Here is a 57,671-nt window from a genome sequence, read left to right on the forward strand (position 1 = left end):
GTTCGGTGACTCTGCCGCGGCCCGGGGCGAGAAAAAGCCCGAACCGGTGGAAGTTTCCAATGAACAGGTGGCCCTCGCGGCCCTCATGAAAGGCGTGCACTTCTAGCGCATGCCCTGCCCTTCGTCGGAGGTCGCGTCCAGGCCGGCCTGCATGTTCGCCGCAATGCGGCTGGCAAGGCGCCGGGCGCGCTCGGCCACGGGCCCGGCGTAATAACTATCGAGGGTCTCGGTGAACAGCGCGAGCCAGCGCTCGAAGTCCGCAGCGCTGAAGGGCCGCCGCGCATGAACGGCGCGGTGGATGTTCATGGTGTGGCGCTGGTAGCCGCCGCGTTCGCCGAGAAGCATCTTGCGCCAGTAAGCGCGAATGCGCGGCAGATGCGTCGGGAGATCGATAGCGGCGGCATCGATGAAGATGGGTCTCAGCGCCGGATCAGCGAGGAGCCGCGCATAGAAGCGGTCAACGAAGGCAGCGATCTGCTCCGGGCTGTCGAGATCCGGCCGGGGCACTAGCGGTCTTTCTTGCGTTGACGGCGCTTTTTATCCTTTTTCACGTGGGCCATAAGCCGCCGTTTGCGGGCCTGCTGGCGCGGAGACAGGGTATTGCGGCGCCCGGCGTAGGGGTTATCACCGGAGCGCAGCTCCACGCGAACGGGAGTGCCCGAGAGTGACAGCGCCCGCGCGAAGGTCTTCTCAAGATAGCGCCGGTAGCTGGCGGGGATGTTATCGGTGCCGCTGCCATGAATAACAATAACCGGCGGGTTGCGTCCGCCGGCATGGGCGTAACGCAGCTTGCTGCGCCGGCCGGCCACCATGGGGGGCGGGTGCTCGGCCAGCGCGTCCTGGAGAATGCGCGTGAGCCGGTTCGTCGACAGGGGCCGGGTCGCCGCCTCGTAGGCGGCGTCGATGGCGCCGAAGAGGAGACCCACGCCCGAACCATGGAGCGCCGAGATAAAATAGGTCTCAGCGTAATCGACGAAACGCAGCCGGCGCTCGAGTTCGCTTTTCATCCGCTCGCGCTGCTCAGGCTCCAGACCGTCCCACTTGTTCACCGCCAGCACAAGGGCGCGCCCGGCCTCGATACAATGCCCCAGCAGGTGCAGGTCCTGGTCTACGAGGCCCTCGCTGCCGTCCATAAGCAGCACGACGACGTTGGCCTTGTCGATGGCCTGGAGCGTTTTGACGATGGAGAACTTCTCCACGGTTTCGCGCACGTTCTTGCGCCGGCGCACACCCGCGGTATCGATCAGCATATACGGGGCACCATCGCGTTCGAAGTCGATGAAGACACTGTCGCGCGTCGTGCCGGGCTGGTCGAAGACTACAACCCGCTCCTCGCCGAGGAGCCGGTTCACGAGGGTACTCTTGCCAACATTCGGCCGCCCCACCACCGCCACGCGAACCCGGTCTTCCTCAGCCTCGGGCGCAGCGTCCGCGGGCGGGAACGAGACCAGAACGCTCTCAATGAGCGCGCGCACCCCCCGGCCGTGGCTTGCGGCAATGCGGTAGCAGTCTTCGATGCCGAGGCGATAGAAATCGCTGGCCGCCACCTCCGGATCCAGGCCATCGACTTTGTTCACCACCAGGTCGAACGGTTTGCCCCGGCGGCGGAGCTCCCGCACCAGCTGCTCGTCGCCGGCGGCAAGGCCCGCCCGGCCGTCGACCAGCAGCAGTACGCGGTCTGCTTCCTCGATGGCCGCCAGGGACTGGCCGGCCATGGCCGCGTCGATGCCGGCCTCGTCGCCGCTGATGCCGCCGGTGTCGATGACGATGAAGCGGTGGTCGCCGCTCACGCCCTCGCCGTATTTGCGGTCCCGGGTCAGCCCCGGAAGGTCGGCGACCAGTGCATCACGGCTGCGCGTCAGCTGGTTGAAGAGGGTCGACTTGCCCACGTTGGGGCGGCCGACCAGGGCGATGACCGGAAGCATAAGGCATCAGTCCCTGGGAGTGATCTCGTAGGCCACGAGCTTGCCGCTGTTGCCGAAGACATAGAGCAGGTTGCCGTCCGCGAGCATGTCTGCACGGGCTCCGTCGCCATCAACACGGGTCCGGCCCACGAACTCGCCGTCGACCTGGGAAAGGATGTGCAGATAACCCTGATAATCGGTAACCGCCAGGTAAGAACTGACCGGCGTCGGCCGGGACAGTTCGCGGAAGGCGAGCGCCGGCTGCTCCCAGCGCATACCCTGGCCGTCACGCAGATAGGCTGTAATCGTGCCGTCGTCATCGGCCACGTAAACATTGCCGAAGCCCTGGGATACCCCGGAAAAAGAAGACACGTTGCGCTGCCATAGCTTGCGGCCACTGCGGAGATCCAGCGCCGTGAGCCGGCCCTGGTAGCTGGCAGCGTAGAGCTCCGAGCCCTGGATGGTCATGGTGCCGTCGATGTCGACGATGCGCTCGATCTCCGAGCGGCCCTGGGCGATGGCTACGCGCGCCTCCCAGGAGACCGCGCCACTGGGCGCATCGAAGGCCAGCACCCGTCCGTTGGCGAAGCCGGCATAGACGGTGCCCTCGCGGAGGATCGGCGTGCTGGTGCCGCGCATGGTCAGCACCGGCACATTACTGTCATAGCTCCAGAGCCGTTCGCCGGTGTCGTGATCCAGACCGTGAAGTTTGCCGTCGTAGGTCTGGGCCACCACTATCTGGCCGTCACCCTGCGGTGGCGCCAGCACCTCACCGCTGACCCGCGCCGACCAGCGCACGCTGCCGTCCTCGGCATCCAGCCGCAGCACTTCACCGTCGGTGCTGCCGAGATACAGGTTACCGTCATAGTAGCCGACACCGCCGGAAAGGCCAGTCTCGACCTTCTCGCGCCAGCGGGTGCGGCCGCCGTCACGCTCGATCGCACGCACCTGGCCATCCACAGAGGCAGCGTAGATCATTGTGCCGGCAATCACCGGCTGCAGCTTGTACAGACCCTTGCCCTGCCCGTCACCGATAGACACGGACCAGCGTCGATCGATATTCACCCGGGTATCGATGCCGACAAGCTCGGCGGGCTTGCGCGGATCCTCGTCGTCGCCCCGATCGAACCAGCCCCCGATCGTACTGCAACCCGCGACCAGGGGCAGCAGCGCAGCAAGCCAGGCAGCGCGCAAGCTGGCACTCATCCCTGCGCTCCCGCCGTCGGCGGCTGCGGGTTCAGGTAATCGAGCTTCTCGGCAAGGCCCGGCAGCGGCCGGGCCGGGTCGGCAAGGGACTGAGCCTCGCGGTAGGCCGCGGAGGCCTCGTCATCACGACCAGCGGCCAGAAGCACGTCTCCCCGGGCCATGGCGTAGGCACCGGCATAAGGATTGGCCCCGTCGGTGACCAGCAGCGCAAGCGCATCCTCCGTATCGCCGCGGGCCGCCAGGAGCCGCCCGAGGCGGAGCTTGGCGACGCGGTGCAGGTCCTCTTTCGGTGACGTCTCGGCGAGCACGGTGCGCAATGCAGCCTCTGCCGCGCCGAGATCACCGTCGGCCACATGCAGCCGCGCCAGGTGCAGTTCCGCAAAGCGGGCGTAGGCCGTGCCGTCATACTCGGTGGCGAGGCGGGTGGCCAGCGCCTCCCCCGCAGCGGCGTCACCGCTCTGCTCCGACGCCCCGAGGGTGTCGAGAAACTGCTGAAACAGCATCGAGGCCGCTTCGGCCTGCGCCTGCTGCCGGGCCTGCCAGCCCTGCCAGCCGGAGCCCACGGCCACGGCGAGAAGGACAGCGACCAGAGTGCTGGTGCCGTTCTCCTTCCACCAGCGCTTGAGCGCCTCGACCTGTTCTTCTTCCGTCCGGTAACTTTCCACGTCAATGTCCTTGCGTCATGGTTTCGGCCAGCGCAGCCGCCAGCTCACCCAGCGGCAGGCGGCGCTGCTCGCCGCCACGGAGCGGCTTCAGCACCACCTCGCCGGCGGCGACCTCGTCGTCGCCCCAGACCAGCGCCAACGGGGCGCCGCTCCTGTCGGCCTTCTTCAACTGGCTTTTGAAGCTGCCGCCGCCCGCGTGCCGGTGGATGCGCGCCGTCGGCAGCGCATCGCGCAGCCGCTCGGTCTCGGCCAGGGCCACGCGCTCGGCGGCATCGCCGACGGCGACCACGTACAGGTCCGGTGCCGTAACCGCCGGCGCCACGCCGAGAGCCTCACGCAGGAGCACCAGCCGCTCAAGGCCCATGGCGAAACCGATGCCCGGCGTCGCCTTGCCGCCGAGCTGGGCCACCAGACCGTCATAGCGGCCGCCGGCACAGACCGTGCCCTGGGCGCCGAGGGCCCCGGTGACCCATTCGAAGACCGTCTTGTTGTAGTAGTCGAGACCGCGCACGAGTCGCGGATTGTGCACGAAAGCAATGCCCGCTGCATCCAGCAGGGAGCAGAGGCGCTCGAAATCCGCCGCTGCCTCCGCGTCCAGGTAGTCAGCCAGGGCCGGAGCGCCATCGAGCACCGCCTGGGTGCCGGCGTCCTTGCTGTCGAGAATGCGCAGCGGGTTGCTCTCAAGGCGCCGCTGACTGTCGGCGTCGAGAGCGTCGCGGTGCTGCGCGAGGTAGCTGACCAGCGCCTCCCGGTAGCGGGCCCGGGCCTCCGGGGCACCAATGGAGTTCAGCTCAAGGCGCACAGCGTCGTCGATACCCAGCTGACGCCAGAGCCGCGCGGAGAGCGCAATCAGCTCGGCGTCGATATCGGGCGCGGCGTAGCCAAAGGCCTCAGCGCCGATCTGGTGAAACTGGCGCTGGCGCCCCTTTTGTGGGCGCTCGTAGCGGAACATGGGGCCGCCATACCAGAGCCGGCAGGGGCTCGCGAGGAGGTTCTGCTGGATCGCCGCGCGCACGCACCCCGCGGTGCCCTCAGGCCGCAGCGACAGGCTGTCGCCGTGGCGATCCTCGAAGCTGTACATTTCCTTTTCGACGATGTCCGTGACTTCGCCGATGGAACGCCTGAACAGGTCCGTCTGCTCCACGAGGGGCAGGCGCACCTCGCCATAACCATAGCTGGCAAGGAGCCGGGCAGCGGTCTCTTCGACCTCCCGCCACCGCAAAGCCTCATCGGGCAGGATGTCGTTCATCCCGCGGATCGCGCGAATGGGATTCATAGCTTGTCCTGCGTCGTGCCGGCGGGTTTCACCCGGTGCTCTTGAGGATGACCGCCTCTTCCTGTCGCGCACGCTCCGCCTCAAGGCTGGCCGCGCGCTCGCGGATAACCTGCTCGAGGTGGTCGATGAAGTCGGTGTTGCTGACCTTGTGGTCAGGCTCGCCGCCGACGTAGATAAGGTTGCTCGGGGACGCGCCTGTGAGACCGACATCGGCCTCCCGGGCCTCGCCAGGACCATTGACGATGCAACCGATGACCGCCACGTCCATCGGCGTGCGGATGTCTTCAAGGCGCTGCTCAAGGCTGTTCATGGTGCCGATGACATCAAAGTTCTGCCGCGAGCAGCTCGGACAGGCAATGAAGTTGATGCCGTTGGCGCGCAGCTTGAGGCTCTTGAGGATCTCGAAACCGACCTTGATCTCCTCCACGGGATCCGCGGCAAGGGAGATGCGGATCGTATCGCCGATACCCTCGTAGAGCAGCATGCCGAGACCCACGGCGGACTTCACAGTGCCACCGCGCAGGCCGCCGGCCTCGGTAATGCCAAGGTGCAGGGGCTGCTCGATCTGCTTTGCCAGCAGCCGGTAAGCGTCTACGGCCATGAAGACCTCCGAGGCCTTAACGCTGACCTTGAAGTCCTGATAATCGTGCTTGTCGAGGATATCCACGTGATGCAGGGCCGATTCCACCAGCGCCTCCGCCGTGGGCTCGCCGTATTTGCGCTGCAGATCCTTACCGAGGGAGCCGGCGTTGACGCCAATACGAATGGGAATACCTTTATCTCGGGCGCAGGCGATCACCTCGCGCACCTTGTCGTCACGGCCGATGTTGCCCGGATTGATACGCAGGCAGTCAACGCCGTACTCGGCCACCTTGAGGGCAATGCGGTGGTCGAAGTGGATATCGGCCACCAGGGGAACGTCGACCTGGGCGCGAATGGCCCTGAAGGCCTCTGCGGCCTCCATGCTCGGCACGGACACACGGACGATGTCGCCGCCGGCGTCGGCGATCGCCTGCACCTGCGCCACCGTGGCGGCGACATCGCAGGTCTCTGTGTTGGTCATGCTCTGCACGCTGATCGGCGCATCACCACCGACGGCAACTTTACCGACGTGGATCTGGCGGCTCTTGCGACGCTGGATCGGGGAACTGTGGCTCATGACTATGCCTCGACTGCTAGCTGCCTTCAGGGTGCGCCCGCTTCGGCCTGCTGGCGCTGCCAGGCGGCGTACTCCGGCGAATCCGGATAGAGGTTGCGCAGCGCCAGGGCGTAGCTGCCCTCGGCGTCGCGGTTGCCCGTGGCCGCGGCCAGGCGGATACCGAGCCACAGGCCGCGCGCACTCTGCCGGCGTACCGCCGCCCGGTAACCAGTATAGTAGTCACCGGCGCGTACGTAATCCCCCGCGTCGAAGCGCAGTTCCGCCAGCTCCAGGAGCGCGATGCGGTTGCTGCGGTCCATGGACAGAGCCCGCACGAAGGCCTCCTCGGCAAGTACCGGCTTATCGAGGGCCTTGCGACACAGGCCGAGGTTGACGAAGGCCTGAGGTCTGGCTTCGTAGAGCGAATCCTTGATCACACGCTCCAGCTGCTCTTCGGCCTCGGCAAAGCGCTCCTCACCGAACAGGAACGCCGCATAATTGTTTCTCGCCCGGGAAAAATCACGATCCAGGCTGATGGCCTTGCGGAAGTTTTCTTCGGCGAGCTCCCATTCCCCGGTGCTCTGGTAGACCAGGGCGAAGGCCTCGTAGATCTCCGGTTCGCGGTCGTTCAGGTTCACGGCGATCTTGAGATTTCGCTTGGCGTCCTCCCAGTTGCCCTGGCCGATATAGGAGCGCGCCAGCTCGACGCGCTGGCGCATGGCCTCGTCCGGCGCCGGCGGGTTGGTATACACGGTCTCCCGCTCCGTGATGCAGCCGGCGAGCAGCAGCCCGAGAACGATGGCAGCCCCGGCGCGCAGGGCCATCAGAGGGCGTTACCGATTGCCGCGGAGCGACGGTAACGCTCATTGCGTCGCGTGCGGTCCTCCACCTGCCCGACCAGCTGCCCGCAGGCGGCGTCGATGTCGTCGCCCCGGGTGGTGCGCACTGTCACCCGCAGCCCCGCATCCACCAGCACCTTCCAGAAGCGCGAGACGGCATTGCCGCTCGGACGCTCGAAGCCGCTGTTGGGGAAAGGGTTGAAGGGGATCAGGTTCACCTTGCAGGGGTAGTCCGCAAGGAGCGCCACCAGTTCCCGGGCGTGCTCCGGCTGGTCGTTCACACCCGCAAGCAGCGTGTACTCGATGGTCACCACGCGCTTCGTATCGCTCTGCGCGTCGATGTAGCGCCTCGCGCTGGCCAGCAGCTCCGCCACCGGGTACCGCTTGTTAATGGGCACGATACGGCTGCGCAGCGCATCGTTCGGCGCGTGCAGGGAGATCGCCAGGCTGGCCTCTGTGTAGCGATGCAACTCGTCGAGGGCCGGTAGCACCCCGGAGGTACTCAAGGTAACCCGGCGCTTGGAGATGCCGTAACCGAAGTCGTCCATCATCAGGTTCATGGCGGCGACGACGTTATCGAAATTGAGTAGCGGTTCGCCCATGCCCATGAATACAACGTTGGTGACCACGCGATCCTTACCGGCCTTGAAGGCCTTGTAGGAGTCGATGGCCAGCCAGAGCTGGCCGACGATTTCCGCAGCCGTGAGGTTACGCTGAAAACCCTGCTTGCCCGTGGAGCAGAACTTGCAATCGAGGCTGCAGCCTACCTGCGAGGAGACGCAGAGCGTGGCCCGATCGCCATCGGGGATGAGCACGGTCTCCACCAGCGCACCACCGTCCACGCGCACCAGCCACTTACGGGTGCCGTCGGTGGAGTCGCTCTGGCTGGCCACCTCCGGCGGGCGCACTTCAGCAATGGCCGCGAGCCTGTCGCGCAGGGCCTTTGACAGGTTGGTCATCGCTGCAAAGTCGGTCACGCCCTCGTGGTGCATCCACTTGAGCAGCTGCTGAGCGCGGAAGGCCTTCTCGCCGATCTCCTCGAACCAGGACGCCAGCCACGGACGCGGCATGCCGAGGAGGTTGACCTTCCCGGCGCTCCCGGTCTGGCCACGCTCCTGGCTGGCACTGCTGACGATGACGGCGTCCACTGGCCTTCTCCGCTTCCCGCCTGCCTAGTCCCGCGGGCAGAGTTCGCTGGCGGCAAAGAAGTAGGCGATCTCGCGCTCCGCCGAGGCCGGGGAATCGGAGCCGTGCACCGCATTGGCGTCGATGGACTCGGCAAAATCGGCACGGATCGTGCCCGCCTCTGCTTCCTGAGGGTTGGTAGCACCCATAAGCTCGCGATTCTTGGCGATAGCGCCCTCACCCTCGAGGACCTGGACGACCACCGGACCAGAGGTCATGAAAGCTACAAGGTCGTTGTAGAAAGGACGCTCCTTGTGCTCGGCGTAGAAACCACCGGCCACCGCTTCCGACAGGCGCAGCATCTTCGCCGCGACGATCGTCAGGCCGGCGTCTTCGAAACGGCTGTAGATCCTGCCGATCACGTTTTTGCCGACGGCATCGGGCTTGACGATGGAAAGGGTGCGTTCAACGGCCATCAGGGTTCTCCAGCTGAAAGAATGGTCAGGGGGGCGTGGACCCACAGCGGCCCCGCCCGGGGGCGCACATTATACGCTGCCTGCGGCGCGGTTTCAGCCATCTTTCAATGACTTATTGCCGCCGCCGGGCGGAGCCGCTGAACGCTGACCGCCACCTGCGCAACGGCCTGTTCGATCTCCTCGGCGGTGGTGAAGCGGCCGAGGCCGAAGCGGAGAGAGCTGTGCGCCAGCGCGTCGGGCAGGCCGAGGGCGCGCAGTACGTAAGAGGGCTCCACGCTGGCGGAGGTACAGGCAGACCCCGTGGAAAGGGCAAGGTCCTTGAGCGCCAGGAGCAGCGTCTCGCCCTCCACTCCGCCGACGGCGACATTGAGGGCACCGGGCAGGCGGGCCGTGCCGTGCCCGTTCACGGTGACGTCGCCGATGGCTTCGAGTCCCTCGCGCAGCCGCTCGCGCAGAGCCGTCAGGCGCTGCGCCTCGGCGCCCAGCTCGTCCCGGGCCAGGGCTGCAGCGGTACCCATGCCCACGAGCTGGTGCGTAGCCAGGGTACCGGCGCGGAGGCCTCGCTCGTGACCACCCCCATGCATCTGCGGCACCAGCGACAGCTGCGCCCGGCGGCGGACGTAGAGGGCGCCCACGCCCTTGGGACCGTAAAACTTGTGCGCCGACAGGGAGAGGAGATCCACGGGCAACTCGCTCACGTTCAGGGGCAGCTTGCCGGCGCTCTGCGCGGCGTCCACGTGGAAGGTTACCCCCGCCTCCCGGGCGATAGCGCCGATGGCGGCGATATCATTGACCGTACCGATCTCATTGTTGGCATGCATGATGCTGACGAGCCGGGTGTCATCGCGCAGCGCTGCGGCCACCGACGCCGGGGCGATGAGCCCGTCTGCCTCCGGGGCGAGATAGGTTACCGCGACGCCGCGGCCCTCGAGGTAGCGGCAGGTGTCGAGCACAGCCTTGTGCTCGATGGCCGAAGTAACGATGTGCCCGCGCTCGCCGGCGGCACGCAGCACGCCCTTGATGGCGAGGTTATCCGCCTCGGTGGCGCCGGACGTCCAGACAAGCTCCCGGGGGTCTGCGCCGATGAGCTCGGCGACGTCCCGGCGGGCGTTCTCCACGCACATCTCTGCTTCCCAGCCGTAGCGGTGGGAGCGCGAGGCCGGGTTACCGAAGGTGCCGTCCAGGGTGAGACAAGCGGCCATGGCCTCGGCAACGCGCGGGTCGACAGGAGTGGTCGCCAGGTAGTCGAGGTAGATCGGGCGTTTCAAGGCTCGCTCCCGGTACGCGGCTTTTCGAAAACGGGGCCGCCGGCACGCTCCACCTGCTCGAGGGTGGCCGTGAGCATGCCGCGGAGGATATTCAGCTCCATCTCGTCGAGGCGCACGCGGCCGAAGAGCCTGCGCAGCCGGGGCATGAGCTGCCGTGGCGCCGCCGGGTTAAGAAAGCCGATGGCCGAGAGGGTCTCCTCTAAATGGGCGTAGAAGCGCTCCATGTTGTCCTGGGTGCTGAAGGGCGTGTCCCACTCAGCGGTCTCTGCCGCCGGCAAGGCGCCCCCGATCGCCAGCATGCGCAGCTCGTAGCAGACAATCTGCACTGCCATAGCGAGGTTCAGGGATGTATAGGCCTCATCCGAGGGTATATGCAGGTGCAGATTACAGCGGTTGAGCTCCTCATTGCTGAGCCCCCGGTCCTCGCGGCCGAAGAGCACGGCGACCCGCTGGCCCGTGTCCGTGGCGGCGGCCATGCGCACCGCGCAGCGCCGCGGATCCTGCACGGGCCAGGGAATGCGCCGGCCACGGGCACTGGTTCCGACCACGAACTGTGCGGCGTCAATCGCGCTGTCGAGGTCGGGAACGATCCGCGCCGTCTCCAGCAGGTCCGCCGCGTGGGTAGCGCGGGAGGTGGCCACCTCGTCAGGAAACTGCCGCGGCGCCACCAGGGTCAGGCGGGACAGGCCCATGTTCTTCATCGCCCGCGCTACGGCGCCGATATTGCCCGGATGCGACGTATTCACGAGGACGATGTCGATGAGCTCGGGCCGCACGGGGCCTCCGTTGATAAGAAGTGACTGGCCGGCAGTTTACCAGAGCCCCACCACCCTCTGTTATACTCCGCGCCCACAGGTCGCGCGGGCTGCCGCCGGCCGGGTACCTGGCACCGGAAAAAACATGGAACCGATGATCAATATCGCCCTGCGCGCTGCGCGCAGGGCCGGCGAGCACATCGTGCGCGCCTCCGACGACCTGGACCGCCTGCAGGTGCGCATCAAGGATGCCAACGACTTTGTGTCCGAGGTTGACGAGCGCGCCGAGGACATCATCGTCGAGCAGCTGAAGCGGGCCTACCCGGGCCACGCTTTCCGCGGCGAGGAGTCGGGCCTGACCGGTGATCCGGCTGCGGACTATCAGTGGGTCATCGACCCCCTTGATGGCACCACGAATTTCCTCCGGGGCATCCCTCACTATGCGGTCTCCATCGCCTGTCTCTACCGGGGCAAGGTGGAACACGCCGTGGTCCTGGACCCGGTGCGCAGGGAGGAATTTACCGCCTCCCGCGGCCGCGGCGCCCAGCTCAACGGCCGACGCGTGCGCGTGAGCAAGCGCGAGAACCTCGACGGTGCCCTGCTCGGCACGGGCATTCCCTTCCGGGGCCACTGCGACCAGCACCTGGCAGACTATTCAAAGACCCTCGCGGTGCTCGCCGCGAAGTGTGCCGGCATCCGCCGCGCCGGCGCCGCTTCCCTGGACCTCGCCTACGTCGCCGCCGGGCGTCTGGATGCGTTCTGGGAGATCGGCCTGGCGCGCTGGGACATGGCCGCCGGCAGCCTGCTGGTGCGCGAGGCCGGTGGGCTGGTGGCAGACCTGGACGGCACCGAGAACTACTTCGAGAGCGGCAACATCGCCTGCGGTAACCCGAAGTGCTTCAAGGCCGTGTTGCAGGCAGCACGACCTCTGGCCGGCGCCCGCTAGTCACCCAGCGCGGGCCGCCCTGCGCCAGAGGCGCCGCCAGACGTCAGGGCGCCGGATCGTCCAGCTCCGCACCCTCCTTCACCGGGATCATGAGGTCTTCCTTGCTCACGCCCAGGAGGAGGAGCGTCGTCGCCGACACGTAGATTGACGAGTAGGTACCGATGAACACGCCGACAATAAGGGCGACAGCGAAGCCGTGGATCATTTCGCCGCCGAAAAAGGCCAGCGACGCGAGCACAAGCAGGGTCGTGAGCGACGTGACGAGGGTGCGCCCGAGGGTCTCAGAAAGTGACTGGTTGATCACCTCCACCGGGTCGGCCCGCCGGAGCTTGCGGAAGTTCTCGCGGATCCGATCAGCGACCACAATGGTATCGTTCAGCGAGTAGCCGATCACGGCCAGCAGCGCCGCCAGCACCGTGAGGTCGAACTCAAGGCCAAGCACGGAGAAGAACCCCAGGGTGATAAGCACGTCATGCACCAGGGCAGCGACGGCCCCGACGGCGAACTTGAGCTGAAAACGAAAGCCGATGTAGAGCATGACCAGGCCCAGAGCCAGGAGCATGGCTAACCCGCCCTGCTCGCGCAGCTCCTCACCCACCTGCGGGCCGATGAATTCTGTACGGCGCAGCTCCACGGCGGTATCCGATGCTTCCTCCAGCACCGTCAGGACCGCGTTGCCATCCGAGTCCGTGAAGCCCGAAGGCAGGCGGATGAGCACATCCCGGTCCGTACCGAAGCTCACCACCGTCGCGCCCTCGTAGCCGCTGTTATCCAGCGTACTGCGGATCGCATCGAGATCGGCGCTGTCGCCGTAATGCACCTCAACCAGGGTGCCGCCGGTAAAATCGAGACCCCACTCGAGCTGGCGCACGGCCAGGGAGCCGATCGAGACCACCAGCAGTGCCGCCGAAAAGACCACCGCCACCAGACGCCAGCCCATGAAGTTGAACACCTTCATGCTACGTCCCCCTGCACGATGTCCTTGCCGATGGCGAGGTGGCGCAAGCGCCGCCCCCCGTAGATGAGATTGACCAGCGAGCGCGTGCCCATGATCGCCGTGAACATCGAGGTCAGGATGCCGATGGACAGGGTCACCGCAAAGCCCTTGATCGGGCCCGTACCCACGGCGTAGAGAATCACCGCCACAATGAGCGTGGTTATGTTGGCGTCGAGGATTGTAGAGACGGCGCGCTCAAAACCCGTGTGGATAGCCATCTGTGGCGCCCTGCCCTCGCGCAGCTCCTCGCGTATACGGGCGAAGATAAGCACGTTCGCATCCACCGCCATGCCCACCGTAAGCACAATACCGGCAATCCCCGGGAGCGTAAGCGTCGCACCGATCAGAGACATAAAGGCAAGCAGCAGCACCAGGTTAGCCGACAGCGCGACCACGGCGCAAAGGCCGAAGATCCGGTAATAGAGCACCATGAACACAACCACCAGCGCCAGACCCACCTGCACCGACTTCACGCCGAGGCGGATGTTCTCGGCGCCGAGGGACGGGCCCACGGTGCGCTCTTCAACAAAGGTAATGGGCGCCGCCAGAGCGCCGGCCCGAAGCATCAGCGCGAGCTCCGAAGCCTCCATGGGGCTATCGAGGCCGGTAATCTGGAACTGGGCGCCGAGGGCTTGCTGGATCACCGGCGCGGTAAGCAGTTTCCTTTCGTCGTAGGGCACCTTCACCGGCACCTCGGTACCATCAGCCTGCTCTTCATAGCGGGTGCGGTACTTGCGCTCGATGAACAGCACGCCCATGCGCCGCTTGACGTTGTTGCGGGTGGCCCGGTTCATGAGCGTGCCGCCTTCACTGTCGAGGCTGATCTGCACATTGGGCTGGCCATTCTGGTCGAAGCTCGCCTGGGCACCCGACACACGCTCGCCGGTGATAATGATGTCGCGCTCAAGCCACTCGTAGGCGCCGGAGCGCTCCTCACTGCGGTACTCAAAGCGCTGCTTCTCCACCGCCGGCGCATCGGGGGCGGCGACAAGGCGGAACTCCAGATTGGCTACCTTGCCGAGGATCCGCTTGGCTTCCGCCGTGTCCTGGATACCAGGCAACTCGACCACGATACGGTTGCGGCCCTGGCGCTGCACCAGCGGCTCGGACACACCGAGTTCATTGACGCGGTTGCGCAGGGTCGTGAGGTTCTGGCTGACGGCGTAATCGATAATCTCGTCGACGGTAATATCGGTCATATCGGCATTGAGGCGCCAGCTATCGGCCTCATCAACGCGATCGAGGAGCAGTTCCGGGTGCTTGTCCACGACCAGGGCGCGGGCTGCCTCCCGGTCCGCCTCGCTACGAAAGGCCAGAGCCACGCGCCGGTCACCCTCGACGGTCACACGACCACGGATGCGCTCCTCGCGAAGGACGCGACGGATGGCGCTGTAGTAATACTCCATGCGGCGCTCCACGGCGGCCTGCACGTCCACTTCCAGCTTGAAATGCACGCCGCCGGAGAGATCCAGGCCGAGCTTCATGGGCTGGGCGCCCACGGCCAGCAGCCAGTCGGGTGTCGTGGGCGCCAGGTTGAGAGCGATAATGAAACCATCGCCAAGAGCCCGGGCGACGCGCGCCTGCGCTCGCAGCTGCGCGTCGCGGTCGCGCAGACGGATCAGAGCGTTGCGGCCATTGGCATCGATCTCCTCACCGAAGTGGTCGATACCCGCCTCTTCCAGCGCCGCGGTAGCCCGGCGCAGCGTGGCCTCGTCGATGACCTGAGCACTGCTCTCCCCGGTAAGCTGCAGCGCCGGGTCCGGCGTGTAGAGGTTCGGCGCAGCGTAGAGCAGGCCGAGGCACACGACGCCCAGCACCAGCAGGTATTTCCACAGGGGATATTTATTCAGCATCGTCGGGCCCGGTTCGCGGGCGCGGGGATCGCGCCCGGCGGAAAAAAGGCGCCATTATAGAGCACGGCGCCGCAGTCACAAGGGCCCCGGTGCGCACCACTGCGGGAAGGCCCGCCCTGCGGGCGGCGCGTCACCACGCCGACAGGCCACAGCGGTCGCCCCGAATCGGTCATGGCGGGGACGGCGCTCCCGCGGGGAGGGGTTGCAGCTACCCGAGCCAGGCGCGGGCGTTACGGAACAGGCGCAGCCAGGGACCGTCGTCACCCCAGGCGGGCGGCGCCCAGGAAAAATTGACGCCGCGGAGCACCCGCTCCGGGTGCGGCATCATGATAGTGGCACGGCCATCGGCGCTGGTCAGCCCCGTGATTCCGGCCGGCGAACCGTTCGGGTTCGCCGGATAGCGCTCGGCCACGGCGCCATGGTTCTCCAGGTAGCGCAGGGCGATGAGCCCGCCCCTTTCGCAGGCCTCACGGTCCGCCTCGGTGGCAAAGGCGGCCCGGCCCTCACCGTGAGCGACGGCTACGGGCAGCTGCGAGCCTGCCATGCCTGCGAGGAACAGTGATGGCGAATCCTCCACCCGCACCAGCGACAGGCGGGCTTCAAACTGCTCGCTGCGGTTGCGCAGAAAACGCGGCCAGTGCGCGGCGCCGGGAATGAGCTCGCGCAGCGTGGACAACATCTGGCAGCCGTTGCAGACGCCGAGGGTGAAACTATCGCTGCGGGCAAAAAAGGCCGCGAAGGCCTCCCGCAACGCATGGTTGTAGCGGATCGCCTTGGCCCAGCCCTCACCGGCCCCGAGCACGTCGCCGTAGGAGAAGCCGCCACAGGCCACGAGGCCGTCGAAGCCGGCAAGGCTCCGGCGACCGGCCGTGAGGTCGCTCATATGCACGTCTACGGCCGCAAAACCGGCCCGGTGGAAGGCCGCGGCCATCTCCACCTGACCATTGACACCCTGCTCCCGGAGTATCGCCACCCGGGGCCGCCGCCCGGTCGCGACAAAGGGAGCAGCCACATCTTCTGCCGGGTCGAAGCTGAGTTCGGCCTGAAGGCCCGGGTCGTCAGCGGTGATGCGTGCGAACTCCTCGTCGGCACACTCAGGGTTGTCCCGCAGCCGCTGCAGTGCGTGGCTGGTCGCGGCCCAGAGCGCCTGGAGGCGCGAGCGCCGGTCGTGGAGGAGCCGTTCGCCGGCCACCGCCACGGTAATCGCATCGCCAGGTTCCGCGCGGCCGATCGCAGCAAGGCAGTCGCCGATACCGAGAGCCTCCGCCCGCTCACGCCAGGCCGGGACCGCCTGACGCGGCACCTGCAGCACGGCGCCGGCTTCTTCACAGAACAGTGCAGCCAAGGCGGAGGGTGCCGCCGGCAGATCCACAGCCAGGCCGCAGCGGCCGGCAAAGGCCATTTCCAGCAGGGTGGTGATGACACCACCGTCGGAACGATCGTGGTAGGCAAAGAGGTCGCCGCGGGCCAGGCCCCACTGCACGAGAGCGAAGAGGCCCGCGAGGTCTCCAGGGCGGTCGACATCCGCCGGGGTATGGCCGAGGCTGCCGTAAACCTGGCAGAGGGCAGAACCACCGAGCCTCCCGGCGCCGCGGCCGAGATCGAGGAGCAGCAGCTCCGCGTCGGCTGTCGGGTCCAGCTGCGGCGTAGCCACCCGGTGCACATCCGTGACCGGAGCAAAGGCGGACACAATGAGCGAAACCGGCGCGGTGACCGCCCGCGCTTCGCCGCCCTCTTCCCAGGCCGTGCGCATGGACATGGAGTCCTTGCCCACCGGGATAGTGAGGCCCAACGCCGGGCAGAAGGTCATGCCCACCGCCCGCACCGTATCGAAAAGCACAGCGTCCTCGTGGCCCACGCCGGCAGCGCACATCCAGTTCGCCGAGAGCTTGATGTCGGCCAGCGCTGCGATCGGTGCGGCACAGATATTGGTGATCGCCTCGGCCACAGCCATCCGTCCCGACGCCGGGCCATCGAGGAGCGCGAGCGGCGTGCGCTCGCCCATGGCCATCGCCTCGCCGCGGGCGCCGTCGAAGGTCACCGCGGTCACCGCGCAATCCGCTACGGGCACCTGCCAGGGGCCGACGAGCTGGTCGCGACAGACGAGGCCGGTGACGCTGCGGTCACCGATGGTAATCAGAAACTGCTTGCTTGCGACCGCGGGCAACTGCAGCACACGCTCAAGGGCCTCGGTCGGGGACGCCTCCGGCAGCGGTCCCGGCGAACGTACCGGTGGGCGGACGGTCTCCCGGTGCATACCCGGGGGCTTGCCAAACAGCAGGCTCATGGGCAGGTCCACGGGAGCATCGCCGAGCAGCGGATCCGCGACGGTGAGGTGCTTAGCTTCCGTCGCCTCGCCCACCACCGCAAAGGGGCAGCGCTCACGCTCGCAGATAGCGGCGAAGCGCTCGAGGTCGTCGCTGGCAACGGCGAGCACATAGCGTTCCTGGCTTTCATTGCACCAAAGCTCGAGGGGCGACATGCCGGGCTCGTCCGAGGGCACCGCGCGCAGATCGAAGGCGCCGCCCCGGCCGCCGTCCTTGACCAGCTCCGGGAGCGCATTCGAGAGCCCCCCGGCACCCACGTCGTGGATAAAGGCGATGGGATTGGCGTCACCGAGCTGCCAGCAGCGGTCGATGACCTCCTGGCAGCGTCGCTCCATTTCCGGGTTCTGGCGCTGCACGGACGCGAAGTCGAGGGATTCCTGACCGACGCCGGAAGCCATGGAGGACGCCGCGCCGCCGCCCAGGCCAATGAGCATGGCCGGCCCGCCAAGCACCACCAGCCTTGCGCCCGGCTCGAAAGCGCCCTTCTCCACGTGCTCCGGGGCGATATTGCCATAGCCGCCGGCGATCATGATCGGCTTGTGGTACCCGCGCACCTCGCCGTCCACGGTGAGCTCGAAGCTGCGGAAGTAGCCGCAGAGATTCGGCCGGCCGAACTCGTTGTTGAAGGCAGCACCGCCGATGGGGCCCTCGAGCATAATGTCCAGCGCCGAGGCGATGCGCCCGGGCCGGCCGTAGCCGGCCTCCCACGGCTGTGGCAGCGTCGGCAGCTCGAGGTTGGAGACCGTAAAGCCGGTGAGTCCCGCCTTCGGCTTAGAACCGCGGCCCACGGCACCCTCGTCGCGGATTTCTCCGCCGGCACCGGTGCCCGCCCCGGGGAACGGCGCAATCGCCGTGGGATGATTATGCGTTTCGACCTTCATGAGCAGGTGAATAGCCTGCTCATGAGCGGCGTACTCGCCCGTTTCCGCCACCGGGTAGAAACGGCCGCCGCGACTGCCCACAACCACCGCGGCATTGTCTGCATAGGCTGAGAGCACATTGTCGCCGCCCTGTCGGTAGGTATTGCGGATCATGTCGAAGAGCGAGTGCGGCTGATCTTCCCCATCGACAGTCCAGCTGGCGTTAAAGATCTTGTGCCGGCAGTGTTCGCTGTTGGCCTGGGCGAACATCATCAGCTCGACGTCACTGGGATTGCGGCCGAGCTCGCGGAAGCTCTCGAGCAGGTAGTCAATCTCGTCCTCGGCAAGGGCGAGACCCAGGCTGTGATCGGCGGCTTCGAGGGCGGCGCGACCGCCAGCAAGTACATCCACCCGTGCCATGGACCGGGGCGTCGCCTCCGCGAACAGAGACGCCGCCGCCGCAGGGTCCTCGAGGAGCGTTTCCGTCATGCGGTCGAAGAGCAGCGCGCGGGCAGCCCTGGTCTGCGCTACCGACAGCCCGGAGGGCAGCACCAGCGTGTAGGCCACCCCACGCTCTACCCGCTGCAGGGTCGCGAGCCCGCAGTGGTGGGCAATGTCTGTGGCTTTGCTCGCCCAGGGCGAGATGGTCCCGGGCCGTGGCACCGCCAGCAGCCGTGTCTCCCCCGGAGCGAGCGCGAGCTCCCCGCCGGCATCCGCTGCGACCCCGCCATAGGCCAGCAGACTGTCCAGCACACCGCGCTGGTCGTCCGCCAGCGCGCCCTTCAGCCTGGCGAAGTGGACATAGCGCGCGCCGGAGAGGCGAATGCCGGGATCCACGGCCTCGAGGCGCCCGGCGAGCTTGGCGAGACGGAAAGCGGACAGGGCCGGCGGGCCGGGCAGGATCAGCATGGGGCGCGGGGCTCCCGGGGTTCAAGAACGGGCACGTAGTTTACCGGTGCGTTTACACTAGGGCCATGCTCAAGCTTCTGGCCCTCATCGCTGTCGTCGTCCTCGGTGCCTTCACCGGCGGTTGTGGCAGCCCCGCGGACAACCTCGAGACAATCCGCGAACGCGGCGAGCTGCGCTTCGTCACCCGCAATGGGCCCACCACCTACTACCGCGAGCGCGGCGAGCCCGCGGGCTTCGAATACGACCTCGCCCGGCGCTTCGCCCAGGAGCTGGGGGTAAGCCTGCGGATAATTCCCGTGTTCAGCCTCGAAGGTCTGTTCGCCGCCCTGCGCCGGGGCGAGGCGGATATTGCCGGGGCCGGGCTCACCTTGACCGCAGAGCGCGCAGCGGCGTTCCCCGTCTCCGCGGCCTACCACGAACAGCGGCCGCAGCTGATTTACCGCACCGGCACACCGCGGCCGCGGCGCCTGGAAGACCTTGAGGGCCGGGAAGTGCTGGTGCTCGCCGGGTCTAGCCACGGCGAGCTCCTCGCAGCGCGCCAGGGCGCCGACCTGCCCGGGCTGACCGTGCGCGCCGTCGCCGGCGCCGACCCACTGGATCTGCTGCGTCAGGTGGACCGGGGAAGCGCCGATGCGGCTATCGTGGATTCCGTGGAGTTTGCCATTCAGCGCCACCTGCTGCCGCAGCTCGCCGTTGCCTTCGACCTCGCCGCGGAGCGCGACATGGTGTGGTACCTCACGCCGGGGGGCGACAGCGACGCGCTCCGGGAGCGGCTGGCGGAGTTCTTCCAGCGCCTTGAGCGCGGCGGCACGCTCGCGGCGCTGCGCGAAGCGCACCTCGGCCAGGTAGATGTCCTGACGCGAGCTGGTTCGCAGACTTTCATCGCCAACATCCGCAGCAAACTCCCGGCCTACCGGACGGCGATTGAACAAGTAGCCCGGGAACATCAGCTGGACTGGGCGCTGCTGGCAGCCATCGCTTACCAGGAGTCACACTGGGACCCGGAAGCAGTCTCGCCGACAGGTGTGCGTGGCATGATGATGCTGACTCGCGCAACGGCCCGCGACCTCGGCGTACCGGACCGGCGCGACCCGCTGCAGAGCCTGCGCGGCGGTGCGCGCTATTTCAAAGAGCTGCGCCGGCGCCTTCCGGGCGATATCGCCGAGCCCGACCGCACCTGGCTGGCGCTCGCCGCCTACAATATCGGCCTCGGCCACCTGGAGGATGCCCGCGTGCTCACGGAGCGCGCCGGCGGCGACCCGCACCACTGGCAGGATGTCATGACCCACCTGCCCAAGCTGGAACAGCGCGCCTATTACACGACCGTGCGCCACGGCTACGCCCGGGGGCGGGAGGCCGTACGCTACGTGCAGAACATCCGCCATTACCACAGTGTGCTGCAGTGGCGCTTCATCGCCGAGAACCGGCCCGCTCCGCCGCTTGACGTAGAACCGCTGCTGCCGGAGCAGCTGCGCGGCCGGGCGCTGCGGGCGCTCTAGCCTGCCGGTGTCCGGAGCCCCCGGACTCAGAACGCTAGCGCCGCGCCCGGAAGAAGCGGCGCAGAAGCTCACCGCTCTCCTCGGCAAACGGTCCCTGGCGCCAGCCCACGCGGTGGTTGTAGTGCGCGGCGTCCAGAAGTCGGGCAGTGCTGCAGACAGCGCCCGCCCGGGGCTCGAGGGCGGCGAAGACCAGCTCCGCCACCCGCGCGTGAACAAGGGCACCGACGCACATCGTGCAGGGCTCCAGGGTGACGTACAGCACGGTGCCCGGCAGCCGGTAGTTACCCTCGCAATGGCCTGCGGCCCTCAGCGCATTCACCTCGGCATGGGCAGTGGGGTCCCGGCTGCCGATAACGCTGTTGGCCCCCTCGCCCAGAATCTCGCCACCCCGTACCAGAACCGCTCCGATAGGGACTTCCCCGGCAGCAGCGGCAGCCTCAGCGAGACAAAGCGCCACGCCCATGAATTCCCTGTCTGTCGTAACGGCCACCGTCCGCGCTCCCGCTCGCCCGCTCAGCTACTAGTGTCGCACGACCGCTGCAGGGCGTGGCAGCCATCGGCCCTCCTGCGGTACGATCCCGTGACTATGAGAGTTTTTCCTGCGCTGCTTGGCGCTCTGCTGTTCTACAGTGTGTTGCCGGCTCACGCCGAGCCGACCATCAACGAGTACAACGCGTACCTGAAGAAAGGACCCTGGACAGCGCTGTACCGACGCTCGGAGGGGACCTGGCACGCACAGCTCACAAGGAAGGCGGGCGCCTTTACCCTCGGTTACCGCCAGGCCGATCTGCGCCTCGCCCGGGAACACCGCGGCAGCATTGAGCAGGCTCTGATGAAGCGCGGGAACGTCAGCCTGGCACACCGCCTTGAGTATCGCTCCTTCGACCGCTCAAGGCTCGACGACCACTGGCGTTACCGGCTCATCGTCGACTACCGACACCCGGTGACGGACAAGGTTGTGGCCTGGGTCCGCCTGCAGCCGCGCCTGGCTCATTTCGGTGGCCGCCGCCTCTTCGACGCGAGAGATCAGGTTGGCCTCGAATTCCAGTTCGGTTCCCTGCGCCTGTCGCCCTTCTACGAACGCTATGCGCTAAGACGATGGGACCGCCACGGCGGCAACGTGATCGGTTTGCACGCGACCATCGAGCTTTAGCACCCTGAAAAAGCGCTTGGCCATCGGATGGCCGGGCGCCTGATCACCTGCCCGACACCGGAAAAGCACTGCCGCCAGGGTCGTCGCGCCCGTCGTCGGCTTCGTCAACGATATGTACACGGGTCATGCGCACGTCCAGCGCTGTGGAGATGGCGGTGTGTTCACCGGTCTCCGGATCCGGGTAGGCATCGGCAAGGCGGCGCAGGGCCTTGTAGAGCGAGATGGCGGAAATCTGGCCATTGGCGAGGTGGTGCGTGGAATCATTACGGATAAGCTGGTAGTAAAAGGTGTCAACATCGGCGTAGCCGGCAAGCAGACCTTCGGCACCGTCCTGCCCCAGGCGAAGCTCGAAGCGCGCACCGCGGATGCGTTGAACCGAGGGCACCTGCAGGTTCTGCCAGGGGATCACCAGTCCATCGATAGGCTCGGTGATGAGGACCCCGTCTTCGATGCGCCCGCGCGTGTGCCGGATCAGCGATTCGCCCCAGCGCCGGTCCACGCGCTGCGTGCCGCCCGGCATGATTGCCTCGCCGGTGGCGTCCGTGAGCAGCTCGTCGCGGCCACGGTAGACGGTCACCGTGATGCTGTCGTCGTTCTCGAGGCTGTCCACTCCCGTGAGGTTGATCATCATGCGATTGTAGGCCTCGTCCTTGATGGCCTTACTTTGAAAGATATACTCCACGCCGTCCGGCCCGCGAAAGCCGATAATGCAGCCGACGGCGCGATAGATCTCGTTATCGATGCCGGGGGAACCGTCCGGATGCCGGAAGTCGTTCGGACCGGACTCGCCGTCGAGGTCCAGACCATAGGCGTAGGTGCTCTCGATCTCATGGAACGCGAAGTCGTGTGGCGCCCCGGAGGGGTGCCAGGTTGCGGCTTCCATGGCAAGGCGTGTTTCCTCGACGCTCAGCTTCTCTGGCGCCGGGAAGCGCGCGGCGAACTGCTCTCGCGGTCCGTCATTGAAGCCCTGCGGGCACTCCTCGGCACCATCGGTCTGGTACACAGACCAGAACAGATCGGTGAACACATAGCCGATGGTATTGCCAGGCGGCGCCTCCGCCGCGGCGCGGGCCGCGACGAGGCACAGCGCGGCACCAAGAGCCACGACAGCCCGCATCACAGGATCCCCTGCATGTAATCATCCCTCAACCAGAAGGCGCGCAGACCGTTGCGCATGCCACGCCACTCACCGATGCCGCCACCATGGACGTCACCCGGCTGCTTATCGCGCTCAAACGTGTAGACCGGACGGTCACGATAGGCCCACACCCGCAGGGCGCCGGGATCGTCCTCGGCAGCGAAGCGACCGCTCAGCGGGTCGATGGCAACAATGGTCCACGTGCGGTTGGGGCTTTCCTCCCCGGCCGCGGCACGCACGTAGGGCCAATGCGCCAGGCAGCGCTGCGGGTCGCCCGCACCACAGATGGCAAGGCGGTAGACCTGCGTGTCATCGGAGTGATCGCAGGCGAGCTGGTCTTGCGAGTCGTCGGCGCACTGATAGACATAGATAGTCCGCCCCGCGCTGTCGGCGAGGACATTCCCCGCCAGGGTCGATTGCACCGTGAAGCTCGCCGGGACCGCCGGCGCCGGCTGCAGAAACACGTTGCTCCAGCCCGGCACGTCGCTGCCCTGCCGGGACCAGGAGTGACGGTCGAGGCGGTGCGTGTACAGAGGCTTGCCGCGGAAAACCCACTGGCGCACGCCCGGAGACCGCTCCAGCAGGCTCCAGTCGCCCTGCGCTGCCGCCAGGGCCGGCGCCGTTGCCGGCGCCCAGCGCTGCAGGCAGTCACCGCGGCAGGCAGTGCTGTCCGCGGTGTCTTCGGCAAAGGCATAGAGCGCGTCGTTGCTCGCGGTGGTGAGCATCCGGCCAACGCTCGTGGCCTTGACGGCAAAGCCCGGCGGCAGTGCCGGCGGAGGTCCCACGGGCACGCGGTAGGCCGGGTCATCGCGCCGGTAGCGGCGCCGGGTACCACCGAGCACGTCGCCGGGGCGCCGGTCGCGCACGGACGTGTAGAGCGGTTGTTCCTGGTAGGCCCACTGCCGGCTGCCGTCCCGGCGCTCGAGCACGCTCCAGTCACCGACAGGTTCTGCCTGCTCTGACGCGAGCACTGGCGGCCACAACGCAGTGCACGCGGGACGCCGGTCGCGCTCCGGAAGGGGAATGCCCGCCGGATAGGGACTCATGAGTCCGGCGGTCACCGTGGTCGGCTCTCCGTAGCAGCCGGGAATACCCGGGGCCTCGCCGCTATAGCCATTGCGCAGCACATGCTGGGGCCACTCGTAGAGCGTGCGTCCCTCGGCATCGGCGAACACCGGTCCCTCGAGTTCGTTGACAATGACCTGGAAACCCGGCGGCAGCGGCACCTCGCGCCAGTCCCCGGCGGAGGCAGGCCCGGCGACGCTCATCGCCGCAGCGAACCCGGCAAGGAGAAACAGAAAGGCCCGGTATCCGGCGGCACCGCGCTCAGACAAGGATCTCACCGATCTCGCTGGCGGTGGTGTTGCTCTTGGTACCCCAGCTATCAATGTCCACACCCATGAGCCGCTGGGCAGTCAGGCCGAGGCGGCAGCCCGGGGTGCCGCCGCCGTCGAGGTGCAGGCCGGTGCGCACGCGGCCCCCGGCACTGCCGGCACTGAACATGGGGATGCCCTCGATCGCGTGAATCTTGGCGTAAGACTGGTCCGTGGTGGCGTAGACAAAGGTATTGTCAAGGAGCGTGCCGTCACCCTCGCGGAAGCTGGCCATAGCCTCGACGAACCAGGCCCACTCCTCCATGGCCCGGCGGGTGAACCAGGACGTGTTCGGCTGGTAGCCCAGGGCCGGGTCCACGGCCTCCTCGTGCGTCGCCGTGTGGTGGGGCTTGTCATAGCCGGGGCGGGTCGTGGCGGAAAAGGCCGACGCGTAGAACATGTTGAAGACCCGTGTCTGGTCGCAGGCCACGGCCATGAGCATGAGCTCACCGAGCATCCGGTGGCGGCGGGATACAAGGTCCGCATCGAGGCCGGCGGGAAGCTGCGGCGGCGGGTCGACAACGACGCAGGCCTCCCGGGGCTCCGGCCGGGTCAACTGCAGGTCGAAGCGGCGCTCCAGGTCCCGAAGGCCGGTGAAGTACTGGTCGAGACGCGCGCGGTCCTCGGCACCGAGGTTCTTCTCAAGGGCCTTCGCATCCTCGCGCACCGCAGAGAGCACACTCTTGCGCACCATGACCTTCGGGTCCGGCGTGAAGCTGCCGGCATTCGGGTCCTGGAAGCCGGCGCCGAAAAGGCGCTCATAGAAGCGCAGGGGAGACCACTCGGGGGCATTCACAGAGTTGCCGCCCTCATAGCTGAAGCTGTCGCGGACGTCGCCGGTAGCGGTGGCGCTCAGGCTGCGGAAACGCGTGGCGTTGCCGAGCTTGCGGGCGATCGTTACGTCGAGGGTCTCGCCTGGGCGGTTCTCGCGGCTCATGGGTGCAGTGCCGGAGCGCAGCACCACCCAGCCTGAGTGATGGCAGAGGTTCGGCGCATCGTCCCGGAAGACGTGGAAATTGGTGTAGAGATTAATGTGCTGCTGTACCGGGGCGAGCGCAGCGATCTCCTCCGGGAGATCGAAACCGCGGCCGGTGCGCTTCGGCACGAACACGGGCTCGCTCATGCCCAGCCCCCAGGACCAGGTCCCGAAGCGCTGCGGCACAGGCATGCCGCTGGCCAGGGCCGAGCCGTTCTCGTTGAGGAAGCAGTTAAGGAGCGGCAGACCCACAGTCACCGCGCCGCCGTTCAATACGCCGCGCAGAAAGCGCCGCCGTGTGACCTTGCTCATCGGGTAACCCCCGTATCCCTGAGTGCCAGTTGGGCCTCGCTGATCCGTGCCGGCGCTGTCGGCCCTGGCCCGTGATCGAGCTTAACAGCTTCCTCGGCCGGCCGGACGGTACGGAAAGCAGGGCTGGTCGCCAGCGCCTCAAAGAGGCCGCGCAGGCGATAGCCCTCGGCGGCAAAGCGGTCCTCGAGCCAGGCCAGGGTGTTGCGGTCGTGCACCGGCGAGGCCGGTCCGCCGGTGCCCCAGGCATAGACCCGGTTCACTAGGCAGCCGGGGAGCTTCGGGTGGTTGCGCAAGGCCCGGGCCAACCCCTCGACGCCGTCGTAAAGCGCGCCGTCGAGCTCTCCCGCCGTGTCGATTTCCGCGCCGTTCTCCGTGGCGCGGTACTGGCCGGCGCCGTCGAAGTGCTCGAGGGCAAGGCCCATGGGATCAGTGACCAGGTGGCAGCCCGCACAGGCCGGGTTGCTGTTGTGGGCATCGAGACGCTCCCGGGCCGTCTTCGCGTGCTCGTTCTCCTCCAGGGTCGAAAAATCGACGTTCGGGGGCGGGTCCGGGACCACCTGGCAGAGGAACTCCTCGCGCAGGGCCTTGCCACGCTGTGTCGGCGAGGAGCGCACGGCGTGGGAGTGCGCGGCAAGGTAGCTCACCTGCGTCAGAAGGCCAATACGCGGGCTGTCCTCGCTGAATTCATGGGGCGTCCAGCCGGGCTCCACCGGCAGCCCGTAGACCACAGCCAGCGCCGGCGACAAAAAGGTGCGGCGCGTGGTGAACAGGTCCCGATAGTCGAGGTCGCGCACGAGCACATGATCAACGATGGTACGCAGGGTCTGCTCCCGGGCCTGCGCCAGCGTCGCGCCCGTCACCCGCGGGTAGACCATAGGATCCTTGGCGAGACTGTCGAAGGCATCAAAGGCGAGCATATCGTCAAAGAAGGCGCGCGTGCCGGCCTCCAGGCGGCTACTCGCGAGCATGCGTTCCACAGCGAGCCGGAGGCCCTCCTCGCTGTGCAATTCGCCGCTGGCTGCAGCTGCCAGGAGGGCATCGTCCGGCGGGCCGTTCCAGAGAAAGAAGCTCAAGCGCGAAGCCAGCGCATAGCCGTCGAGGCGTCGGGCCCCCGGTCGCTCCGGATCCGGCTCGCTGCGGTCCGCGATGAAAAGGAATTCCGGGCTGATAAGGACAGCCTCAAGGGCAAGCGCAAGGCCCGTGTAAAAGTCGTCGGTCTGTGCCGCCGCGCGCCCGGCGCCGTCGACAAGCGCGGCCAGCCGCTCATCCGCCAGGGGCCGGCGCTGCAGCAGCCGGCCGGCCTCGCGCAGAAAGCGCTCGGCGCAGACCGCGTCGGCAGCGTTTGCATCTGCCGGACGACAGGGGAGCAGGAAATCGCGGTGCGCAGGGTCCACCACCTTGGCCGCGACCGCCGCTGCCGAGCGCTGGATCTGCGAGAGCTGGTCCGAGGTGAGACCCACCTCCGCTGCGCCGTTGGCGCGCAGGCCCGCCGTACGCGACAGCGGCGGCATGGGCGAGAGCACGCTGTCGGCGATATCGTCGCCGAAGACCGCAGCAATGCTGTTGCGATACTGATCTGCTGTGAGCAACCGCGCGCGCTGTGCCGACGGGTCCTCGGGCACCGGGGACTCGCTGCCGCCGTTGCAGCCCACAAGCAGCGCGGTAAAAAGCACTAGCGCGCTCTTCAGCTGCGCGCCTGCGCGGTGGCTGTGTTGCCCTGCCCTGAGTGCCAATGCCATTGCCCCTCCCTACTGTTTACCCCGCCCGCGACCGCCTAGCGCTGCCGCGCGACCTGGGCCGGCGCGACAGTGCCTGCGGCATTGTCCCACGCATTGCGGATATAGGTCGCCACCGCTGCGACCTCGGCATCGTCGAGCAGATAGCGGTAGGCCTCCATGGGCTTGAACCACTGCCGCTCGGGATCGGCTCCGGCGATCTCCGGGCCGTAGAGGATCACGTTGACCAGAGACGCCGGGTTCTCTGCCTGCACCACCAGACTGCCGCGGTTCAAACGCGGTGCCATCTCCGGGTCGCCCTCACCCGACGGCAGGTGGCAGGTGCCGCAGTGCAGATTGTAAAGCGAGCGGCCGCGACCCAGAAGCTCCTCGCCGGGGGGCTCCGTAGTGACGGACGCACTGCCGGCGGCGGGCAGCGCCTTAAGGTAGGTGGCCATAGCGTCGATGTCCGCCGGATTCAGGTAACGGGTGCTGTTCATGATGACTTCATTCATGGGGCCGAAAGCCTCGAGGAAATCGTTGCGCCCGGTAGCGAGATAGGCGGTGAGGTCCTCGTGACGCCAGAGCGCAAGGCCGCGGGGATGCGCCGTAAGATTGGGGGCGAACCAGGGCCGGAAGCCACCGCCGGGGATCCGGTCCAGGTACTCGCCGCCCGCGTGGCGCAGCTCCGCCTGCTCAGCCCCGAGCCGGTTACGCGGCGAGTGGCAGGCGCTGCAGTGGCCGAGAGCCTCGACCAGATAGGCGCCGCGATTCCAGGCAGCGGAGCGCGTCGGAACGGGCTCATAGGGGCCCGACTCCAGGTAGAGAAGCTTCCAGGCCGCCAGCAGCGGGCGCTGGTCGAAGGGGAAGACGAGGCCGTTCTCCGGCGGCAGGCTCTGTACCGGCGGCACCTCGCGCAGGTAAGCCCAGACGGCCGCCAGATCGTCGTCCGTCAACCGGGTGTAGGCGGTGTAGGGGAACGCCGGGTAGAGGTGCTCGCCGTCCGGTCGCACCCCGTGGCGCATGGCAGCGCGGAAATCGTCCTCGTTCCAGTTGCCGATGCCCGTGGTCGGGTCCGGCGTGATGTTGGTCGAGTAGAGCGTGCCGAAGGGCGTTTCGAAGGCTACCCCGCCGGCCATGAAGGCGCCGCCCGCAGCCGTATGGCAACTCGCGCAATTGCCCGCCGTCACAAGGTAGCGCCCGCGATCGACAGGCTTGTCGTCCCCGGCGGTGGCGCTCGCGCCCGCCGCAAAGAGGAAGAAAACGGGCAGCAGAAACAGGCGGAAACAGCAATGCGACACGGGCGAAGGTGAACCTCTTCGTACAGACCGGGCTTTGGGCACCGACACAACGCGGAGCATCGTAGGTGCCTTGAGACTGCCTGCATTAGGCGGCGTCGCCCCGCGGCTGTCAATAGACGAACCCGCGGCGGCGCTTGGCGACGAGCCATCAATCGGTAGTATGCTGCGCCCCTCCGACCGCGCCACGACGAGCTTTCACCTTGAAATACAGCCGCTACGCTTTCCAGTCCCGCGCCGCCCTTTGCGGCGTCCTTGCCCTGCTGGCGCTCGCCACCCCGCCGCCGGCGCAGGGGGGCGACGACGGTGACGACGCGTTGACCGCGCCGCGGCCGATCGCCGGGGGAGACTCGCCCTGGCTGGAAGAACTCACCTGGATGGAAATCCGCGACCGGATCGCTGCCGGTACTGACACCGTCATCATCCCCACCGGCGGCATCGAGGAAAACGGCCCGTACCTCGCCACGGGCAAGCACAACCTCATCCTCGAGGCCACCTGCCCGGCGATTGCTGCCGCTCTGGACAACGCCCTCTGCGCGCCCATCGTCAAGTTTGTCCCCGAAGGACGCATCGAGCCGCCCGAGGGCGCCATGCGCTACCCCGGCACCATCAGCCTGACGCCGGCGACCTACGAGGCGCTGCTTACGGACATCGCCCGCAGCCTGAAGCAGGCGGGCTTCCGCCACGTCGTACTCATCGGCGACAGCGGCGGCAACCAGGCAGGCATGGCCGCCGTTGCCGAACGCCTCGGCAACGCCTGGGCCGGGAGCGGCACGGCGATCCATTTCGTGCGCGAGTATTACGACCCGGGCTGGTCCGCCACGGAGGACTACACCCGCAACACACTCGGAGTTCGCGAGACCCGTCACGACGGCTACCACGATGACATCTGGGTTACCGCCATGATGATGGTGACGGACCCGACCCAGGTGCGCTACACGCAGCGGGTGGAGGCGGGACTCGCCAGCATCAACGGCGTCCCCCTGGAGCCGCTTGCCCCGACCGTGGCCCTCGGCCGCGCAATGATCGACTTCCGCGCCCGCTACACCGCCGACGCCATCCGCAAGACTATCGCCACCCATGACTGAGCGGGGCTACGGCGCCGTGGCTCTCGCTCCGCAGGCCGTATTGCGCTTCGTCCTTCCCTCGCTGGCGAGCCTGCTGCTTTTTCTCGTGCCTTTTCGCATCGACGGGCGCAGCACCATCCTGGTCGCGGAGCTGGCGGCCTGGCTCAACAAGGGGCTGGCCCCAGCGCTGCCGACGCTGATCCTGCTTATTGCCGGCGTATCCGCCCTGGCAAGCCTCGTGCTCAGCCTGCGCCGCCGCGAGCGCGGCCTCCTGGGCATGCTGTTCTGCGTGCGCTGGTACTGGGTGGTGCTGCGCCTGGCCGGAGCGGCCATCGCTGCCCTCGTACTCTTCGGCGTCGGTCCCGAGTTTCTCAGCGGCGACCGCACCGGCGGCACCATGGTCCGACAGCTGGTGCCGAACGTCATGACGCTTTTCCTGGCGGTGATCTTCCTGCTGCCGCTGATGACCGAGTACGGCATCATGGAGTTCACCGGGGTACTGCTGTCACGGTTCTTCCGGCGGCTGTTCCGCCTGCCCGGGCGCGGCGCCATCGATGCCATGGCCTCCTGGCTCGGTGCGGCTCCCCTCGGGGTCCTCGTGACCATGCAGCAGTACGAACGCGGCAGCTACAATCGTCGGGAGGCGTTGAGCATTGTGTCTTCTTTTTCCCTGGCATCGGTGGCCTTCTGCCTGCTCATCGCTTCTATCCTCGACATCACGGCGATTTTCCTCCCCTTCTACGGCTCCGTCGCCATCGTCTCGGTGCTGCTGGCCATGGTGGTCTGCCGTCTGCCGCCACTGTCGCGGATACCGGAGACCTATCACTGCGAGGCGCGGAACGACGAGACGGTACCCGCCGGGGAGTCCCTGGGCCGCTGGGCCCTGCTCCAGGCCGTGGACCGCGCCGCCCGGGCCCAGCCGCCGGCCACGCAGCTCAGGCACAGCGCCGTGCGCCTGCTGGACCTGTGGTTCGGCCTGATCCCCACGGTCATCGCCATCGGCACCCTGGCGCTGGCGCTGGCCGAGTACACCCCGGTTTTTGCCTGGATTGCCTGGCCTTTCGAGCTGTACCTCGGACTGCTGGGCGTGCCGGAAGCCGCTGCCGCGGCGCCGTCCATGGTCGTAGGCTTCGCCGACATGATCCTGCCCGCGGTGCTCGGCCAGGGTATCGAAAGCGAGCTTACACGCTTCATCATCGCAGGCGTCTCGGTCACCCAGGTCATTTACCTGTCGGAGATCGGCGCCCTGCTGCTGCGCTCGAAGATCGAGACCAGCGTGCCGCAGCTCGCCGGGATCTTTCTGGTGCGCACGGTACTCGCCATCCCTCTTTTCGTTTTCCTTGGCAACCTTTTCCTGGACTGAAGCATGCCCAAGCACGATCTTGCCTGCCCCCACCTCGGGGAGCTTACCCCCTACCAGTCGGCGCGCCGTATCGGCGGCAGCGGCGATGTCTGGCTCAATGCCAATGAGTCGCCCTTCCCCCGGGACCCGATGGTCATGGATGTCTCTGAATACCACCGCTACCCGGACCACGGCCCTGCACAGGTGCACACCGCCTACGCGCGCTATGCCGGCGTTGACCCCTCCCGGGTGCTGGCGCTGCGCGGTGCCGACGAGGCTATCGACCTGCTTGTGCGCGGCTATTGCCGTGCCGGCGCCGATCGCATTCTTCTCTGCGGCCCCACCTACGGCATGTACGAGCTTTGTGCGAAGGTGCAGGATGCCGGCATCGTTGACGTTCCGCTGGATGCGGATGACCGCCTGGATGTCGAGGCTATCTGCGCTGTAAACAATGTGCGAGTTGTGTTCCTTTGCCACCCGAACAATCCCACGGGCAATGCGCTGAACCACGCGGACCTCGAGGCCGTGATCGCGCACTTCGCCGGGCGCGCCCTGGTGGTGGTTGATGAAGCGTATATCGAGTTCTGTCCCGAGCGCACCGTGGTGCCTCTCCTCGAAACTCACGAGCACCTCGTGGTCGTGCGCACCCTGTCCAAGGCTTTCGGCCTCGCCGGCGTCCATGTCGGCTTCCTGCTCGCGGGCGCCGACGTCATGGACACCATGCGCAAGATCGTCGCGCCCTACCCCCTGGCGGACCCCTGTGCGCAGATCGCCCTGCATGCCCTGGCGGACGAGGGCCTTGCCCGCATGCGCCGGGAGGTGGAACTGCTGGCGGCGGAGCGCGACAGCTTCGCCGCGGCGCTGGACACGCTGCCCTGCGTCGCCCATGTGCGCCCGAGCGCCACTAACTTCGTCACCGCGACCTTCCCCCGCGTAGAGACCGCCTGGGCGGCACTGCTCGCGGACGGCATCGTCGCCCGGCGCATGCCGCATCCGCGGCTCGCCGATGCGATCCGCTTCACCGTCGGCAGCGCGGCAGACATGCAGCGGGTGCTGAAGGCGCTGGCGCCCCTGCCCGGGGACTGACGCGCCGCGGCGGCCCGCTGGCACTGTTCTTGCTGACCCACGGGCTACCACCCGGCAAGAACAAGGAGCCCACGCCGTGGAAGCAACCCACACCGCCAGCACGCTGGCAGAACGCCTGCAGACGCTGCCCAAGGTCGAACTGCACAACCACCTCGAGGGCGGCGCCATGTATCCGGACCTCGCCCTGAGGCTGGCTGCACGCAACGGCATAACCCTCCCCTTCCATGACGCTGAAAGTGCGGCGGCCTATTACCGTTTCAGCAGTCTCGACCAGTTCATCGACATCCTGCGCACGACCGTGGCCACCCTCAACACCGCCGAGGACTACGCCGACGCCGTGGAGCGCCAGGGCATCGAGGCGCGGCGCCAGAACATCCGCTACCACGAATTGTTTGTCACCTATGGTCTGGTCTCCCGCCGCGGCGTGCCCTGGGAAGCCGTGGTCGAGGGCCTCATCGAGGGCCGGCGCCGCAATGCCGAGCGCCACGGTGTCGACACTGCCTTTATCATCGACCTTGACCGGACCCTGCCGGGGGACGCGGCGCTCGCCCACGTCGAACTCGCCCTCGCTGCGCGCGAGCGGGCCGGCATCGTCGGCCTGGGCCTCGACTGCCAGGAGGCAGGCTATCCTGCCGGACGCCTGAAACACTGCTTTGCAGCGGCGGCGGAAGCGGGGCTGCCGCTGACCGCGCACGCGGGAGAAGACGGCGGCGCTGCCAGTATCTGGGACGCCCTGGACTGCGGCGTGGCACGCATCGATCACGGTGTGCAGGCAGTCGAGGACCCGTCACTGCTCGCGGTCCTCGCCGAGCGCGAGATACTCCTCACCGTCTGCCCGCTGAGCAACGTTGCGTTGCAGGTATTTCCCTCCCTGGCCGATCATACGCTGCCGCAGCTGCTGGCGGCGGGCATCCCGCTCTGCCTGAATTCCGATGACCCGCCCATGTTCGACAGCGACCTGCTCACTGAGTGCGAGGCCGTAGAGGCTCAGTTCGGTCTCGGCGAGGCCCTGCTGGTGGAGCTCCTGCGCAATGCCGTGGCCCACTCTTTCCAGCCCGCGCCGGCCCGCACACAACTGCTCGCCGACTTCGACGCTGCCGCGACGGCCCTTGGCCACGATCGTGGCTGAGGCCGCGGTGCCGGTACCGGCCGTGGGAGCGTCGGCCAGCGCCGAGACCAAGTATCACATCCTGGTCGGGGTCTACGTCGGCGCCTGGGGTCTGGTCCCGGGCCTCACACCCAAGCTGATTCCCCTGGACCTCGAATGGGGCGGCCTCGGGGTGCTGGCGGTCAGTTTTGGTGCATTCGTCCACGCCATCACCTTCCCGTGTACCGATGCCGTCGCCGAGGTCTGGGGCCCGGCGCGCGCCCGTTTGATGGTGTACGTGGGCTTTGCCGTCTACGCCATGGCCATCGCCTTTTACATGGTCGGGGCGGCGCTGCCACCAGCGCCGGGCTGGCCCCTGAACGATGCCTACGTCAGCATCTTTTCCCAGGCCGAGCGCATGATCATCGCCTCCCTGGCCGCCACCGGCGTCGCCCAGCTCCTCGATATCTTTCTCTTCGAGCAGGTCCGGCGGCTGACCGGACCCCGCTGGCTCTGGCTGCGCAACAACGTGTCCACAGCTATCTCCCAGCTCGCTGACACGACGATTTTCTACAGTATCGCCTTCTATGGCGTGATCCCGAACGAACAGCTGCCCCTGATCGTGTTTGGCACCTATCTCGTGAAGCTCGTGATCACCGTCGTCGACACGCCCGTCGTCTATCTGGTCGTGCGCTGGATAACCGGCAGCTGGTCAGCATCCGGGACCCAAAACGACTGCCCGCAGAGATCATGATCTGGCGCAAGGCATTGCACTGCTTTTTGAATAACGTTAAGAATTAGTGCGGGGCGCAGAAAGGGATCGCCACCGGCCCGGAAACTTGCTTGTTTGTGTCTAGCAAGTATACTCATGAGAGCTCCGGGACGCTGGCATTGCCCGGTCTGGCGAGGCCCCTGACAGCCACCGCCGGGCGGATCCCGACGGCGCCGGAAACGCGCGCAGCGGCGACACGAAAAGCGACTAGACGCATAGCGATAAGACGAGGATCACAGCATGACAACCCCCCAGAAACCCGACTTCGATGTCATCGCCGTCGGCGCCGGCTTTGCCGGTCTCGCCCTCATCCACTACCTGCGCGATGCCGGCCTCTCCATCCGCGTTTTCGACAAGGCCGATGATGTTGGCGGCACCTGGACGTGGAACCGCTACCCGGGCGCCATGACCGATAGCGAGAGCTACTACTACTGCCTCACCTTTTCCAAGGAACTCCTGCAGGAGTGGAAGTGGAGCCGGCGCTACCCGGACTGGAAAGAAACGCACAGTTATTTCCACTTTGTAGCCGACAAGTGCGACATGTGGCCGCACATCCAGCTCAACACGGAGATCGTGGACGCGGCCTACGAGCAGGACAGCGGCCACTGGAAGGTCACTACCGCGAGTGGAGAGAGCCACACCTGCAAGTACTTCATCAGTGCCATGGGCATGATCTCCCAGCCGGTGATCCCGAAGATCGACGGCATGGACCGCTTCCAGGGTCCCCTCTTCCACTCCGCCCGCTGGCCTGACGGTATCGAGTGGGAAGGCAAGCGTATCGGCATCATCGGCGCCGGCGCCACCACGGTGCAGATGGTCCCGGCCATGTGCGACAAGGCAGAGAGCATCCATGTCTTCCACCGCACGCCGAATTTCATTCTGCCGGCCATGCAGGCACCCATGACCGAGGAATGGGAAAAGGAAATCAAGGACAACTACGACGAGATCGTCGCCAAGTGCCGCAACCACGTGTTCGGCATGGCCTTCGATACCGCCGACGGGCGCCTGGCCGTGGAGACAACCCCGGAGGAGCGCGAGCGCATCTTCGAAGAGAAGTGGACCGGCAGCTTCCGTTGGGTTTTCGAGACCTTCGAGGACCTGCTGGCCGATCCGGAGGCAAACCGTATGGCCTCCGAATTCATCATCCGGAAGATGCGTGAGCGCATCAAGGACCCGGCCGTTGCCGACATCCTGGTGCCGAAGATCGACGACTACCCGCTCTTTGCCAAGCGTCCCCCGCTGGATCACGGTTACCTTGAGTGCTATGACCGGGACGACGTCCACCTCGTGGACATCCGCGACGAGGGTGAGCCCATCGTCGAGATCACTGAAAAGGGCGTGCGCACCACAAAAGGCGACTATGATTTCGACATCATTGTTCTCGCCACCGGCTTCAGCGCTTACACCGGCGCCCTGGAGGCCTTCCCGATCCACGGCGTGAGCGGCCAGACCCTCGCCGAGAAATGGCAGGAGACCTCCAAGTCGATCATGGGCGTGTGCGTGGCGGACTTCCCGAACATGTTCATCATCACCGGGCCCCAGGCGCCCTTCGCCAACCTGCCGACCTCCATCGAGCAGAACGCAATCTGGATCACCAACTGCATCCGCAAGATGGAAAGCGAGGGCTACGACGTCTGCGTGCCGAAACCGGAAGCGGAGGAGGAATGGTCGAAGCACGTGGCCGAGGTGCACAACGCCACGCTGATGAACGAGGGCGACAAGGTTCACTCGTGGATGATGGGCGCCAACCTCGAGACCAAGCCGCCGCGGGTACTGATCTATTTCGGCGGGGCCAACAACTACTACGACAAGCTGGACGAGTCGGCCAACGAGGGCTTCCCGGAACTGGAGTTCCAGAATCACGTCGGCTGACCGCGGCGCTTCACGAGGAACCCCCGAAACCCCGCCTCGGCGGGGTTTTTTGTGCCCGGCGCGCGGCTGCTAGCCCGGCAGGGTCCGCCGCCGCCGCAGCGGCAGCACACCGGTAGCGATCGCCGTCCCCAGCAGGGTGGCCGTCATCCCTGCCAGCATCTGCGGCGTTATACTTTCATCGAGGAGCACAACCCCCCAGGCCAGCGCACTCACCGGCACCAGCATGGTAACCGTCGACGCCGCCGTGGCACCGGCACTCGACAGCAGGCGGAAGTAGAGCAGCAGCGCGGCGGCCGTACTCAGGGCCGCAAGGCCGAGGGCCGAACCCCAGGCCATCGGGCTTACGGCCTGCGTCGGCCACAGCAGTACCGTGGGCACCAGCAGGACGATAGCTGCCACCGAACAGCTGCCGGCGGCCAGCACGCGGCTTGGCAGATGCGCAAGGCGCGTACGCGAATAGTTGCCGCCGAAGCCGTAGCACAGGGTTGCAGCGAGCGCGGCGAGCATGAACCAGCCATCACCTCCCGCCGAAAAATCCAGGCGACCGACGGACAGGACCGCTACCCCCGCCAGAGCGAGGGTCAGGCCGATCACCTGGGCGCGCAGAATCGGCGTGGCGAAAAAAGCGACCCCCATGAGTGCCGTGGCGATGGGCGTGGCCGCGTTGATCAGCGATGTGAAGCCTGCCTCCAGGCCCAGGGTGGCCAGGGCGAGCAGCGAGTACGGTAGCGCCGACGTGAAGACGCCGAGCACGATAAGCTGCCGGGCGTGTTGTCGGCAGAGGCGCAGATGATGCCGGCTCGCCAGCAGCGGAAGCAGAAGCAGAGCCCCAAGCCCCATGCGCAGACCGATCAGACTTACCGGGCCGAACTCAAGTACCGCCACGCGCATAAAGATAAAAGAAAAGCCCCACAGCGAAGACAGCAGCAGCAGACGCAGGGTGTCGGTGGCGGACACGAGGAGCCCGTCAGGAGCGGCGCGAGGCGCGAACGGCCCTCACGCTGCGCTCAAAGCCTCGATCACGGCGTCGGTAAACTCGGTAGTACTGGCAGTGCCGCCAAGATCCGTGGTGGTGTGCTTGCCCGCGGCGATCACCGTGCGCAGGGCGGCGCGGATCCGTCCGGCGATCGCGCCCTCTTCCAGATAGTCGAGGAGCTGACAGCTGGCCAGGATCACGCTGGTGGGGTTGGCGATGTTCTTGTCAGCGATATCGGGGGCGCTGCCGTGGACCGCCTCGAAGATAGCGCAGTCGGCGCCGATATTCGCCCCGGGCGCCATGCCGAGGCCACCGACCAGGCCGGCGCAAAGGTCCGACAGGATATCGCCGAAAAGGTTGGTAGTGACAATAACGTCGAACTGCTCGGGCCGCATGACCAGCTGCATGCAGGCGTTGTCGACAATCATCTCGATCATCTCGATCTCTGGATACTGCGCGGCCACTTCCCGGGCCACGCGCAGGAACAGGCCGGAGGTCGACTTGAGAATGTTCGCCTTGTGCACCACCGTGACCTTGCGACGCCCCTCGCGCCGGGCGAGCTCGAAGGCAAAGCGGAGAATACGCTCAGCGCCGCCGCGGCTGATCACGCTCAGGGCCTCGGCGACCATATCGTCGTCGGATACCACCTGCCCCTGCCCGGAATACATACCCTCGGTGTTCTCGCGCACCGTGATGATATCGATATCCTCGTAGCGTGCCTTCGTGCCCGGAAACGACAGCACCGGCCGAACATTGGCATAGAGCTGGAAATGCTGGCGCAGGCTGACGTTGATCGAGGAAAAACCCTGGCCGATGGGCGTGGTCAGGGGTCCCTTGAGTACCACCCGGTTGCGTTCAATTGCCTCGAGCGTGGTCGCAGGCAGCAGTTCTCCCGTGTGCTCCAGGGCTGCCAGGCCACCCTCCACATATTCGTAGTGGAAACCGCAGCCGGCGGCGTCGAGCACGGCGGTCGCCGCATCGACGATGCTCGGGCCGATTCCGTCGCCGCGGATAACCGTGATCGTGCGCGTTTCCATGGGGCTGCTCCTCGCTGTCTGTCCCGGCGCGCTAGGGTAGCCGAAGCCGTCGCCGTTGGCATCCCTGACCGTTGCGCAGGGTCAGTCCCTGACCCTGCAAAGAGCACCGGGCCTGACGCGACATGACCCACCATGGGCCCGCACAGCGATCCGTAGTATCATTACCACCGTACCTTGGTAGCGCTAAAAGCATGCCGGGCCTTGCTGCAGGCCGCCCTCTTACCATCCAGGATTCGCACTATTGTCCACAGTTACCCAGGGCTTCCGGCATCTTCTCGCCCGCCTTTCCTTCCTCTTCGCCGTTCTCCCCCTGGCCCTCGCCGGCTGCGGTGACGGCGCCGAAGCGCCAGCCGAGCCGCCGCCGCCGGTGGTGCGCACCGTTGTCGTAGCGCCGGACGATCCGGCAGCGCTGCGCCTTTCGGCGGTCATTCGCGCACGCGTAGAAGCACCCCTCACCTTTCAGCGCCCAGGACGGATCGTCGCACGGCATGTCGATACCGGCGAGACTGTTCCGGCAGATCAGCTGCTGTTCAGCCTCGATGATCGCAGAGAGCGGCTGGAGCTGACCCGGGCCGAAGCAGCGCTGGCGGCCGCCACCGCGGAAGCAGACAATGCCCGTACCGAGCTTGCGCGCCAGCGCGACCTTGTAGCCCGAGAGCTAACCAGTCGACAGGCGCTGGATGCCGCGTCGCTGCTCGCCCGGGCAACGGAGGCGCGGCTCGCCGTGGCGGAGAGTGAGCTCGGACTGGCTCGCGTAGCCCTGGCGGAAACCGAGCTGCGGGCGCCAGCCGCAGGTACCGTCATGCGTCTGGAGACAGAGGTCGGCGCAGTGCTGCGACCGGAGGCCCCTGCGCTGCTCTTCGCCAAGGCCGGCCCCCGGGAGGCAGAGGTCTTCCTTGGCAGCCCCGCAGCACCACCGACGGCAACGCTTTGGCACGGCGGCGAAGCTTTCACTGTCGAGCTCCGGGAGCAGCAGGGCGTGGCCGATACCACAAGCCGCGGCTGGCGCACCCGCTACCAGCTGCCGGCGGCGCTGCAGCTGCCCCTGGGCAGTGTCGCCAGCCTGTCTTTCACGGACGCCGGCAACGCAGCCACCTTCACCGTGCCCCTGGCCGCCGTCGACGAGCGCGGCGAAGGGCCGCAGCTGTGGCGGGTGGTGGATGGACGCAGCGAGCCGATCCCGGTGACCGTAGTGGCCGTGGACCGGGAAGAGGCCCGGGTGCGCGGCGATCTCAACACCGGTGACACGGTCATCGCCCTGGGTACGCACTTGCTGGCGCCGGGTATGAGGGTCAGGGAACAGGGGCCATGAGTCGCCTGAATCTCTCAGCGCTGGCGGTCAGCCAGCGCTCCGTCACCCGCTTTTTTATTATTCTCGCCGCCCTCGGCGGCTTCAGTGCCTTTCTGTCCATGGGCCGCGCTGAAGATCCGGCCTTCGTCGTCCGCTCCCTGGTGGTGTCGGTACTCTGGCCCGGCGCCAGCGCCGAGGAGGTGGATCAGCAACTGGTACACCGGCTGGAAAAGCGCCTCCAGGAAGTCGCCTATCTATACCGTCTGGAGACAGTGGCCCGGCCCGGGCGCGCTGATATCACCGTCGAGTTCGAGGACTTCACCCCGGCGGAGAAGATCCCCGAGCTGCAGTACCAGGTGCGCAAGCGGATGCTCGACGAGATGCCGCTGCTGCCGCAGGGCGTTGTCGGCCCTATCGTCAACGACGACTACTCGGATGTGTTCTTCAGCCTGCTCGCTCTCACGGCGCCCGAGCTGCCGCTGCGCGACCTGACCCGGGAGGCCGAGGCGATCCGCGACCGGCTTCGGCTGGTGCCCGGGGTGCACAAGGCGCTGATCCTGGGCGAGCGCCCGGAGCGGGTTTACATCGACGTGGACAACGGCCTCCTCAACAACCTCGGCGTCTCCTCCCAGGCCCTCATCGACGCCGTCAACGCCCACTTACGTCTGCTGCCCGCCGGCGAGCGCCAGGGCAGCGGGCCCGTGCTGCGCATGCGCGTCGGTGACGACCATGCAGACCTGGACACGCTCCGCGCGATCCCCGTGCGCCTGGGCGACCGGGTGCTCCGCCTGGACCAGCTGGCGGAGGTCTACGCAGGCTACGAAGACCCGCCGGCTTACGTGGTGCACGCCGAGGGCGAGGACGCCCTGCTCCTGGGCGTGGTCATGACCCAGGGCGCTAACGGCCTCGACCTCGGCGAGCGGCTGGACACGTTCCTTGCCGAGGAGCGCGCGCGGCTGCCGCTCGGCACGACTCTGCTGCGTCACACCAACCAGGCTGAAGCCATCGCCGACGCCGTCAACCTGTTCCAGCTCAAATTTCTGGTGGCGGTGCTCGTGGTGATGCTGGTCAGCTTCGCCGCCATCGGTCTGCGTGCCGGCATTGTCGTGGGCATCAGTATTCCGCTGACCCTGGGCATCACCTTCCTGGCCATGAAGCTCTCGGGGATCAATCTCGACCGTATCACCCTCGGCGCGCTGATCATCGCGCTTGGGCTGCTGGTAGACGACGCCATCATCGCCATCGAGATGATGCTGGTGAAAATGGAGGCGGGCATGGCCCGGGTAGAGGCCGCGGCCCAGGCCTGGCACCTCACTGCAGCACCCATGCTCTTCGGCACCCTCGTTACGGTCTCAGGCTTCGTGCCCATCGGCTTCGCAAGGTCCAGCGTGGGCGAGTACGCCGGCAACATTTTCTGGGTGCTGGCCTATGCGCTGGTAATCTCCTGGCTGGTGGCGGTGACCTTCACCCCCTACCTTGGCGTGAGGCTGCTGCGCGAGCACAGCGGCAACGGCGGCCACAGCGACGACCCCTACGACACGCCGCGCTACCGGCGCCTGCGCGCCCTGGTCCGTGGCTGCGTGAGCCACCGCGTGCTGGTGGTAGCCGCAACGGTGGCGCTGCTGGTGCTGGCGGGGGTGGGCATGAACCGCTTCGTGCAGAAGCAGTTCTTCCCGGGCTCGGACCGGCTTGAGGTCATCGTCACGCTCTGGCATCCCCAGGGCACCTCCCTTGAAGAAACCGCAGAGACCGTGCGCTCGGTCGAGAGCCTGCTCGCAGCACAGCCCGGGGTGCTCAACCAGGTCAGCTATCTCGGTGCCGGTGCACCGCGTTTCTTCATTTCCTCAAACCCGGAACAGCCCTCCTCTGCCTTCGGCAAGGTCGTCGCCGTGACCCGCGACAAGCGCGCCCGCGATGCCGTCATGGCTGCGGTGCGCGAGCAGGTGGTGGACGGCGCCTTTCCGCAGGCACGCGTGCGGGTATCGCGACTACTCTACGGGCCGCCGGTAGTGTGGCCCCTGACCTTCCGCATCATCGGCCCGGACCCGCAGGTGCTGCGGGACACCGGCCGCGAGCTGGTATCCATTATGGACGCCAACCCACACATCAAGGATCCACACCTGGAGTGGGACGAGCGCATTCCCGTGCAACGACTGAAATACGACGAGCACGCCCTCGCCCGCTACGGCCTCACGCCGGCGGCGGTAGCGCGCTCCCTGCAGGTGCAACTGCACGGGGAAGCCATTGGCGAGCTGCGCCAGGACATCCGCACCGTGCCCATCTGGCTGCGCGGCCGCGACCGCGGCGAGCTGGGCCCCGAAGAGGCCTCACGGCATGAACTGCGCACCGCCGACGGCGGCAAGGTGTCCCTGGCGCAGCTGGGCCGGGTCGACGTGGAATACGAAGAGCCGGTGATCATGCGCTATAACCGGGAGCGGTTCCTGCCCGTGGTCGCGAGCCTGCGCAGCGGCCAGCCGAACAGCGTCACCGAGGAGATCTGGGCCGCCGCGGCGGCGCTGCGCGATGAACTCCCGCGCGGCTACCGGATCGATATCGGCGGTTCGGTAGAGAAATCCGCCAAGGCGAACGCCTCCCTCTCGGCCCTGCAGCCGGTGATGGTCGCCCTCATGCTGATCTTCGTGATGCTGCAGATGCGCAGCTTCCGCGGCACGTTCATGGTCATAGCAACCGCGCCCCTCGGGCTCATCGGCGCCGTGGCGGCCCTGCTTCTGTTCAACCAGCCCTTTGGCTTCGTGGCGCTCCTCGGCCTCATCGGCCTGGCCGGGATCCTCATGCGCAACACGCTGATCCTGGCCCAGCAGGTGGAGGACAACCGTGCCGAAGGCATGGACGGTGCCGAGGCGGTGATCGAGGCAACGGTGCGGCGGGCAAGGCCGGTAATTCTGACGGCACTGGCGGCGGTTTTCGCCTTCATCCCGCTGACCCTCGACGGCTTCTGGGGGCCCATGGCCTACGTGCTCATCGGCGGCCTCGCCGTGGGCACGGCGATTACCCTGCTCTTCGTGCCGGCACTCTACGCGCTCTGGTACCGGCTGCCGCCGCTGGGGCGGTGACCGGCGGCCTGTAGCGCTGCTCCAGCAGCGAGCGTGACAGTTGCCTTTCTCTTCGTCCCTTTCGCCATAGGTTAATTCGCCAGGACGTTTATCGTTCATTGCTCTGACCGCCGCAGCAACCGGGAACTTTCTTTGCAATAGCGAGGCACCCCCCGAAGCACGCTTCCCCGGTCATCATCAACCCTCGCTAACATCTCCCTTTGGGTCGCGGACTATTGCTCCGAGTCTGTTGATCGTTCGATCAACAGTCAGCCTGGTACCACGCCGTCAGCCGTCGAAATCCCTCATCCAGCGGCACGGCCGGCGTCCACCCGAGGAGCTGGCGGGTCTCGCGCTGATCAAACCAGTGAGCGGTGGACAGCTGCTCGGCCATAAAGCTCGTCATGGGCGGGTCGCCGGTGCGTCCGGTGCAGTTCCACACCCGCTCGGCGAGGGCTCCACCCAACCAGGCGACCGCAGCGGGAACCTTCAGCCGCGATGACTCAACAGCGGCAGCGGTGGCGATGCGGTCGAACAGCTCCCTCACAGGACGCGGCTCACCATTGGAGATCACCAGGGCACGACCCGACAGGTCGGGCGCCTTGTCGAGGGCGGCGATGATGGCGTCTGCCGCGTTGTCGATGTAGGTGGTGTCGATCAGCGCCATCCCGGATCCGACGACGGCGAGACGGCCCCGGCGCGCCCGCTCCACGATGCGGCCAATCAGCTGCGTGTCGCCGGGTCCCCACACGAGATGAGGGCGGACCGCCAGCACCGCCATGTCGGGCGCCGCCAGCACTGCCTGCTCCGCCAGAGCCTTGGATCGGGCGTAGTGACCGCGGGCCCCGCCTGGGTCAGCCGGCGCAGCCGATGCGCCGACGAGCGACATTCCGCTATGGGCCACCGATGGCGATGACACCTGAACGAAGCGGCTGGCACCGGCCGCCCGGGCGGCCTCGAGAACGATTCGGGTGCCGTTCACGTTGATGCGCTGAAAGTCCTTCCACGGGCCCACCACAGCGACCCGGGCCGCGACGTGCACGACGGCGTCCGCCCCGGTCACAGCGCGAGCCACTACTGCGGGGTCGGTGATGTCCCCGAGGTGCTCCTTTGCGTCGAGACCGCTCGGGCCCCGTTGCAGCACCGCCACGTCAGTGCCACGTTCGATCAGCTGCCTGGCAACGGTTTGTCCCAGCAGACTGGTGGCCCCGGTGACCAGCACCCTCATGGAGACGACATCCGCCCCCCGGCAAGAGCGCCCTCGGCCCAGTCGGCCAGCTGCCCTCGGTGGATCTTGGCGTTGTGGCGCCGATCCACCGGCACCCTCGGTACCTCCAGCACGGCGGCCACCGGGACCCCGGCAACGGCGCGCACGGCATCCGTCCGGTCGACAGAGGCCAGCCGTGGCCGTCGCGGCGGATCGGTCGGCCGGAGGATGGCGACGCTCTGCTGCGTACCCGGCGGGCCAACACCGACTACTGCTGCCTGGGCAATACCGGGCAGTGACTCGATAGCGTGCTCGATGCCGACCGGAGTCACCGGTCCTTCAGCGGTGGTGACGATATCAGCCATGCGCCCCTCGACCCACAGCCGGCCCTGGTCGTCGAAGTGCCCGACATCGCCGCTGCGGTGCCAACCCGGCGGCGTCGCCGCGGCTTGCTGAGTCGCCCACAAGCTGTCGTAGGTCTCTTTCATGTGGGGCGCCCGGATAAGTATTTCGCCAGTCACGCCAGGGTTATCCGTCAACTCATCGGAGGCCTCGCCGCCGCGGTCGAGCGGGCTGATCCGCACCGTAACCCCGGCCACGGGGAACCCGACACACACGCCGTTGCCATTGCCGGCTGCCTCGATGCCCTCGAGGGTAATATCGGCGACCGGCAGCACCTCGGTCATCCCATAGGGCGTGTGTGCCTCGGCCCCAGGCATCAATGTCCTGGCGTTGCGCAGGACGTCGGGGTGCACCGGGGCGCCGGCTGACAGAAGCATCCGAACTCCCTTGAGAGCCTGGTAGGCGGCAGAGGAGAGGGCGTCGGCGGTGGCCGCGATACTGGTAAGGGCTGCGGGAGAGGCGAAAACGAGTGTGGCGTCGATGGCGGAAACGGCGTCAACGAGCGCCGTGGCGCTCAGGGTGCCCGGCGACGTAACGTCCATATCAGGCACCATCGATGTGATCCCCATGGCCGGACCATACAGGGCGAAAGGACCGAAGGCTGCCACGAGCCGATCGGCACCCGTGATGCCGTAGGCGGCCATAAGCGCATCACGCTGGGCCTGCAGCTGGTGGTGTCGATAGGCGACACCTTTGGCCGGTCCCGTCGAACCCGATGTGAACACAACCGCGGCGGCGGCGTCGTCGACGGGCGGGTCAGGGAGCGGGCTGCCCTGGCCGATCGCCCGCAGCGCAGGAAGGCTGGTCGCAACCCCTAAGGTTCGATTATGCAGCGTCGACAGGGTGGTCACCGAGATGCGTTCCCCCGGCCATCGCAGCGCCCGGGCAGCCGCCAGAGCGCGGGGTATCCCGATGACGTACTGCGGCGATGCGGATGCCATCGCCCGGGTCAGACCACGCGGACCGAGCCCGGCATCTGCAAGCACCACCACGGCCCCTCGACGCCAGCAGGCGTACAGGGCGATGGTCAGGTCGATGCCGGGAGGCACCAGCAGGGCCACCCGATCGCCCTTCGCGATGCCGTGCGCGGCCATTCCTGCAGCAACGTGGCGAACGGCGGTCGCCAGCTCGGCAAAGCTCATCGACCGGTTGCCGCCGTAGCTGGCCTCGGTGATGGCGACGGCGTCGTCGGCGGCACGGGCGTCGAGCGCCGCCCACAGCGGACTGCGGCCTCCCGGCGCAGGCGTTGGCGGGGACGGGTCGACTTCGACCCAGCGATGAATCGTCCCGGCGATATCGGCATCCTCAACCACCAGGTGCCCGGCACCGATGAAGCGATGTACGTCAGCGTGTGGTAGCCGCGCCTTGAGGTCCCGCAGGTACAGATCGGAGAACACGGGATCTTCTGGCCCCCACAGCAACAGCACCGGCACCTCAGCCAGGCGCTCCAGCCCCCTTGCAATAGCAGTGAGGTCGTCGTAGCTGGGATGTTCCGCCTCGAGGGGAATGTCGGCGACGAAGTCGCCGATCGCAGCCCGCCGCTGCGCCGTGCGATAGGGGGCGAAGTAGGCGTTGCGTAAGGCCTTGCGCAGCGGCGGCCGTGCCAGCACCGTTGTTCCCCAGAGGAACAGCGGCAAGCGGACACAGATCCAGCTGATGAAGGGTCGAACCATCCGGATCAGCAGCGGTGCCCGGGCCCCTTCGGGCTGATGAACAGCGGTATTGACCAGCACCACGCCGGCGAGCCGGTGGACGTTCTCGACGGCCCACCCCAGGGAGATCGCGCCTCCCCAATCGTGACCGACGGTGATGATCGGGCCGGTGATGTCGAGGGCATCGATGACCGTTCCGAGGTCGGCGACGCGCTGGCCGAGGCGGCGGGTCGTTCCCGTGCGCTCCGAAAAGCCCATCTCCAGCTGGTCGACGGCGATCACCCGCACCCCGGGAGGCGCGGCTGAAATCACGCTGCGCCAGCTATAGGACCAGGTCGGGTTGCCGTGGACACAGACCAGCGTCACCGAGGCATCTTTGATGCCATTGTCGAGGAGGTGAAAGCCGTGCCCGCCGGCCGTGACGAGCCGCGACCAGGCCGGGGCGAGGCCCGGCAGCTTATCGGGGGGTACTGAGGCCGCCGCTGGCGAAGTCGCTGCGCCGGGAGCCGGGCTCACCAGGCGATCTCGAGGGCCATGGCGTTGATGCCCGAGCCCATACCCAGGCACAGGACCCGGTCCCCGGCGTTCAGCGACGCTGACTCCTGGGCGAGGGTCAACGGAACCGCGGCGGGGCCGGTGTTCCCCAGCCTGGGATAGGTGAGGGGCACCCGGGTGGCGTCGATGCCGAGACGTTCGCACAGCATTGACGTATGCACGGACGATATCTGGTGGATCACGTAGCGGTCCATAGCAAGCCAGCCGTATTCCTCGGCATTCGCCCAGGCAAGCCGGGAGACGCCGAGACCGGCGTCGAGGAGGGCTGCCGTGTCGGTGCGCATCTGGTCGAGGGTGCCCACGCACAGCTTGTGATGCGAGGTGTCTGCCCGGTTGATGCCAGCGACGATCCGGTGACTGCCGGCATTCTCCGAGTGGCGACCCAGCACCATAGCCGCCGCTCCCGATCCCAGCGTCAGGGTGGCAAACTCGGCGAACAGGTCGGCCGCCGTCGCCTCGTCCGAAGCGAGACGCTCGAGGGTTTTCTCCTGCGGCTGGCGGGACCCCTCCCCGTCGACGATGAGAGCGAAGTCGATCTGGTGGCTGTCGAGCATCATTCCTGCAACCTGCATGGCGTTCATGAAGCCGAGGCAGGCGTTGGCCAGGTCGAAATTCAGACACGATGTGGGCAGGTCGAGGAGATGGTGGACGGTGACCGCCGATGACGGTTCGACCCGGTCCCTGCTCACCGACGTGTCGATGAGCAGCCCCACCGCATCCGGACTGATTCCTGCGGCCGCCATCGCTTTGCGCCCTGCTTCTGCTGCGGCCTCGGTAAAGGTGTGACCCCTGGGCCACCAGCGTCGCTCCACGATGCCGGCAAGGTTCTCAAGGAGCCCCGGCTGGGTTCCGAGGCGCTCGTAGGTGTGCATGAGGCGCTCGTCGAAGGACGCCGAGGTGACGACCTCAGGCGCGTGGTGGGCGGTAACGGACACGATCGCGGTGTCCTTGAGGTTGAAGGTAGCGTTTCCGGACATCAGGGCTCTCTGGAGGATAAATGAATAATCATTGCAGCGCGGCCAGCCTGGCAGCTGCCATTCTAAACTGATTCACAGGTCACGACGGTTTTGAGCGCTGTGGATCCTACGCATGATGCCCGGGCGCAGGCAACGGCGCCGTTTGAAATCGCGCTGCAGAGGCGGTGCGCGCGGTATGGCTTCTCCCCTGTTCCGCAGTCATGGCACTACCGGGACTTCCACCGGGACCGCACTGTCGCCCTCAGGCCCGCCCCGACCATGAGTACAGCCAGTATCCACAGCGCGATAGACGAGTTGCAGGCACAGGAGCAGCCGGCGGAGCGACGCTTTGTTCGCCCAACACCCCGTCCAGCGGTGACAGTTCCAATGGCAGTACCGTCGAACGATCTGAAGCGACGACAACCCCCTCCTGTCGAAGGGTGGTGTAACCGGTAAACTGAATCTGAATCACGTACTCACCGGGTGCGAGGGAACTGATCACGAAATCCCCATCGAAATTTGTTACCCCCCAGGCTTTTAACTGCTGGTCTTGGAAGGCATTGACCTGGACAAAGGGAAGCGGCTGTCCGGCTTCTTTATCGATTACCGTGCCCTGCACAGAGCCAACGCCGCTTTGGGCAAAGCCGGCACTCGCCGAAAGCAGGAGCAGCAAGAATGAACAGACAAGTTTTTTAAGCATGGGGCTGACCCCGGTCATGGTGTCCACCTCCCCGACTTAAAAGCTTAAGTTTTAAGCACGCTGCAACTACTGAAGCTCAGTAGTTGCAGCGTTGACATAGATTACTAATTACTCCCACTCAATCGTCGCCGGCGGCTTCGAGCTGATGTCGTAGGTGACTCGGGAAACGCCGCTGATCTCGTTGATGATGCGGTTGGAGACGGTCTCGAGAAGTTCATAGGGCAGGTGCGCCCAGCGGGCGGTCATGAAGTCCACGGTCTCGACGGCACGCAGGGCGATAACGTATTCATAGCGGCGGCCGTCGCCGACCACGCCGACGGACTTTACCGGCAGGAACACGGCAAAGGCCTGACTGGTCTTGTCGTACCAGCCGCTGGCGCGCAGTTCCTCGATAAAGATGGCGTCGGCGCGGCGCAACAGGTCCGCGTATTCCTTCTTCACTTCGCCGAGGATACGCACGCCGAGCCCCGGCCCCGGGAACGGATGGCGATAGACCATGTCCCAGGGGAGGCCGAGTTCGAGGCCGATCTTGCGCACCTCGTCCTTGAACAGCTCCCGCAGCGGCTCCACCAGTTCCAGCGTCATGTCCTCAGGCAGGCCGCCGACATTGTGATGCGACTTGATCACGTGGGCCTTGCCGGTATTGGCGCCAGCAGACTCGATGACGTCCGGGTAGATGGTGCCCTGGGCGAGCCAGCGCACGTCCTCAAGCTTTGCCGCCTCGATGTCGAAGACCTCGATAAAGCTGTTGCCGATGAGCTTGCGCTTGGCCTCCGGGTCATCAACGCCGGCGAGGCGGCCGAGGAACAGGTCCTCCGCAGCGACGCGGATCACGCGCACGCCCATGTGGCTGGCGAACATCTCCATGACCTGGTCGCCCTCGTTGAGACGCAGCAGGCCGTTGTCGACAAAAACGCAGGTGAGCTGGTCGCCAATGGCGCGATGCAGGAGCGCCGCGACCACGGAGGAATCCACCCCGCCGGAAAGGCCCAGCAGTACCTTGTCGCTGCCGACGGTCTCGCGCACCCGGGCAATGGCATCTTCTACGATATTCGCCGGCGTCCACAGCGCCTGGCAGCCGCAGAGGTCATGCACGAAATGTTCGAAGATACGCTTGCCCTGCAGCGTATGGGTGACCTCCGGGTGGAACTGGATACCGAAGAAAGGCTTCTCCCGGTGGGCCATGGCGGCGATCGGGCAGCTCGGCGTGGCGGCAGTCACGTCGAAGCCCTCCGGGACGCGGCTGACCTTGTCGCCGTGACTCATCCACACATCCAGCAGCGGCGTGCCGTCGCTGTCGAGGTGGTCGCGGATGTCCCGCAACAGGCCGCTGTTGGCCGTGAGGCGGATCTGCGCGTAGCCGAACTCACTCGTGGGCGAGCCCTCGACCTCGCCGCCGAACTGCGCGGCCATGGTCTGCATGCCGTAGCAGATACCGAGCACCGGCACGCCGAGCTCGAAGACGATGGCCGGGGCGCGGGGGGAGCCGGCCTCAGGCACGGACTCGGGGCCGCCGGAAAGGATGATGCCCCGCGGGGCGAAGGCGCGGATGGCGTCCTCGTCGAGATCCCAGGGGCGGATCTCGCTGTAGACGCCGCTTTCCCGCACCCGCCGGGCAATGAGCTGGGTGTACTGCGAGCCGAAATCCAGGATCAGGATCTTCTCGGCATGAATGTCGGTCATGGGCGGGAGTCCGGCGCCGGGCGCCTCAGCTGACGGGGTAGTTCGGCGCTTCCTTGGTGATGGAGACGTCGTGGACGTGGGACTCGGTCATGCCCGCAGCGCTCACCCGCACCAGCCGCGGCCGGGTGCGCATGGTGTCGATGTCCCGGGAACCGGTGTAGCCCATGGCCGAGCGCACGCCGCCCATGAGCTGGTGGATGATCGCCGACGCCGGGCCCTTGTAGGGCACGCGGCCCTCGATACCTTCCGGCACGAGCTTCTCCGCACCCTTGCTCGCGTCCTGAAAATAGCGGTCCGAAGAGCCCAGCTGCGTGGACATGGCGCCGAGAGAACCCATGCCGCGATAGGCCTTGTAGGTTCGGCCCTGATAGAGCTCGACCTCTCCGGGCGCTTCCTCGGTGCCGGCGAACATGGAGCCCATCATCACCGAGTGTGCCCCTGCCGCGATGGCCTTGGCGATGTCCCCGGAGAAGCGGATGCCACCGTCGGCGATCACGGGTACATCGGTGTCCTCAAGAGCCGCAGTCACGTTGGCGATGGCCGTCATCTGCGGCACGCCGATGCCGGTAACTACCCGGGTCGTACAGATAGAACCGGGGCCGATACCGACCTTGACCGCGTCAGCACCGGCCTCGGCGAGGGCTTTCGCTGCCTCGCCGGTGGCAATATTGCCACCGATAACCTGTACCTCGGGGAAGTGGTCCTTGATCCACTTGACGCGATTCAGAACGTTACGAGAGTGGCCATGGGCCGTATCGACCACAATGACGTCGACGCCGGCGCGGACGAGCGCAGCCACCCGTTCGTCCGTGTCGGCGCTGGTGCCCACAGAAGCACCGACGCGCAGTCGGCCGTGTTCATCCTTGCAGGCGTGGGGGAAGCTCTCTGCCTTATCGAAGTCCTTGACGGTGATCATCCCCGTGAGGTCAAAGTCGGCGTTGACCACGAGAATCTTCTCGATGCGGTGCTGGTGCAGGAGCTGCTGCACTTCCTCGGCGCTGGCGCCTTCGCGCACGGTCACCAGCTTTTCCTTCGGCGTCATGATGCTGGCGACGGTGCGATCCAGGGACGTCTCGAAGCGCAGGTCGCGGCGGGTGACAATTCCCACGAGGTCGTCGCCGTTCAGCACCGGCACCCCGGAGATGCCGTTGGCGCGGGTAAGCTCGACGAGCTCTGCGATGGTCGCAGTCTGCTGGATCGTGATCGGGTCCTTGACCACACCGCTCTCGAATTTCTTGACCCGGCGCACGTGGTCCGCCTGCTCGGCGATGCTCATGCTCTTGTGCACGATGCCCACGCCGCCCTCCTGGGCCAGGGCAATGGCGAGGCGTGACTCGGTGACCGTGTCCATCGCCGAGGAAATCAGCGGGATATTGAGAACGATCTCCCGGGTAAGGCGCGTGCGCAGGGACACGTCTGTGGCGACCACATCCGAGTAACCGGGCAGCAGCAGGACGTCATCAAAAGTGAGAGCTTCCTCGTCGATGCGAAGCATGGCCGGGTCTCCGTTGGCGGGGAGGTGGTAAACATGCAATTATAATTGCTTGGCTCTTCCCAGGTAAACCAGCGCCCTTTTTTTTGCAGGCTACCGCCAGTGCAGACCACCGCCAGCTCACCCCCCGCCGTCTCCGTCAGCCGCCTCGCGCGGGAGGTGAAGACCCTCCTCGAGAGCCACTTCGACTTCGTCTGGGTCGAAGGCGAGATCTCCAACCTCGCCCGCCCCGCCTCCGGCCACTGGTACTTCTCCCTAAAGGACGACGGCGCGCAGGTGCGCTGCGCCATGTTCCGCCGCGCCAACCAGCGGCTGCGCTTTACCCCGGAGAACGGGGACGCGGTACGCCTGCGCGCCCGGGTCTCCCTTTACGAGGCCCGGGGGGACTTCCAGCTCATCGTGGAATACCTCGAGCCCGCGGGCGCCGGGGCCCTGCAGGCGCGCTTCGAGGCCCTCCGGGCCAAGCTCGAGGCCGAGGGCCTGTTCGCCGCTGAACGCAAGCTCCCGCTGCCGGCGGCGCCGGCCCACCTCGGCATCATCACCTCCGCCACCGGCGCAGCCCTGCAGGATATGCTCACGGTACTCCGACGCCGCTGCCCGCTGATCCGCGTCTCGCTGCTGCCGGTGCCGGTGCAGGGCGTCGAGGCGGCACCGGCGCTCTGCGCAGCCATCGCCCGGGCCAACCGCTGGCAGGAAAGCGGCGCAGCGTGTTTCGACGCCCTCATCGTCGGCCGCGGCGGCGGCTCCCTGGAAGACCTCTGGGCCTTCAATGAGGAGAGCGTGGCCCGCGCCATTGCCGACAGCGCACTCCCCGTGGTGAGCGCCGTGGGCCACGAGACGGACATCACCATCGCCGACCTGGTGGCAGACCAGCGGGCTCCGACCCCCTCAGCGGCGGCGGAATTGCTGAGCCCGGATCAGGCCGACTGGCGGCTGCGCCTGGCGCAGCTGGACGAGGCGCTGACCCGCAGCATGGCCCGCCAGCTGCGCGATGCCGGCCGTGAGCTCGCCCACCTGCGGGCGCGCCTGAAGCACCCCGGTACACTCCTGCGCGAGCGCGCCCAGCGCCTCGATGACCTCGAGGGCCGGCTGGCGCGGGCCCAGGCCAGTGCATTCCAGCGGGAGCATCGGCGGCTCGACCGGCTTACGGAGCGGCTTCTGCGCCGTGACCCGCGGCCGCGACTGGCCCGCCTCGGCGACCGCCTCGATGACGCCGAGCACCGCCTGCGCCAGGCCATGAGCCACGGCCTGGTACGCCGACAGGAACGCCTGTCACGGCTCGCTGCCCTCCTCGACTCCCTGAGCCCCCTGGCCACCCTGGGGCGAGGCTATGCGATTCTCACTGACGAGAGCGGCGCCATCCTGCGCCGGGCAAGGGATACGTCGGTGGGCGATGCAGTCGGGGCACGGCTGGCCGAAGGCAGGCTGGCGCTGCGCGTGGAGGGGGTGGAGCGTGTGGAGGAGGACGACCGCTAAGGGCCGCCTCCGGCGCAAAAATCAGTACTTCGCGGGCAGCCGCGTGTTGATGATAATGTGCCGCCCCTCGAAGCGGATGTACTCGCCGATGGTGAGGTCCTTGAGGATACGGGCAACCATCTCCCGGGAGGCGCCGACCCGGTCGGCAATGTCCTGCTGGGTAAGCTTCTCGGGAATGAACATGGAGCCATCGGTCCGCTCTTCAGCGAGGTCCATGAGCACATTGGCCACGCGGCCGTAGACGTCCTGCAGGGCGAGGCTCTTGACGTCTGCAGTGAGCTTGCGCACACGGGCGGCGAGGTTGCCGATCAGGGTGCGGGCCATGTTCGGATGCTCCTCGAGCACCCGGTTGAAATCGTCCTTGTAGACGATGCAGAAGGTGCACTTCTCGACAGTACGCACAGAGGCGGAGCGGGTGCTGTCGTCGAGCAGGGCCAGTTCGCCGAAGTAATCCCCGGCGCCCTGGGTGTTCATGATGAATTCCTTGCCGTTCTTGTCGCTGCAGTAGACCTTGACCTTGCCGCCGTCGATGACGAACAGAGAATCTGCGGGATCATTCTCGTGGATCACCACCGTATTCTTCGGGAAGGTACGGCGGGTGCTGGTTGCCTCCAGCGCCGCCAGCTCCTCGGTCGAGAGGCCCCTGAAAATCTCCACCTGTTCCAACATGGCTGCAAAGGTCCACGAACTGCCGCGATGATGCCATGGTACCGCAGGGTCAAGGGCGACGCACCACCGTTCGCCGACCTTTCCCCTCCCGCCGGCCCGTCGCTATACTCGGCGCCATCGATAGGGCGCGCGGCGCCATGGGGAGCAGGCAGAACGGTGACCGGCGAGCTACAGCCCTTTCCCTTCAGTGACGTGCTCCTGCGCGCCATCGCCGAGGTGCGCAGCATCGCCGCGGAGGTGGCGCCGACGCTGGCCGCGGAGCCCCGCGAGGATCTTACGGGCGTCCTCAAGGCGGCAACTGCCCTCGAACGGGACCTCGGCGATGGCGAGGCTGCCGACCGGCACGAGCTGCGCAACCGCCTTGGCGCCCTGCGCGGCTACGCCGAAATGCTCCTGGAGCAGGTGGAGGGCGACGCACACGCCGAGCTCGGCGACTGCCTCCTGCGCCTGGTGCAGGCCACCCACAGCGCCGGAGACCTCACCCTCGACAGCCAGCCCGGACGGGGCAGCGTCACCATAACCAGCGAGCCGGGCTTTATCCTCGCCGTGGACGACCGGCGGGAGAACCGCGAGCTCGTCGCCCGCTACCTCTCACGCTGCGGTCACTTTGTGGTTACTGCCGCCGACGGCGAGCAGGCCCTGGCCACCCTGGAGGAATCCGATGTCGATGTGGTACTCCTCGACCTGGTCATGCCCGGCATGGACGGCCGCGAGGTGCTGGCGCGCATCAAGGCGCACCCGGAGTGGCACGCCACGCCGGTGATCGTGATCTCCGGCCACCAGGATATGCAAGGCATCATCGACTGCATCGAGGCCGGCGCCGACGACTACCTGTTCAAGCCCTTCAACCCGGTGCTGCTACAGGCGCGTATAAAGGCCGGCATCGAGCGCAAGCGCTGGCATGACCGCGAGGACCAGTACCGGCAGCAGCTCGAGCGCAGCGAGCAATTCATCCGCGCCACCTTCGGCCGCTACCTCTCCGACGAGATCGTCACCGACCTCCTCGAGCGCCCCGAGGGCCTGGACCTCGGCGGCGATCTGCGCGAAGTGACCATCCTCATGTCCGACATCCGCGGCTTCACCACGCTTTGCGAGCAACTGGAGCCGACCCAGGTGGTGACCATGCTCAACCGCTACCTGGGGGCCATGACGGACATCATCCTGGCCTGGAACGGAACCATCGACGAGTTCATCGGCGACGCCATCCTCGCCGTCTTTGGCGCGCCCCAGGGCCGCAACGATGACGCCGACCGCGCGGTGCAGTGCGCCCTCGCCATGCAGGCCGCCGTGGACGCGGTCAACACTGCCAACGCCGCCGAGGGCCTGCCGGCACTGCGCACAGCAGTGGCCCTGAACACCGGCACGGTCATCGCCGGCAATATCGGCTCGGAGCGGCGCAGCAAGTACGGTTTCGTCGGCCATCCCATGAACGTGACCTCGCGTATCGAGGACGCCACGGGGCCCGGCGAGGTGCTGGCGGCGGACAGCACCGTCGCCGCCCTCGCCGGCCGCGCCACCGTAGCCGAGAGCCGCGAGCTGCAGGCCCGGGGCATCGACGAGGCGCTGCGGGTGCATCTTGTGACGGGCTACCTGCCGTGAGCGGTCGCGGCCCCATCCTTCTGGTCGAGGACAACGAGCTCAACCGGGATATGCTGCGCCGGCGTCTCACCCGTGCGGGCTTTACGGTGCTCACCGCCGGCGACGGCCGCGAGGCGCTGCAGCGCATGGAAGCGGAGCAGCCCGCGCTGGTGCTCATGGACATGAACCTGCCCGTGCTCGACGGCTGGAACGCCTGCCGCGAAGCGCGGGCAAACCCCACTACCCGGGCCATCCCGATCATCGCCCTCACAGCCCACGCCATGGCGGCGGACCGGCAGAACGCCCTCGGCGCCGGCTGCGACGACTACGCCACAAAGCCCATCGACTTCCCGGCCCTGCTCGAGAAGATCGAGGCGTTCTGTCCCGCATGAGCCTGCGCAGACGCCTGATTCTGTCACTGCTGACCATCCTGGTGCTTTTCGCCATCAACGTCGGCACCCACTTCTGGGGCAGCTTCGCGCGGAGCGAGAGCATGGTCGCCTACCGGCAGGCCGTAGAGGCCTCGCAGCTGACCACGGAGCTGGAGCAGCTGCTGGAGGATCAGCGCCAGCAGATCCTCGTGCTGGCGACACTGCGCGAGACTACCGAAGACCGTCTGGGGGACGAGGAAAAGTCCCGGGAACAGGCCGATCTCGCTGCCATCCGCCAGCGCATCGAGAATCTCGGTGCGGTCAGCCGCGATGTCACCCAGCAGCAATACGAGCGCCTGCTCACCGCCGCCGACCGCCTCCTCGTCAACTGGCAGAGCTTCTATGAGCGTTATAACGATCCCGCCTACGACGCCGATGTGGAGGATGCCGGTGACTACCTCACGACCAGCCAGCGGCTGAAGGAGCTGGAGCAGCGCCAGGCTTTTATCGCCGTACAGCGGGCCAATGTCATCGATCGCACAATCCTGCTCACGGATCGGATCACGGTCGTCGGTTTCATCACCTCCATCTTCCTCACGGCGACCCTCGGCCTGTTATTGGTGCGCTATACCAACGCCTCCCTGAAGCGCCTCAAGCGCGGCACGGAGCGCATCGGCGCCGGCGACCTCGGCTACCGCATCGATGACATCGAGGACGAGGGCGAGCTCGGCGATCTCGCCGAGGCCTTCAACACCATGGCCGACAAGCTGCGCATCGCCATTGAGGACGAGCAACAGGCAAAGCGGGAGGCAGACGAGGCCAACGCGGCCAAGAGCATCTTCCTCGCCAACGTCAGCCACGAACTGCGCACGCCGCTGAATGCCATCATCGGCTACAGCGAAATGCTCCACGATGAGCTCGGCGACGCCGGCGCGGTGGACCGGGACAGCCACCGGGCAGACCTCGACAAGATCGCCCTCTCCGGACGCCAGCTGCTGGCGCTCATTGACGACATCCTCGATCTGTCCAAGATCGAGACCGGTAAAATGGAACTGCACTGCCAGGACTTCCGCCCGGAGGAGGTTATACGGCAAGTGTGCGACGGCCTTGCGCCGCTGGTGCGGGAAAAAAAGAACCGGCTGCACCTGGACCTTGCCGAGGAGCTGCCGCAGCTGCACTCGGACGCCACCAAGTTCCGGCAGGTGCTGGTCAACCTGCTCAGCAACGCGAGCAAGTTTACCGAGGACGGCGATATCACGGTGCGCGCCCGGCCCGCGGAAGCGCCCTACGCCCTGGCCGTGGCGGTGGTGGACACGGGGATCGGTATGAACAGGGCCCAGCAGGCGCGTGTCTTCGAAGCCTTCGTCCAGGCAGAACCGGACACCAGCGCCGCCTATGGCGGCACGGGGCTCGGCTTGGCGATCTGCCGGGACTTCTGTGAACTCATGGGCGGGCGCATGAGTGTGACCAGCGCCCCGGGCCAGGGGTCGACCTTTACCGTGGAGTTGCCGGCTGACCCAGGGTCAGCTCGCGCAGGCGCCTGAGCGCCTGCTCGCGCTTCTCCAGATCCTGACGCAGGATGGCATTACTACCCTCCAGATCATCGAGGTGCCGCGCCAGTTCCACCAGCGCCTCCAGGGCACGGGTCAAGAGCACGGCCGTATCGTGCGGCGCCTGCGCCGTCGGCTGCCGCGCCTGCAGCTCGGCACTGGCGACGGTTGCGGCCTCGAGATCGTAGAAGGGACTGTTCGGCAGCATACTCACATAGGCGATCGCGACATCCGCCTCCCAGGCCGCTGTGGGATTCTTCTCCAGGCGCCGGTAGCGTTGAAAATACTGCACCGCCTCGATGCTGTCGCCGGCGGCAAGGGCGCGGAACCCCCGCTCAAGGAACGTGTAATCGGCGCCGGGCTCCGGGCAGTTACAGTCCCGGGGATCGGGGAGGTTGAGGTTCAGCTCCACCTCACGCGCATCCGCCGACCCGCTGTCGGCGGTGGTCGCCGGCGGCTGGCCCGCACAGCCGGCGAGAAGCGTCAGGGCCAGGCCAGCGACCGGGGCCCAAAGCTTGAATGGCTGCACGGCCGTCTCCGTCAAATGCCGAGTACCAAGTCTAACACGACAGATACGGCTTACTCGGGCCGAAGGTGCGGAAAGAGAAGCACATCACGGATCGATGGTGAGTCGGTCAGCAGCATCACCAGCCGGTCGATACCGATGCCCTCCCCGGCCGTCGGCGGCATGCCGTACTCCAGGGCGCGCACGTAATCATGGTCGTAGTGCATGGCCTCCTCGTCGCCGGCCTCCTTCTCGGCCACCTGGGCGCGGAAGCGTTCGGCCTGATCCTCCGCGTCGTTGAGCTCGGAGAAGCCATTGGCCAGCTCCCGCCCGGCCACAAAGAACTCGAAACGGTCGGTAACAAAAGGGTCGGCGTCGCTGCGCCGGGCCAGCGGTGAAACCTCCGTCGGGTAGGCGGTGATGAAGGTCGGCTGGTCCAGCTTCTCCTCCGCGCTATGCTCGAAGATCTCCAGCTGCACCTTGCCCAGGCCCCAGCCGTCCTTGAGGGGAATGCCCAGCTCGCGGGCAAGGGCCCGGGCCGTGGTCTCGTCGCCGAGCTGTTCCGCGCTGACGCCCGGGTTGTAGGCGAGGATGGCCTCCAGCACCGTCATGCGGGCAAAGGGTTTGCCGAAGTCGTAGTCCACACCCTGATAGTGCACGCTGGTGCTGCCGAGCACGGCCTCGGCGAGCGAGCGCATCAGATCCTCCGTGAGGTCCATGGCGTCCCGATAATCGGCGTAGGCCCAGTAGTACTCGAGCATGGTGAACTCGGGATTGTGCCGCGTGGACAGCCCCTCGTTGCGGAAGTTGCGGTTGATCTCGTACACGCGCTCGAAGCCGCCGACGGTGAGGCGCTTCAGATAAAGCTCCGGTGCGATGCGCAGGTACATGTCGAGGTCCAGCGCGTTGTGGTGGGTCACGAAGGGTTTCGCGGCCGCGCCGCCGGGGATCGGCTGCATCATTGGCGTCTCTACCTCCATGAAGCCGCGGCGGTTCATGTAGTCGCGGATAAAAGTAACGACCTGCGAGCGGCGCTGGAACACCCGCCGGGAGTCCTCGTTGACGATGAGGTCCACATAGCGCTGGCGGTAGCGCAGCTCCTGGTCCGCCAGGCCGTGGTACTTGTCCGGCAGCGGGCGCAGGGCCTTGGTCAGCAGCCGCGCCTCGGCCATGTTGATGTAGAGGTCGCCCTTGCCCGACTTGTGGAGGGGCCCGCGCGCTGCAACGATGTCGCCGAGGTCCCAGTGCCTGGTCGCCTCCAGGGTGTCTGCGTCCAGGCCCTTG

At 66.9% G+C, this 57,671-nt stretch carries 47 protein-coding genes (2 of these 47 cut by a window edge); 16 read left to right on the plus strand and 31 right to left on the minus strand.

The features are described 5' to 3' along the window. Positions 1-106: the final stretch of an SDR family oxidoreductase gene (locus tag HRUBRA_RS01680; RefSeq protein WP_035513902.1), read on the plus strand. The gene continues 1,880 nt to the left of window position 1, outside the view; 106 of the gene's 1,986 nt are visible here — the last part of the coding sequence; its start codon lies off the left edge, out of view; it ends in the stop codon at positions 104-106. On the opposite strand, the gene HRUBRA_RS01685 is transcribed toward HRUBRA_RS01680, so the two are convergent. From HRUBRA_RS01685 to HRUBRA_RS01735, 11 genes are all read right to left on the minus strand, one after another. Beyond that, positions 103-507 (minus strand): group III truncated hemoglobin, encoded by a 405-nt coding sequence (locus tag HRUBRA_RS01685; RefSeq protein ID WP_035513905.1) that lies wholly within the window; start codon positions 505-507, stop codon positions 103-105. The genes HRUBRA_RS01680 and HRUBRA_RS01685 overlap by 4 nt on opposite strands. Next, positions 507-1,925, minus strand: coding sequence for a ribosome biogenesis GTPase Der (gene der / locus HRUBRA_RS01690; RefSeq protein ID WP_035513907.1), 1,419 nt, complete (start codon positions 1,923-1,925; stop codon positions 507-509). The genes HRUBRA_RS01685 and der overlap by 1 nt, the downstream gene beginning before the upstream one ends. A 6-nt stretch (positions 1,926-1,931) precedes the next feature. After that, positions 1,932-3,110, minus strand: coding sequence for an outer membrane protein assembly factor BamB (bamB, locus tag HRUBRA_RS01695; protein WP_035513909.1), 1,179 nt, complete (start codon positions 3,108-3,110; stop codon positions 1,932-1,934). After that, a complete protein-coding gene (locus HRUBRA_RS01700; RefSeq protein WP_035513910.1) occupies positions 3,107-3,775 on the minus strand; it encodes a YfgM family protein in 669 nt (222 codons plus the stop codon). Before HRUBRA_RS01700 ends, bamB begins: the two co-directional genes overlap by 4 nt. Position 3,776: 1 nt before the next feature. Continuing rightward, positions 3,777-5,051 (minus strand): histidine--tRNA ligase, encoded by a 1,275-nt coding sequence (gene hisS / locus HRUBRA_RS01705; protein WP_035513911.1) that lies wholly within the window; start codon positions 5,049-5,051, stop codon positions 3,777-3,779. A 28-nt stretch (positions 5,052-5,079) separates the two neighbouring features. Then, positions 5,080-6,210, minus strand: coding sequence for a flavodoxin-dependent (E)-4-hydroxy-3-methylbut-2-enyl-diphosphate synthase (gene ispG, locus HRUBRA_RS01710; protein ID WP_035513913.1), 1,131 nt, complete (start codon positions 6,208-6,210; stop codon positions 5,080-5,082). Positions 6,211-6,236: 26 nt separating this feature from the next. Then, complete coding sequence (gene pilW / locus HRUBRA_RS01715) at positions 6,237-7,013, minus strand: type IV pilus biogenesis/stability protein PilW (protein WP_035513914.1); 777 nt, start codon at positions 7,011-7,013, stop codon at positions 6,237-6,239. Further along, the gene (gene rlmN, locus HRUBRA_RS01720; RefSeq protein WP_035513915.1) at positions 7,013-8,176 is read right to left on the minus strand and encodes a dual-specificity RNA methyltransferase RlmN; all 1,164 of its coding nucleotides are present in this window, start codon (positions 8,174-8,176) and stop codon (positions 7,013-7,015) included. Before rlmN ends, pilW begins: the two co-directional genes overlap by 1 nt. Positions 8,177-8,200: 24 nt before the next feature. Beyond that, the gene (gene ndk / locus HRUBRA_RS01725; RefSeq protein WP_035513916.1) at positions 8,201-8,629 is read right to left on the minus strand and encodes a nucleoside-diphosphate kinase; all 429 of its coding nucleotides are present in this window, start codon (positions 8,627-8,629) and stop codon (positions 8,201-8,203) included. Positions 8,630-8,733: 104 nt separating this feature from the next. Beyond that, entirely contained in the window at positions 8,734-9,897 is a 1,164-nt protein-coding gene (locus HRUBRA_RS01730) for an IscS subfamily cysteine desulfurase (RefSeq protein WP_035513918.1), read from the minus strand. Beyond that, a complete protein-coding gene (locus HRUBRA_RS01735) occupies positions 9,894-10,673 on the minus strand; it encodes an RNA methyltransferase (protein ID WP_052094266.1) in 780 nt (259 codons plus the stop codon). Before HRUBRA_RS01735 ends, HRUBRA_RS01730 begins: the two co-directional genes overlap by 4 nt. Positions 10,674-10,797: 124 nt before the next feature. Between HRUBRA_RS01735 and HRUBRA_RS01740 the strand changes: the two genes are divergently transcribed. Next, positions 10,798-11,598, plus strand: coding sequence for an inositol monophosphatase family protein (locus tag HRUBRA_RS01740; RefSeq protein WP_035513919.1), 801 nt, complete (start codon positions 10,798-10,800; stop codon positions 11,596-11,598). 43 nt (positions 11,599-11,641) lie between these two features. Here the strand turns inward: HRUBRA_RS01740 and secF are convergent, their stop codons facing one another. From secF to purL, 3 genes are all read right to left on the minus strand, one after another. Continuing rightward, on the minus strand, positions 11,642-12,556 hold the full coding sequence (gene secF / locus HRUBRA_RS01745; protein WP_035513920.1) for a protein translocase subunit SecF: 915 nt from the start codon (positions 12,554-12,556) through the stop codon (positions 11,642-11,644). Further along, positions 12,553-14,448, minus strand: coding sequence for a protein translocase subunit SecD (secD, locus tag HRUBRA_RS01750; protein ID WP_035513921.1), 1,896 nt, complete (start codon positions 14,446-14,448; stop codon positions 12,553-12,555). The genes secF and secD overlap by 4 nt, the downstream gene beginning before the upstream one ends. A gap of 208 nt (positions 14,449-14,656) precedes the next feature. Then, on the minus strand, positions 14,657-18,544 hold the full coding sequence (purL, locus tag HRUBRA_RS01755) for a phosphoribosylformylglycinamidine synthase (protein WP_035513923.1): 3,888 nt from the start codon (positions 18,542-18,544) through the stop codon (positions 14,657-14,659). 65 nt (positions 18,545-18,609) lie between these two features. Here purL and mltF point away from each other — a divergent pair, with 65 nt between their 5' ends. Beyond that, the gene (gene mltF, locus HRUBRA_RS01760; RefSeq protein WP_035513926.1) at positions 18,610-20,043 is read left to right on the plus strand and encodes a membrane-bound lytic murein transglycosylase MltF; all 1,434 of its coding nucleotides are present in this window, start codon (positions 18,610-18,612) and stop codon (positions 20,041-20,043) included. A gap of 34 nt (positions 20,044-20,077) precedes the next feature. Here mltF and tadA read toward each other — a convergent pair whose 3' ends face one another. Next, on the minus strand, positions 20,078-20,533 hold the full coding sequence (tadA, locus tag HRUBRA_RS01765) for a tRNA adenosine(34) deaminase TadA (RefSeq protein WP_268870524.1): 456 nt from the start codon (positions 20,531-20,533) through the stop codon (positions 20,078-20,080). A gap of 90 nt (positions 20,534-20,623) precedes the next feature. Here tadA and HRUBRA_RS01770 point away from each other — a divergent pair, with 90 nt between their 5' ends. Then, positions 20,624-21,196 (plus strand): hypothetical protein, encoded by a 573-nt coding sequence (locus HRUBRA_RS01770; protein WP_144244346.1) that lies wholly within the window; start codon positions 20,624-20,626, stop codon positions 21,194-21,196. 43 nt (positions 21,197-21,239) lie between these two features. Here the strand turns inward: HRUBRA_RS01770 and HRUBRA_RS01775 are convergent, their stop codons facing one another. The 5 genes from HRUBRA_RS01775 to HRUBRA_RS01795 form a co-directional block, all read right to left on the minus strand. Then, positions 21,240-22,313: a hypothetical protein gene (locus HRUBRA_RS01775; protein ID WP_052094267.1), complete on the minus strand. Its 1,074-nt coding sequence runs from the start codon at positions 22,311-22,313 to the stop codon at positions 21,240-21,242. Further along, complete coding sequence (locus HRUBRA_RS01780) at positions 22,313-23,677, minus strand: COG4315 family predicted lipoprotein (RefSeq protein ID WP_407681006.1); 1,365 nt, start codon at positions 23,675-23,677, stop codon at positions 22,313-22,315. The genes HRUBRA_RS01775 and HRUBRA_RS01780 overlap by 1 nt, the downstream gene beginning before the upstream one ends. Further along, the gene (locus HRUBRA_RS01785; protein ID WP_035513932.1) at positions 23,661-24,995 is read right to left on the minus strand and encodes a DUF1552 domain-containing protein; all 1,335 of its coding nucleotides are present in this window, start codon (positions 24,993-24,995) and stop codon (positions 23,661-23,663) included. Before HRUBRA_RS01785 ends, HRUBRA_RS01780 begins: the two co-directional genes overlap by 17 nt. Next, positions 24,992-26,668, minus strand: coding sequence for a DUF1592 domain-containing protein (locus HRUBRA_RS01790; protein WP_052094269.1), 1,677 nt, complete (start codon positions 26,666-26,668; stop codon positions 24,992-24,994). Before HRUBRA_RS01790 ends, HRUBRA_RS01785 begins: the two co-directional genes overlap by 4 nt. 101 nt (positions 26,669-26,769) lie before the next feature. Continuing rightward, on the minus strand, positions 26,770-28,011 hold the full coding sequence (locus HRUBRA_RS01795; RefSeq protein ID WP_052094270.1) for a c-type cytochrome: 1,242 nt from the start codon (positions 28,009-28,011) through the stop codon (positions 26,770-26,772). Between the two features lie 200 nt (positions 28,012-28,211). On the opposite strand from HRUBRA_RS01795, the gene HRUBRA_RS01800 reads away from it, so the two are divergent. From HRUBRA_RS01800 to HRUBRA_RS01825, 6 genes are all read left to right on the plus strand, one after another. Continuing rightward, positions 28,212-29,096, plus strand: coding sequence for a creatininase family protein (locus tag HRUBRA_RS01800; protein ID WP_236629751.1), 885 nt, complete (start codon positions 28,212-28,214; stop codon positions 29,094-29,096). Beyond that, positions 29,089-30,438: a YjiH family protein gene (locus HRUBRA_RS01805; protein WP_035513935.1), complete on the plus strand. Its 1,350-nt coding sequence runs from the start codon at positions 29,089-29,091 to the stop codon at positions 30,436-30,438. The genes HRUBRA_RS01800 and HRUBRA_RS01805 overlap by 8 nt, the downstream gene beginning before the upstream one ends. A gap of 3 nt (positions 30,439-30,441) precedes the next feature. Beyond that, positions 30,442-31,503, plus strand: coding sequence for a histidinol-phosphate transaminase (gene hisC / locus HRUBRA_RS01810; RefSeq protein WP_035513938.1), 1,062 nt, complete (start codon positions 30,442-30,444; stop codon positions 31,501-31,503). A gap of 76 nt (positions 31,504-31,579) precedes the next feature. Continuing rightward, positions 31,580-32,632, plus strand: a complete 1,053-nt coding sequence (gene add / locus HRUBRA_RS01815; protein ID WP_052094271.1) for an adenosine deaminase — start codon at positions 31,580-31,582, stop codon at positions 32,630-32,632. Further along, positions 32,625-33,344 carry a queuosine precursor transporter gene (locus HRUBRA_RS01820; protein WP_052094272.1) on the plus strand — a complete coding sequence of 240 codons (720 nt, stop codon included), beginning with the start codon at positions 32,625-32,627 and terminating at the stop codon, positions 33,342-33,344. The genes add and HRUBRA_RS01820 overlap by 8 nt, the downstream gene beginning before the upstream one ends. 258 nt (positions 33,345-33,602) lie before the next feature. Continuing rightward, entirely contained in the window at positions 33,603-35,234 is a 1,632-nt protein-coding gene (locus HRUBRA_RS01825; RefSeq protein WP_035513940.1) for a flavin-containing monooxygenase, read from the plus strand. 69 nt (positions 35,235-35,303) lie between these two features. On the opposite strand, the gene HRUBRA_RS01830 is transcribed toward HRUBRA_RS01825, so the two are convergent. Together HRUBRA_RS01830 and HRUBRA_RS01835 are read right to left on the minus strand one after the other, a co-directional pair. Continuing rightward, on the minus strand, positions 35,304-36,191 hold the full coding sequence (locus HRUBRA_RS01830; protein ID WP_035513943.1) for a DMT family transporter: 888 nt from the start codon (positions 36,189-36,191) through the stop codon (positions 35,304-35,306). Between the two features lie 39 nt (positions 36,192-36,230). Continuing rightward, complete coding sequence (locus HRUBRA_RS01835) at positions 36,231-37,247, minus strand: isocitrate dehydrogenase (RefSeq protein WP_035513945.1); 1,017 nt, start codon at positions 37,245-37,247, stop codon at positions 36,231-36,233. 241 nt (positions 37,248-37,488) lie between these two features. On the opposite strand from HRUBRA_RS01835, the gene HRUBRA_RS01840 reads away from it, so the two are divergent. Continuing rightward, on the plus strand, positions 37,489-38,559 hold the full coding sequence (locus HRUBRA_RS01840) for an efflux RND transporter periplasmic adaptor subunit (protein WP_052094273.1): 1,071 nt from the start codon (positions 37,489-37,491) through the stop codon (positions 38,557-38,559). Then, entirely contained in the window at positions 38,556-41,612 is a 3,057-nt protein-coding gene (locus HRUBRA_RS01845; RefSeq protein WP_035513947.1) for an efflux RND transporter permease subunit, read from the plus strand. Before HRUBRA_RS01840 ends, HRUBRA_RS01845 begins: the two co-directional genes overlap by 4 nt. 241 nt (positions 41,613-41,853) lie before the next feature. Here HRUBRA_RS01845 and HRUBRA_RS01850 read toward each other — a convergent pair whose 3' ends face one another. From HRUBRA_RS01850 to guaB, 6 genes are all read right to left on the minus strand, one after another. Next, positions 41,854-42,819, minus strand: coding sequence for an NAD-dependent epimerase/dehydratase family protein (locus HRUBRA_RS01850; protein WP_035513950.1), 966 nt, complete (start codon positions 42,817-42,819; stop codon positions 41,854-41,856). After that, positions 42,816-45,368, minus strand: a complete 2,553-nt coding sequence (locus HRUBRA_RS01855) for an alpha/beta fold hydrolase (protein ID WP_035513952.1) — start codon at positions 45,366-45,368, stop codon at positions 42,816-42,818. Before HRUBRA_RS01855 ends, HRUBRA_RS01850 begins: the two co-directional genes overlap by 4 nt. Then, positions 45,365-46,384, minus strand: coding sequence for a 3-oxoacyl-ACP synthase III (locus HRUBRA_RS01860; protein ID WP_035513954.1), 1,020 nt, complete (start codon positions 46,382-46,384; stop codon positions 45,365-45,367). The genes HRUBRA_RS01855 and HRUBRA_RS01860 overlap by 4 nt, the downstream gene beginning before the upstream one ends. 241 nt (positions 46,385-46,625) lie before the next feature. Continuing rightward, positions 46,626-47,081: a carboxypeptidase-like regulatory domain-containing protein gene (locus HRUBRA_RS14820; protein ID WP_084592389.1), complete on the minus strand. Its 456-nt coding sequence runs from the start codon at positions 47,079-47,081 to the stop codon at positions 46,626-46,628. Between the two features lie 90 nt (positions 47,082-47,171). Continuing rightward, positions 47,172-48,746 carry a glutamine-hydrolyzing GMP synthase gene (gene guaA, locus HRUBRA_RS01865; protein ID WP_035513958.1) on the minus strand — a complete coding sequence of 525 codons (1,575 nt, stop codon included), beginning with the start codon at positions 48,744-48,746 and terminating at the stop codon, positions 47,172-47,174. A 25-nt stretch (positions 48,747-48,771) separates the two neighbouring features. Then, a complete protein-coding gene (guaB, locus tag HRUBRA_RS01870) occupies positions 48,772-50,241 on the minus strand; it encodes an IMP dehydrogenase (RefSeq protein WP_035513961.1) in 1,470 nt (489 codons plus the stop codon). Positions 50,242-50,340: 99 nt separating this feature from the next. Here guaB and xseA point away from each other — a divergent pair, with 99 nt between their 5' ends. Next, positions 50,341-51,714, plus strand: coding sequence for an exodeoxyribonuclease VII large subunit (gene xseA / locus HRUBRA_RS01875; RefSeq protein WP_035513963.1), 1,374 nt, complete (start codon positions 50,341-50,343; stop codon positions 51,712-51,714). 21 nt (positions 51,715-51,735) lie between these two features. Here the strand turns inward: xseA and HRUBRA_RS01880 are convergent, their stop codons facing one another. Then, positions 51,736-52,383 carry a Crp/Fnr family transcriptional regulator gene (locus tag HRUBRA_RS01880; RefSeq protein ID WP_035513966.1) on the minus strand — a complete coding sequence of 216 codons (648 nt, stop codon included), beginning with the start codon at positions 52,381-52,383 and terminating at the stop codon, positions 51,736-51,738. A gap of 156 nt (positions 52,384-52,539) precedes the next feature. Between HRUBRA_RS01880 and HRUBRA_RS01885 the strand changes: the two genes are divergently transcribed. The 3 genes from HRUBRA_RS01885 to HRUBRA_RS01895 are packed head-to-tail and all read left to right on the plus strand — an operon-like array spanning position 52,540 to position 55,876. Next, the gene (locus HRUBRA_RS01885; RefSeq protein WP_035513968.1) at positions 52,540-53,982 is read left to right on the plus strand and encodes an adenylate/guanylate cyclase domain-containing protein; all 1,443 of its coding nucleotides are present in this window, start codon (positions 52,540-52,542) and stop codon (positions 53,980-53,982) included. After that, a complete protein-coding gene (locus tag HRUBRA_RS01890; RefSeq protein WP_268870525.1) occupies positions 53,979-54,353 on the plus strand; it encodes a response regulator in 375 nt (124 codons plus the stop codon). The genes HRUBRA_RS01885 and HRUBRA_RS01890 overlap by 4 nt, the downstream gene beginning before the upstream one ends. Further along, positions 54,350-55,876 carry a sensor histidine kinase gene (locus HRUBRA_RS01895; protein WP_035513970.1) on the plus strand — a complete coding sequence of 509 codons (1,527 nt, stop codon included), beginning with the start codon at positions 54,350-54,352 and terminating at the stop codon, positions 55,874-55,876. The genes HRUBRA_RS01890 and HRUBRA_RS01895 overlap by 4 nt, the downstream gene beginning before the upstream one ends. Here the strand turns inward: HRUBRA_RS01895 and HRUBRA_RS01900 are convergent. Next, positions 55,827-56,411, minus strand: a complete 585-nt coding sequence (locus HRUBRA_RS01900) for a hypothetical protein (RefSeq protein WP_201771502.1) — start codon at positions 56,409-56,411, stop codon at positions 55,827-55,829. The genes HRUBRA_RS01895 and HRUBRA_RS01900 overlap by 50 nt on opposite strands. 50 nt (positions 56,412-56,461) lie before the next feature. Beyond that, on the minus strand, positions 56,462-57,671 hold the 3' portion of the coding sequence (gene lysS / locus HRUBRA_RS01905) for a lysine--tRNA ligase (RefSeq protein WP_035513972.1). It continues 278 nt past the right edge of the window; only the last 1,210 of its 1,488 coding nucleotides appear in the window; the start codon falls outside the window, past its right edge — the gene reads right to left on this strand; the stop codon is at positions 56,462-56,464.

The organism is Pseudohaliea rubra DSM 19751 (genome assembly GCF_000764025.1).
Classification (GTDB): Bacteria; Pseudomonadota; Gammaproteobacteria; order Pseudomonadales; family Halieaceae; genus Pseudohaliea; species Pseudohaliea rubra.

What these genes read in the sequence shown, in the direction of transcription:
- HRUBRA_RS14820 (WP_084592389.1), bottom strand. Translation starts at nt 47,081, where the DNA reads ATGACCGGGGTCAGCCCCATGCTTAAAAAACTTGTCTGTTCATTCTTG.
- HRUBRA_RS01825 (WP_035513940.1), top strand. Translation starts at nt 33,603, where the DNA reads ATGACAACCCCCCAGAAACCCGACTTCGATGTCATCGCCGTCGGCGCC.
- ndk (WP_035513916.1), bottom strand. Translation starts at nt 8,629, where the DNA reads ATGGCCGTTGAACGCACCCTTTCCATCGTCAAGCCCGATGCCGTCGGC.
- HRUBRA_RS01785 (WP_035513932.1), bottom strand. Translation starts at nt 24,995, where the DNA reads ATGAGCAAGGTCACACGGCGGCGCTTTCTGCGCGGCGTATTGAACGGC.
- hisC (WP_035513938.1), top strand. Translation starts at nt 30,442, where the DNA reads ATGCCCAAGCACGATCTTGCCTGCCCCCACCTCGGGGAGCTTACCCCC.
- hisS (WP_035513911.1), bottom strand. Translation starts at nt 5,051, where the DNA reads ATGAATCCCATTCGCGCGATCCGCGGGATGAACGACATCCTGCCCGAT.
- guaB (WP_035513961.1), bottom strand. Translation starts at nt 50,241, where the DNA reads ATGCTTCGCATCGACGAGGAAGCTCTCACTTTTGATGACGTCCTGCTG.
- HRUBRA_RS01850 (WP_035513950.1), bottom strand. Translation starts at nt 42,819, where the DNA reads ATGAGGGTGCTGGTCACCGGGGCCACCAGTCTGCTGGGACAAACCGTT.
- HRUBRA_RS01835 (WP_035513945.1), bottom strand. Translation starts at nt 37,247, where the DNA reads ATGGAAACGCGCACGATCACGGTTATCCGCGGCGACGGAATCGGCCCG.
- purL (WP_035513923.1), bottom strand. Translation starts at nt 18,544, where the DNA reads ATGCTGATCCTGCCCGGCCCGCCGGCCCTGTCCGCTTTCCGTCTCGCC.
- HRUBRA_RS01860 (WP_035513954.1), bottom strand. Translation starts at nt 46,384, where the DNA reads ATGTCCGGAAACGCTACCTTCAACCTCAAGGACACCGCGATCGTGTCC.
- der (WP_035513907.1), bottom strand. Translation starts at nt 1,925, where the DNA reads ATGCTTCCGGTCATCGCCCTGGTCGGCCGCCCCAACGTGGGCAAGTCG.
- HRUBRA_RS01845 (WP_035513947.1), top strand. Translation starts at nt 38,556, where the DNA reads ATGAGTCGCCTGAATCTCTCAGCGCTGGCGGTCAGCCAGCGCTCCGTC.
- bamB (WP_035513909.1), bottom strand. Translation starts at nt 3,110, where the DNA reads ATGAGTGCCAGCTTGCGCGCTGCCTGGCTTGCTGCGCTGCTGCCCCTG.
- HRUBRA_RS01880 (WP_035513966.1), bottom strand. Translation starts at nt 52,383, where the DNA reads ATGTTGGAACAGGTGGAGATTTTCAGGGGCCTCTCGACCGAGGAGCTG.
- HRUBRA_RS01775 (WP_052094267.1), bottom strand. Translation starts at nt 22,313, where the DNA reads ATGCGGGCTGTCGTGGCTCTTGGTGCCGCGCTGTGCCTCGTCGCGGCC.
- guaA (WP_035513958.1), bottom strand. Translation starts at nt 48,746, where the DNA reads ATGACCGACATTCATGCCGAGAAGATCCTGATCCTGGATTTCGGCTCG.
- secD (WP_035513921.1), bottom strand. Translation starts at nt 14,448, where the DNA reads ATGCTGAATAAATATCCCCTGTGGAAATACCTGCTGGTGCTGGGCGTC.
- secF (WP_035513920.1), bottom strand. Translation starts at nt 12,556, where the DNA reads ATGAAGGTGTTCAACTTCATGGGCTGGCGTCTGGTGGCGGTGGTCTTT.
- HRUBRA_RS01805 (WP_035513935.1), top strand. Translation starts at nt 29,089, where the DNA reads ATGACTGAGCGGGGCTACGGCGCCGTGGCTCTCGCTCCGCAGGCCGTA.
- pilW (WP_035513914.1), bottom strand. Translation starts at nt 7,013, where the DNA reads ATGGCCCTGCGCGCCGGGGCTGCCATCGTTCTCGGGCTGCTGCTCGCC.
- mltF (WP_035513926.1), top strand. Translation starts at nt 18,610, where the DNA reads ATGCTCAAGCTTCTGGCCCTCATCGCTGTCGTCGTCCTCGGTGCCTTC.
- HRUBRA_RS01895 (WP_035513970.1), top strand. Translation starts at nt 54,350, where the DNA reads ATGAGCCTGCGCAGACGCCTGATTCTGTCACTGCTGACCATCCTGGTG.
- HRUBRA_RS01740 (WP_035513919.1), top strand. Translation starts at nt 10,798, where the DNA reads ATGGAACCGATGATCAATATCGCCCTGCGCGCTGCGCGCAGGGCCGGC.
- ispG (WP_035513913.1), bottom strand. Translation starts at nt 6,210, where the DNA reads ATGAGCCACAGTTCCCCGATCCAGCGTCGCAAGAGCCGCCAGATCCAC.